Consider the following 57,671-nt stretch of genomic DNA (forward strand, 5'->3'; position numbering starts at 1 on the left):
CAACACCAAACTGACTGCCACAAAGGCATAGGTGACATACTTGCCTAAAAGGCCCAAGCGAAACAAATCCAGACACAAGGGAAAAACCACAAACAGCAACAGAGCCAATATCGCCAAGCCAACAGCCCCCTGCCTTCCACCTAACAACTTATCTGATAGCTCTTTCATAACAGGTTCCTTTATCTACGTACTTTAGATGCAAACAAACCCTCGGGTCGCATCATTAAAATAATAACAATTGTCATCAAGGTAGCGACTTTTCCCATGGAACTGGTCATAAAAAATTGCAAAATAGATTGTGCCTGGGCAATGCCAAACGCTGAAGCAATGGTTCCCATTAAACTTGCTGCACCACCAAAGACAACCACCATAAAACTATCGACAATATAAAGGGAGCCGGTAGTAGGGCCTGTAGAAGAAATTGTTGTAAATGCTGCACCGGAAACACCGGCAATACCACAACCCAAAGCAAAAGTAAGCCTGTCGACTTTTTGGGTATTGATGCCAACAGCACTGGCCATAACCCGATTTTGCACCGTTGCCCGCACACGCAAGCCACCCCTTGAACGGAACATAAAGAAATACACACCCAGCGTAACGACCAGGGCCAAAACCATCACGAACACACCATTAATCGGAATATCAATATCGGCGGTAGGTTTAAATGAACCAAGCAACCATTCCGGCAACTCTGCACTCACTTCTTTGGCACCAAAGCTGGAGCGAAATGTTTGCTGCATGACCAGACTCAAGCCCCATGTCGCCAGCAAGGTATCCAAAGGCCGTTTGTAAAGATGTCGAATCAACAAATACTCAACTAAATAACCTATCAAAAAGGCCAGGATAAATGCGGCAATAATGGCAAAAACAAAATAGGAGTTAACCATCTCGTATTTAACAGCAAGTTTTGACATGAATACTGCCGTGTATGCACCAACCATCATAAACTCACCATGCGCCATATTGATCACACCCATCTGACCAAAAATGATGGCAAGACCCAGCGCCATCAGTAACAAGACGCTAAACAGGCTTAATCCCGAAAAGCCCTGCATTACCATAATGTTGCCTACTTCATCCATCGTATATCCAAACATAACCAGCCTCCGGCTAACCAACCTTACACATAGAAATCTGTTTTTACAGTACCCAAGGAGACTGTCCGAGAATAGAAAACCTACTGCGGAAAAGCTATTTTGGCCAGATTTCTCAATCATTTTCGTTTAATAGCACAACTATTTGCCTCAAATGATCAAAAAATCTGACTCAAAATTGCTTTCCCTCGCTACGATTCCTATTCACGGACAGCCTCCTGGCAGTCTTAAACTTAAGCCTGCCAGGCTTACTTCCTAAAGCTCAATCTTTATTGATAACCTTTGGGGAATGGATCAGGATTAATCAAACCAGATTCATAAACGACATCAGCCTGACCATCTTTACGCCATTTTCCGATTCGTAACTTGCTTAACAAATGGTGGTTTGCATCGACCTTGACATAACCTTCAGGTGCCGTCGTCATCTCATAGCCCGGCAATGCCACAACTACCTTGTCCACATCAAAACTGCCGGCACGTTCGACAGCCGCTTTCCATAACCAAGGCCCCAGATAAGCCGCTTGGGTTACGTCACCAATCACCGCATTTTCGCCATAAGCTTTCTTGAATTCTGCGACGAATTTATCGTTATTAGGATTCTTCAAAGTTTGGAAATACTTCATTGCCGAATAAAAACCCTCCAGATTTTCACCACCAATACCCAGCACCTCATCTTCGGTTACTGAAATAGTCAGCATGGTTTGTTTCTTGGAGTTTAAACCGGCTGCATTCAATTGCTTAAACCAGGCAACATTACTACCGCCAACAACAGCTGCGTAGATTACGTCAGGTTTTTTTAGCTTGATTTTGTTAATCACAGAACCAAACTGCGTATCACCCAAAGCCACATATTCTTCGCCGACAACCTTGCCGCCCAAATGCTGCTCAATATGTTTACGGGCAATTTTCATGGAAGTACGTGGCCAAATATAATCAGAACCAATCAGATAAAAAGTTTTGGCCTTTTTCTCTTTTGTTATCCAATCCAAACCGGCAAGAATTTGCTGGGTTGCCTCTTGGCCGGTATAAAACACATTTTTGGATTGCTCAAGGCCTTCATAAAAAGTGGGATAAAACAGTAAGCCGTTATCTTTTTCAAAAACAGGCAACGCGGCCTTACGAGATGCCGATGTCCAACAGCCAAAAACAGCGGCCACTTTGTCACTTTCCAATAGTTTCTTGGATTTTTCAGCAAAGGTAGGCCAGTCACTGGCACCATCTTCCTGAACAACCTCAATTTTTCTACCCAACACACCGCCCATTTCGTTAATTTGAGCAATCGCCAGTTTTTCAGCCTGAATGGAACCCGTTTCACTAATCGCCATAGTGCCGGTTGCCGAATGCAAAATACCTACCGTTACCGTTTTATCGGTAACCGCAAGACCCGTTGTGCTAACCGCTGCCGTTGGAAAATCAGCCGCACTCGCACTACCCGTAGCCATGGAAAGACCCAAGGCAAGAGAGACACCTACAAGAACAGATGCCTTTTTTATAAATTGACGCCTATCAGAACTACTCATCAGTTTCTCCTAATTAAAAAAAATAAAACATTCATACATCTGTTCAAAATTAAATCCCTTCCCAACCCAATCCAATCCAAATTTTCTTATCCCAACTTTTACCCATTGTTTAATGCCCGAGCATCCAGGGCCTTGCCGTTCTCTTTGTTTGCATCTGAAAAACAGCCCCCTGCTGTTCAGACTGACTAGCCTGATCTTTTTTGGTACGAGATTTATCCGTCCCTGGTTGGCAGGTATGCCCACCTGAACATCCGCAACTGGAGCGACGCCTGGTTGCCGGTTCATGAGCTGATTTTTCATTGCGCTCATGGGCTACACGCTGGTCGTTACCTACCAAGGCATAGTGCGGCACAGAAATTATGCGTTCACTTGCCGCGCCACAGTTTTTGCAAATACCTTGCAGACTGGATTCACTCATTTTCCTGATTGCCGAAAAAGTACCGCAGTCATCACATCGATATTCATATAAAGGCATACCTAAACTCCATTGATTACTGTCTATAACTAGCTTGTCTTTGCCATGTCGGCGCTACCGGTAATAATTTTCTTTGGCCCGTCCGCATTCGGTTTCAAATCAAAATCAAATATTTCTGTAGGTAACCAGAGCGTCGCACAGGCATTCGGTATATCAACAACGCCGCTGATATGCCCTTCAACCGGTGCAGTACCCAAAATCGATAAGGCCTGGGCACCGCTGTAACCAAATTTCTTGAGATATTCAATTGCATTTAAACAGGCCTGACGGTAAGCGACATGCACATCCAGATAATGTTGCGTGCCTTTTTCATCGACTGAAATCCCTTCAAAAATGAGATAATCACGATACGAAGGCGTTAGTGGACTGGGTTGAAAAATTGGATTTTTGATGCCGTATTTTTTGACGCCGTCTTTAATCAAACTAACTTTAATATCCAGATAACCTGCCATTTCAATGGCACCACAGAAAGTAATTTCACCATCGCCTTGAGAAAAATGCAGATCGCCCATGGAGAGGCCACCATCTTTCACATAAACAGGAAAAAATACTTTGGAGCCTTTGGTAAGATTTTTAATATCACAGTTACCACCATGCTCACGAGGAGGTACTGTTCGGGCACCTTCTGCTGCTGCCACTTTGGCCGCATCGCCAGTCAATTTACCCATTACCGCAGACTGGGAATTTGGTGGCAGCGCCAAGGCCGGAATGCGATCAGGATCCGTAGCAATGAGCTCGGCTTCGCGCTTGTTCCATGTTTCGAGTAATTCTCTTGACGGCAAACAACCAATTAAACCAGGATGCATAATGCCTGCAAACTTAACATTAGGGATGTGTCTGGACGTTGTGTAAATACCGTGAAAATCCCAAATTGATTTACGCGCCTCAGGATAATGATCGGTTAAAAATCCGCCCCCGTTTTCCTTGGAAAAAAGTCCGTTAAAACCCCATTGGGAATCGTCAAAAGTACCCACATCCAAAATATCCACGACCATCAGGTCACCCGGCTCGGCACCTTCAACACCAATGGGACCGCTCAGGTAATGTACTTGCGTTAAATCAACATCCCTTATATCATTGGCGCTGTCATTATTGCCTATTTGACCGCCGGTCCAATCCATACATTCGACACGAAACTCATCACCGGGTTTGACCATTGCAACCATAGGCAAATCAGGATGCCAGCGATTATGAATCAAGCCCTCTTGCTCCCATGGCTTTTTATTACGATCCAATTTAATTAAACTTTTCATAAGGCAATCTCCTTAACGGTAAATTTCAATAACAACAGGATTGTTTCATATAAAGCCCTCTTAATAAGATTCTTCATCCAAAGCCCCCTTTTGTTGCCAAATATAAATGCATTCGTTATAGCGAAATGCGGGTAAAGCTGTCGATTAAGATTATTCAGTTTTCAGCCAGTCGGCACAATCCGTCAAATAACGCATAAGTCATTTAACGTATGGCAGCCAAAGGCTGATTTTCGTACAGTATCGGTACACTATAATTAGGAGCTGCCATGAGCTTGCATGATTTACCAAAACACTATGCCGTTATCGGCGCACTGCTTTTTACCGGTCTTACCGGAACATCTGCGCTTGCCGTTGAACCCAAGTCCGCGAGTATCGACCCGGCAGCAATAACCGCGATTACCTTCAGTCTTGCTGATGAAAATATCGAACAGTTTGGTTTTAATTTGTCGCGGCAGCAGATAGCTGAACAGGTAAGCAAAAATCTGGCCGAATGGCAGTTTCCCGTCAAACTTGCTGACAGTCATTATTCGCATACTCTTGAAGCCAGACTGGATAAGATAGTCCATCAAGAAACACCCGTGGGATTCTCTTTTAGTAGTGGTAATGCGGATCCAAGAGCAGCCGACTTCCAAAAGACCGACGTACTACCGATCAGCTGCAGACTGAGTAAAATTGGCAGTACCGGTAGTCCTGTCGAACATAAAATGACTTTCAGTGCTCACGGACTTTTTAACGACTCCAGCCAGACTAAAATAACCGAAAAGCTGATTGATCAGATCAGTACTACCTGCTTTGATCTGTTGGATGATTTAAAGATACCTGCGCTTAACAAAAAACCGGAGACCACTTCGTTTAAGCCAACATGGATGCCTGCGGTGCAAGTGGTAGTGAAACAAGTTCCCCGCACGGTGAATACTAAGGTAGTGAAACAAGTACCCGGTACGGTGAATACTGAAAAACCCGATGCCGATGACAGTGATAATGAAACCAACAAGGTAAGCGATAAAGAGCTTATCATTAACAATCAGGGATCGCCGCTGACCCTCCATTTAGGTCATGAGCGACGTTGATTTCTGCGTTGCTTTTATGCTATCTGCCGGTTAAATGGCTAAAGGCGAATCTGCGCTTCATAAATTTTGCAGACTCGCCTTTAAAGGGCCTTCTGGATAGTAACCGAATTAACCGAATACCGTGAAAGCCAACATTCATCAACACATTACAAAAATTCGCCGCGACTATAATGCTCTGGTAGCCAATGAAACCATGGAAGATTACGCCTTGCGCTACGCGCCACGCAGTTTTCGTAAATGGTCGGAGTTTCAGGTCGCTAATACCGCCTTCGGCTCCACCTCGTTTCTGGTGCTGGAAGCAATCGGTGGCTTTTTGTCGATCAACTACGGTTTTACCAATGCCTTTTGGGCAATTGTGGTGGTCGCCATCGTGATTTTTATCACCAGCCTGCCCATCAGTTATTACGCTGCCCGCTACCATATTGATATTGATTTATTAACCCGCAGTGCCGGTTTTGGCTATATTGGCTCCACAGTCACTTCGTTGATTTATGCATCCTTTACCTTCACCCTGTTTGCGCTTGAAGCCTCGATTATGTCGCTGGCACTTGAGTTGTATTTCCATATTCCGTTGGCAATTGCTTATATTATCAGTGCGGTACTGGTAATCCCTCTGGTGACCTTCGGCATAACCACCATTAGCCGGATGCAGTTGTGGACACAGCCGTTATGGTTACTGTTACTCATCGCACCCTATGTAGCAGTAGCAATGCGCGAACCTGATGCAATACCGATCTTAAAAACCTATTTCTGGTTTGCCGGCAGTGGGCAGGGCTTTGACTGGCTACTGTTCGGTGCCGCAGCGACAATCGCATTTTCCATGATGGCGCAGATCGGCGAACAAGTGGATTTTTTACGCTTTATGCCGGACAAAACCGAAGCGAACAAGTTACGCTGGTGGGCCGCAATGATTGCCGGCGGGCCGGGCTGGATTATATTTGGAGCGCTCAGGCAGTTATTGGGCGCTTTGCTGGCACATTTGGCGATACGTCACGGCATCAGCCCGGAACATGCCCATGAACCTACCCAAATGTATCTGGTGGCCTATAACCAACTGTTCAGCAATCCGCAATGGGCGCTGGCGGCCACCACGCTATTTATCATTCTCAGCCAGGTCAAGATTAATGTAACCAATGCCTATGCCGGTTCGCTGGCCTGGTCCAACTTTTTTTCGCGGCTGACCCATAGCCATCCGGGACGGGTCGTCTGGTTACTGTTTAATGTATTGATCGCCCTGTTGCTAATGGAATTTGGTGTGTTTGGCGCACTGGAAAAAGTGCTGGGATTGTTTTCTCATATGGCGATTGCCTGGATTTGTACGATTGCCGCAGAATTAATGATCAACAAACCGCTGGGCTTAAGCCCGAATATCGTTGAATTCAAGCGCGCCTATCTATCAGATTTTAATCCTGTTGGTATTTTTTCCACACTCTGTGCCTCACTAGTGTCAATACTGGCCTATATCGGACTGTTTGGAGAAATCCCCAAAGCATTTTCAGGTTTTATCGCCTTGGGACTGGCATTTGTACTAACACCGACCATTGCCTGGTTAACAAACGGCAAACATTACCTGACGCGCGACCGCGACGAAAACAACCCCAAGTCAGCCAATAAATGTTCGATTTGCGAAAATGAGTTCGAGCATGAAGACATGGCTTATTGCCCGGCATATGCCGGCAGCATTTGCTCGCTGTGCTGTACCCTGGATGCACGCTGCCTGGACGCCTGCAAAACCGGGTTTCGTTTTGATGATTATCTGGAGATACTGGCAAAGCGCTGCCTGCCTGCGGCGATGGATATGACATCCCGATTGCGCTTACTGCGTTTTACCCTGATGTTTTTATTCCTGTCTATGTTGACTGGGGTTTTTATCAGTATCATTTATTATCAGGATCTGATGAGTGTGCAACATAACTTTGCATCGTTTCATCTGCTACTGAATAATTTTTTTAAAATTTACGCCTCGCTATTGGTATTTATCGGCCTGTGTACCTGGTGGCTGATACTAAATGTGGAAAGTCGACGGGTGGCGCAGGAAGAAACGGTTAAACAGACTCAACTGTTACTATTAGAAATTGAAGAGCATAAAAAAACGGACAGTAAATTAAAGGAATCCATGAAAATGGCCAATACGGCCAATCAGGCGAAAAGCCGTTTTCTCAGCAATATGAGCCACGAAATACGTTCCCCCTTAAACAGTATTATCGGCTATTCCTATATACTGCACAAAGACCCAAGTATACCTGAAAACAGAAGGCAGGCAGTTGATACACTGAAGCGTAGTGGCGAACATTTATCGGCTCTAATAGAGGATATACTTGATATTGCCCGCATCGAAGCACGTAAATTTGAATTAAACTACGAGCCGTTTAATTTTCATGAATTTATTGAGCATTTGATGCGTATTTACAAAGCCCAAGCGGAAGATAAAGGCTTGTCGTTTCGTTGTCAGATAATCAATACCCTACCGCAACGGGTACGAGCGGATGAAAGACGGGTTGGACAAATTTTGATTAACATCCTGAGCAATGCCGTTAAATTTACGCAGACAGGCGAGATCATTTTTAGCATCAGCTATAACGGAGGCGTTGCCAAATTCGAGATTATCGATACCGGTGAAGGTATTCCGGAGGAACAGTTACAAGATATCTTCGAGCCTTTCACCCGCTTGCACAATGCCACTGGAACCGCTATCTCGGGCAGTGGTCTGGGCTTAACGATCAGTAAAATTCTCGCTGAAATTATGGGTGGAGAGCTCACTGTCACCAGTAATCCAGGTCAGGGTTCCACTTTTACAGTACGGCTATTTTTAGCCAACCTCGGAGACAGCCCCGACATTTATGAAATCGAAAACATTGCCGGTTACCAGGGGCATCGGCAAAAAATACTGGTTGTTGATGATCAAGATGATCACCGTGATTTAATGATATCAATTCTGGAACCCTTAGGCTTTATAATGACTGAAGCCGATTCTGGTGAAAATTGCCTGTTAAAGGTAGAGAAAATCCAGCCTGATCTTATCCTGCTTGATTTAGCCATGTCTGGAATCGATGGCTCGGAAACTACCAGACAACTGCGTAATAAAGGCCTGTTAATGCCGATTATAATACTTAGCGCCAATGCCTATCAGGCTGACCGTCTTAATGCCATGAATGCCGGAGCCAATGATTTTCTGGCTAAACCTGTCAAGGTTCCGCACTTGTTAAACAAGCTAAAACTACATCTGGCGCTAAACTGGATTTGTCAAAGTGATGATATGGACTTGGCTGGTACGCCACCGGAAGCCCCTCTATTACTACCACCAGCCGACGAAATTGAAAATCTCGTCCATTTTGTGCGAATAGGTGATCTTTTAGGACTTAACAAGCACCTTGATGAACTGATCAGGAAGCAACCAAAATATCAACCGTTTGTGTCAAGAGTTAAAGTATTGGCCAGTGAATTTCGTATTGCTGAAATCAAGAAACTATTAGCATAAATAAACCCTGCGGCCAGGGTAACAAATCATTCAAATAATGGATTATAAAAAAATCCAATGGCTATTTAAACATGAGATTCTCGAATGGAAATTGAAACACCCTACGTCAATGGCACGGTGATGATTGTTGATGACACGCCCGGTAATCTGGCGCTGCTGTCCGATACTCTGTCCGAAGCGGGTTATCGGGTATTAGTCGCTACTGACGGCTTGGCTGCGCTGGAACAAATTGATTATTTAAAACCCGATATCATTTTGATGGATGTTCTCATGCCAGGTATCGACGGTTTTGAGACCTGTCGACGACTTAAAGCTGATCCGCTTAAAGCCGATATTCCGGTGTTATTCATGACCGGTTTAAGCGAACTTGACGACCTGCTTCGCGGCTTTAGCGAAGGCGGCCTGGATTATATTATCAAACCGATTCGTCCACCGGAAGTGCTGGCCAGAATAGATGTCCATCTTGGCTTGGCTCGCGATAAACGGCGTGCAGAAAATGCACTAAGTCAAGGCACGTTCTCGGCATTGACTATCGATGCCTCCGGCTGTATTACCTGGCTAACCCCTGCAGCTAAAACACTGCTCACCGAAGTGATGCAACCCACTGCATCAATAGCAATCAATGACTATTTACCCGAACCGATACTCGCCTGGGCAAAAAAACACCTTGAATCTGCAGCTACAACTGACAAGGAATCCGCCGATGATTATCTGACCAACACCGGTTTCTCAATCAAAATGGCACCCTGCCAAAGCTCTGGTGAGTATCTGCTTCTGTTAAAGAAAAGTAGCCGAGAATGGAATCTTGCCTCATTAAAAGATTCTTTAGGGCTTACCTTTCGTGAAGCGGAAATACTGATGTGGATATCGCGTGGAAAAACCAACAAAGAGGTCGGACTAATACTCGAAAGCAGCCATCGTACCGTCAACAAACATCTGGAACATATTTTTGAAAAACTTGGCGTAGCAACCCGTGCAGCAGCGGTTGCGATAGTACTGCAACGTACGGACTCAAGATAAGGTGATACCCAAAGATAAATAGACCTCTTTTTTATTTATTAACAACGACTGCAAGGATGCAGTCAATAAAAAACCGGCAAGCCGGACCTGCTATTCCCAAGAAATCACCTAAAAAAAACTAATAATAACCTTCAGCGATTGCACAAAGTTATAGTTCTTTTAAGCCAAATTGGCAATGTTTAAAACCCACTGAACTTTTAAGTTTCTTATCTCCAGGGTAGCTTTACTCTTCCAATTTACTATACAATCAGATGATGTTAAAAAATTGGAAAGCCTATGTTAAAGAACCGTTTTGTGCAACAACTATTCAGCAGTTTTATAGATCTAACTCCAATTCTTGTCGTTGTTTTGATTTTTCAGGTTCTGGTTATTCGTCAGCCTTTGCCTGATGCCGCTAATTTAATTACCGGCGCACTCTTTGTTGTTGTTGGTCTTACCCTGTTTATTCAGGGACTGGAACAAAGCCTTTTTCCTCTTGGCGAATCAATGGCTTATGCTTTCGCCAACAAAGGCAGTTTATTCTGGCTGCTAGCCTTTGCCTTTTGCCTGGGTTTTGGAGCAGCCGTTGCTGAACCAGCCCTGTTAGCCATTGCTGAAAAAGCGGCAAATATCGCCAGTTTGGGCAACATGATCGAACAAACCGATATTGCCAAGGACAATTATGCCTTCGGATTGCGTATGGCTGTCGCCCTGTCTGTTGGTTTTTCCATTTTAATCGGCATATTAAGAATTATTCGTGGCTGGCCCGTCTATTACCCGGTTTTTTGCGCTTATGCCTGTGTAGCCCTCATGACACCCTTTGCACCCGCTGAAATTATTGGCATCGCTTATGATGCCGGTGGTATCGCAACCTCGACGATTACCGTGCCGTTGGTAACCGCTTTGGGTGTGGGACTGGCTACTGCCATCAAGGGTCGTAATCCGATGACAGACGGCTTTGGACTGATTGTCCTTGCCTCAATAACACCGATGATTTTTGTGATGGCTTACGGGATGATTATATGATTGAGTGGCTGGTTAATTTTGTCCTGCAACTACTTGAAATCTGTAAAGATATTTTGCCTATTGTCACTGTTATTATCGGTTTTCAATTATTGGTTATTCGTAAACCCTTACCCCGTCTTAAAAAAACACTGATCGGTTTTTTGTATGTTCTACTAGGCATTGCTTTTTTTTTGGAAGGCCTGGATATGGCGTTGTTTCCACTGGGAAGTATAATGGCATCGCAATTGACCACCCCTGAATTTTTAGGCATTAATCCACTCGATCAAACCATTTTCTGGCAAACTTATTTCTGGATTTATATTTTTGCTGCCAGCATCGGTTTCGCTACAGCATTAGCTGAACCTTCTTTACTCGCTGTCGCCCTTAAAGCCGAACAAATTTCCGGCGGCACCATAAATGCGTGGGGATTACGTATTGCTGTAGCCATCGGCGTTGGTTTTGGCTTGGCGCTTGGCTCTTTTCGAATTGTCACAGGAATAGAGCTTTATTATTTCATAATCCCGGGCTATGTTATTGTGCTGATCCAAACCTTTTTTACCCCTAAAATGATTATAGGACTGGCTTATGACTCAGGCGGGATAACAACTTCAATGGTTACCGTACCCATGGTTACTGCGTTAGGCTTGGGACTGGCCGAAGCTGTACCGGGCCGAAACCCGTTGCTGGATGGCTTTGGCTTAATAGCCTTTGCCAGTTTATTCCCTATCATTGCTGTTCTGGGTTATGCGCAAATTGCCCATTGGCTAAACAAAACTTAATCTAAACCCTGAGAAAAACCATGCATTTCAAATTAATTATTGCCCTTGTTGAAGATGATAAAACTGATCTGGTAATTGAAACGGCGCGTAAAAATGGTGCCAAAGGCGCAACTGTTGTCAATAATGCACGCGGTGAAGGCCGCAAGCGCTCCAAAACCTTTTTTGGCCTGACCCTGGAAACTCAACGGGATGTACTGTTATTTCTGGTCGAAGAACACCACAGCAGACGCATTCTTGAAACCATCGCCACCACTGCGGAATTTGACAACAAACCCGGCACCGGCATTGCTTTCCAGATTGATGTTGAAGACGCCATTGGCGTCATGCACCAGGTTGAAGAACTAACCCACGAACTTGAGGATTCAATATGATAGAAAAAAGTAACCCCATCCGGGTCAAGGACGTCATGAAAACCGATTTTGCTACCATTGACGGCATTGCCACGGTAGCGGAGGCCTTAATAAAGATGAAAACACTTAAAACAGCAGTGCTGATTGTCAATAAACGCAATGAAAATGATGAATACGGTATGCTGACTTCTGGCGATATCGCTCGTCATGTTCTCGCCAAAGACCGCGCACCTGATCGGGTTAATGTTTATGAGATCATGAGTAAACCGGTAATTACAGTACATCCGGATATGGATATCCGCTATTGCTCGCGGCTTTTTGCCAATTACAACCTGATCAGAGCTCCCGTTGTTGAAAACAAGATGGTTATCGGTATGGTCAGTCCTAATTCAATGGTTTTGGACGGTCTGTACAAAACCGTTCAATAAATGGCATCCTGTTGAAAATAGCAGTACAATCCTCTCCCAGCAGAGTAAAGATGTTGAACGAGTGGATCTCCCGGTTATCAATGTTGTAGTTCTGTGTTAACCGTAAGTTTTTATTTTAGGAGTTTTTCAAAATGGCAACAGGCACTGTAAAGTGGTTTAACAACACTAAAGGTTTTGGTTTTATAGCACCTTCTGATGGCGGCGAAGATGTTTTCGTTCATCATTCAGTCATTCAGGGCGATGGCTTTAAAACCCTGATTGAAGGTCAAACCGTCACTTTTGACATTGAATCTGGACCAAAAGGCTTAACGGCCGTTAATGTTTATCCCAAATAAGCGATAACCGTTCAGTTTCAAAAAAGGCTCTTGTTACTTGGCAAGAGCCTTTTTTTATGCCTGACAGTTTTAGGTGGGATATCTTTTAAAACTATTTTAAAGGACGGCCTTTAGCATCTTTATTGATATGACCGGCAATAATTAAAACTGCTTCTATAAAACCCCATAAGGCTCCATAACCGACAGTTGCGGCGGTCAACGCCAACTGTGCAATACCTATCCAATAAAAACCCAGATAAAATCGATGTATCCCGGTAAAACCCAAGAAAAAAGCCAACGCTGCTGCAACATACTTATATTTAACCGCTTTAGGCGGAGTTAAATAAGCACCCACCAATTTAATCTGTCGCGCCAGCGTTCCTTCCGGGTCAAAGCTGACATCATCACCTACGTCCGGGGATACTTGTGCAACCCAATCATCCAGATTAAATGTATAAGAATTTTCCTCGCTTTTTATCATCCCGGTTTGGCCATCGGGATCATAACTTTCTATATGTCCAATCATCTATTTACCTTAAATTATGTACCAGCACTTTTATTTTTTAGTTAGTGTGCCCACTTGATATAGCTACCCGCAAAAATCCTGTGCTTTGTAGCTGTGGATTTATTCGTATTGCACTGCGGATAAATCCGCAGCTACAGTCTTATTATACATATACGGGGAGAACAGAACTTATGTGAATATCTATCGTGATTTAGTAGCAGTGTAATATACCTATAGTGCTGACTATTCATCGTCCTGTAAACGTACCGCCAACACATCACAATTTGCATGATGCAGCACTCCGTTGGCAGTCGACCCCAGCAATAAAGCCAAGCCATGTCGACCATGGGAACCAACGACAATTAAATCCACCTTGTTTTCTTCGGCAACCCTGACTATTTCTGTCTTGGGACTACCCATTTCCAACCATTGCCTGTCTTCAGTGACAGCCAGTTTTTCAGCCAGTTTAGCCAGCCTTTTTTTCGCTCCAGCCATTAACTCTGTTGTTATATCCATATTAAAAGGAATATCCCCCCCATAACTGGCATCTGTAATCGGCAAACTATCCACCACATGAATAATACTGAGCTTTGCCTGATATTTAATCGCCAAATCCTTTGCCCTGTTTGCAACAACTTCACAGTGTTCGTAAAAATCCACTGCCAATAAAATATGTGTATAACTTTCCATGATTCTCTCCCCTATTCAACGCCGGCAACTTCAGGAAATAATAAAGCCATCACCTGATAAGACCCCAGTAGATATAAAAATGCCAGACCTAAACTAAAAATCAAGCTTTTGTCCAACGCATGACGAATAATATGCCCGGTAACGGCCCAATGCCAGCCAATTAATCCCAGCATGACCGAAAATACCAATATTCCTCCGTGCCCTGAAGCCATTGAGGCTATTGCGGGCAGAGAAAAAAAACTGATCAGCGCATCGGCACCTAATAAAGCCGCCAACATTTGAGAAAATCGCCCCAACTTTCGCACCAGATATAATGCTATCCAGGTAAATCCGACCAGCATAAAAATTTCGACCACGATCTGCAATAGCGTATCAAGCCAATCGAAGTAAATCCTTAACATTAAGGCCCGGATACCGATATAACCAGCCAATAATAACCGTAGCAGCCATACAGAGCCGGGTAAATCCTGAGGGCCTTTTTTAAACAGGCAAATATCAAATACCAATTTTATAATGTCAAACATTAGCTTCTTCCTGATCTATAAACAACGTTGGCAAAAATACAACTATCAGCAATAACCTCACTCCATGAAATACTCGAAAGCCACCATAAAATTCAACACGCCGCCCTTACCGGTCAACTTGGAGGTTAATTTTTGCCAGCTATTAATTCACCCGAAATGATAGATCACTCAGTATTTTCAATCTTTTCTTCTGCTTCCATCCACGCCGTTTCTGCTTCATCCAGCGCCTTATCAATTTGTACTTTTTTTTCCAGCAACTGCTTCAAACGCACCTTTTCGGATTCCGCATAAATCTCGGGATCAGCCAATTGGTGTTCCAGTTGACGCTGTTCATTATGATATTTTTCAACAGCAATTTCCGCTTTTTTCAGCGCATCAAACAAGGGCTTATGTTTTTGCCTGCGCTCTGCGTCCAGTTTTCTTTGGTCTTTGCGTGATACCGTTGGTGAAACCTCAATCTCCGTTTTTTCATCGCCCTTTTTCTGCTCGGTCAACCATAACCGATAATCGTCAAGATCACCATCAAAAGGCTGTACTTTACCTCCAGCAACCAATAATAGCTGATCTGTCACTGAGCGCAATAAATGTCGATCATGCGAGACCACTACAATAGCCCCTTCGTAGCCCTGTAAAGCCACACTCAAGGCATGGCGCATATCCAGATCCAAATGATTGGTTGGCTCATCCAGTAATAACAGGTTGGGATTTTGATAAACCAACAAAGCCAAAACCAGACGCGCTTTTTCACCACCGGAAAAAGGTTTTACCACCTCTAAAACCTTATCACCCTGAAAATCAAAACCACCCAAAAAATTACGTAAGTCTTTTTCAGTAGCCTGTTTATCCAGCTTTTGTAAATGCCATAACGGACTTTCATCCAGATTTAATTGCTCCAATTGATGCTGGGCAAAATAACCGATTTTTAAGGATTCAGCTTCTTGTCTTTTGCCCGACAAAGGCAACATATCACCCGCTAATACTTTAATTAAACTGGATTTACCTGCACCATTCGGCCCCAACAACCCGATACGATCACCCGGTGAAATGGATAATCCGGCCTGCTTGATCACACAGGTATCGCCATAACCTATATCGGCTTTATCAAGAGTTAATAAGGGATTAGGCATTTTCCCCGGCTTGGCAAAACTAAAATTAAACGGTGAGTCCACATGCGCCATCGCAATTAACTCCATGCGCTCCAAGGCTTTGATACGGCTTTGTGCTTGCCGCGCTTTCGTCGCTTGCGCTTTAAAGCGGTCAACAAAACTTTGAATATGGGCAATTTCGCGTTGTTGTTTCTGGAAAGCGGATTGTTGCTGCGACAATTTCTCTGCACGCATTTTTTCAAAGGCAGAATAATTGCCGGTATATATTTCGGCTTTACCCTGCTCAATATGCACGATGAGATCGCTGATAGAATCAAGAAAATCACGATCATGAGAAATCAACAATAAAGTACCGGGATATTTGCATAACCAGTCTTGTAACCAGATAACCGCATCCAGATCAAGATGGTTGGTTGGCTCATCCAGAAGTAACACATCGGAACGACACATCAAGGCTTGCGCTAAATTAAGACGCATACGCCAACCGCCGGAAAACGAGTTGACGGCATTGTGTTCCTGATCAGCCGTAAAACCCAAACCGTTCAATAATCGGGAGGCTCTGGCTTGAGCCGTATAACCGCCAACGTTATCTAAAGCCGCATGTAATTCGGCCTGCTTTAAACCATCATCAGCCTCTTCTGCAAGCTTTAACCGGGCCTCTAAGCGCCTTAATTCCTGATCGCCATCAATAACATAATCAATTGCCGAACTGGAAACAGCAGGAGTTTCCTGGGCAACGTGAGCGATTTCCAGATTGGGCGGCATGGAAAAATCGCCTTCATCCAAATGCAGTTCATTTTTAACCAGAGCAAATAAACTGGACTTACCCGCGCCATTCGCACCGGTAAAGCCGACTTTTTGGCCTTTGTGAATAGTAAAAGTAGAGTTGGCAAACAGCACCCGCACGCCACGGCGCAGGGCTATATTTTTAAAATTTAGCATTAATGTTCAAGAAAAAAGGTTAAAGTTTGTGGGCAAATGCTTCATATGTCTGTGATTAATAAAGTTTAAGCGGCCCAGAAAATACCAAGAATAGTATATTCAGTATTGCCAAGGCAATTAATAGATAAATGGTTATCTGCATTCCCAATACTCTTTTCCGGAGATTCTTTGCGGGAAGACCGATCGCATGAATTATTCGCCCTATTATCAGCGTGGAACCCAATATATGGATAAGTATTTTCGGCGCTCCGTTTAACTCGAGCGTTAATAAAAGCAACAATGTTATAGGAATATATTCCAATGCATTAGCATGAGTGCGAATTGCTAATTGCAGCTCTTCATTTCCCCCGTCACCAACAATTATCCGGTTTTTTCTACGAAGTTTTATTACTGAAAGAGAAAGCCTCACTATCAATAAAGCTAAGAGCGATGCATATAGTGACGTGATCATGGATACCCTTATTGGTTTTTTAACCTGTAACTGACCGGAATGTTTGAACACCGCAAGGATTTATAAAGCATAAGTGCAGGTATTGTAAACTCAGTCACTCTTTGGTGAGAACGATAAATAAACTCAAAATCGTGAAGCACCACACTGCCAGCATTCAGAAAACTGTCCTTCACTGCTCTCTCCGCATTTATTGCATTTCCATTCAATAAGATAGAGATCATTATCGTTTGATAAATTAATGACTGATGAGCGGGGTTTTAGCTTTAATTTTGATCGTTTTTCAGCATTTTTCGACGTTTCGATCTTTACTACAGTTAATGACCATATCAGAGCCACAACCCAACCGAGTAGTAAGTTTGTTACAAATATTAAATTGGCATTATGATGTTTTCTAGCACAAGCAATCCAATTAGGTATGAAATAAGCAATAACTGCTATCGCTAGAAATAGAACCATCCACCCCATGCTGTAATCGCTATTCACTTTATTCTTTCCTTTGCCTAATGTTTAAGTTCGGTAACCGTAAAAGGCAGTCTGCTATAGCAAATGGTTAGGTTTCTTCTGTAAACTTGAAATCCATAAATGTATTTACGACGCTGATGGAGGTTTGCAACCCCGACTAGCAAGCTTGAACACCGCAACGATTTACAAAACGTGAGTAGCCTGTCTGGTGGGCAAAAAATCCTGTCCACCAGACTTTTCCAAAATAGGTTTTTTACGCAAATCGTTCAATCATTTTTTCCGCTTGTTCAGCGAACTGCTCAAGATTACCTCTTTTTATCTTATCGACCGGAATAACCAGCGCCGTGCTCAAATCAATATAGATATAAACATAACGCTTGCCATACTCCACTCTAACCAACTCTGCCCATGCCATTTTATTTTTTCCGCTGGGTGATTTCTCCAGTAAATAATTGGGATTGGCAGGGTCAATGCTTAAGGTATAAGTGCCGAACAAATTACTTTTTTCTTTAGGGGTATAATTTTTAAGGATTTGCCTGCGTAAATCCAGCATCATTATTTTAGGCGACAGCAGTGCCCATAAAATGGCAATAACCAATACGTAGCCCGCCGAGTTCATATCACCATAATAAAAATAATAAAAAGCCCCGATAAGCCCCATCATACCCGGTACTATCCAGCGATTTTTCTTAATGTTGAACTGTATCTCGTCATTCTTCATGAATTGTATTTCATTAAAATGAATTAAATCTTCTTCACCAAATTCGTATTCTATTTCAAACATAGTCTTAATTTTTTTGAGGTTTAAAAAACATTAGTGCATTTTTATTTTGGTATAAACACTACGCCTGAAAGCATTGGAAAGCGTTAACATGGCTGTTCTAAAATAACCATGAATAGCTACCTGATGCATTTTATAAAGGGACAAATAAACAACTTTGGCAATAAAACCGCCAATGCTCACCGTACCCATTAAATTGCCCATCAAATTACCGACCGTGGTGTATTTACCCAAGGAAACCAGTGAACCGTAATCATAATAGACAAAATTAACCAGATGACGGCCTTTTAAGCGATTGATAATTGATTTGCATAAAACGGATGCCTGTTGATGAGCCGCTTGCGCTCTGGGAGGTACGTTGCCGGTATGACCTTGCCAAACACAAGCCGCACAATCACCCATGGCAAAAATATCATCATCATTGGTTTTTAACGTGCTATCAACCACTAACTGATTGATATGGTTGGTTTCCAAGCCATCCAGATTTTTCATCCAATCCGGTGCTTTAATACCTGCGGCCCAAACCTTAAGATCGGCTTCAATAAATTCACCATCATGGGTCGTGATACCTTCTTTGGTTATTTCGGTGACCCGGCGGCCCATTTTAAGATCAACACCCAAATCAATCAGTTGCTGCTGTGTGGCAGCCGCCAGTTTAATCGGTAAAGCCGGTAATAATTGCGTTGCTGCCTCAATAATTGTCAGCTTTACCGTGCTTTTTTCATTTAAGCCATAAATCGCCAGAACATTGGTTACCTCGTGCAGTTGTGCAGCTAACTCAACACCTGTTGCGCCTGCGCCGACAATAGCGATGGACAAAGGCTTAACATTGGCACTGTCTTTACCTATATAACTTTTAAGGTAAGATTCAAATAATTGCTTTTGAAATTTAAACGCTTGAGCAGTTACGTCCAAAAACAGGCAATGCTCTGCGACACCTTTAATATTAAAAGTATTACTGACGCTACCAACTGACATGACCAAGGTATCATAGTTAAAAGTACGTCCAGGAATAAGCTCTTCGCCACTGTCACTCAACGTGGGGCTGACATAAATTTGCTTTTTCTGCCTGTCCAGACCTTCCATTTTGCCTAACCTGAAATGAAAATGGTTGCGATGTCCTTGTGGCAAATATTCAACCTGTTCGGATTCGTCCAACGTTCCTGCAGCAACTTCGTGTAATAACGGCTTCCAGATATGCGTCGATGCTGCATCAATTAACGTCACTTCCGCTAAGCCTTTTTTACCTAACTTACTGCCTAAACTGGTCGCCAGCTCAAGACCTGCAGCTCCACCACCAACGATTACTATTTTATGTTTTTCATTATTATTTTCAGCCATTGCCCTTCCTTCCCGACTCAAATGTGTTTGCGTACTATAACATTATATTTAATCAGTACCTCAGTGACTGAGCAGACTACTTTTAAATTCTCACCTCATCCTTAAAAATACGGTTATTACTACATTTAAAATAACCAATACCCATAAAATTTGGCATACACTGTTTGTCTGGAATATCGCCAATTAACCAAAATAAACCACTAACTATTCAACTAATAAACGGTAATTAATTCAAAGACCAATCACACAAACGATCTCGATACTGTTACCATTACAGGGAACCTTAAGGAAACAAGTTGGTATTGATGCCTTTTCTGCCCCCTAAGGATTGTAAAAGTTTCAAAAATATTTGTTTGAAATCTCAGTCAATATCGAAAAATATTACATCAGAAAATTTATCAGAACATATTGAATAATTACTTAACGCCTTTCAATAATAAAATATACCCATAAAATCAGGCCTTTGTTGACCCCTCTTAGATACTTATTTTAATTAAGAAACCGATAATTGAGAGAATGACAATGATGATTGAACATACTAAAAACAGTCCACTGTATATTGTATTAATTAGCATCCACGGCCTGATTAGGGGACACGACCTGGAATTGGGACGTGATGCCGATACGGGAGGCCAAACCAAATATGTCGTTGAGCTGGCTAAAGCCCTGGCACAGCAGCCGAATGTCGAACGTGTGGATTTGGTAACGCGGCGAATAATCGACAGTGAAGTAAGCCCCGATTATGCAGAGCCCATCGAACTACTGGCTAAAAATTTACAAATAATCCGTATTGAAGCCGGCCCCGAAGCCTATATTTGTAAAGAAGAACTATGGGATCATCTGGATAGTTTTGCCGATAATTTATTAAGTTGGCTACACCGCCAGCCCCGCTTGCCGGATATTTTGCACAGCCATTATGCCGATGCCGGCTATGTCGGCGTTCGTCTTTCACATAGAACCGGCTTACCGTTAATTCATACCGGGCATTCTTTGGGGCGCGACAAATGCCGCCAATTGCTGGCCAACGGCTTGTCGATGGAAGATATCGAGCAACGCTATCATTTATCACGCCGCATTGATGCCGAAGAAGATACGCTGACCAATGCCGATATGGTGATCACCAGTACCCGTAATGAAATTGAAGAGCAATACGAGCTCTACGATTGCTACATGCCTGAAAAGATGGCTATCATTCCACCGGGAACCGATCTGGACATGTTTCATCCGCCCACTTGCCCCGGCAAAGACATTGGCTTTGCAACAACGCTTGAAATGTCTCTGCACAAACCGGATAAACCAATGATCTTGGCACTTTCCCGGCCCGACGAACGGAAAAATATCATTGGGCTTTTGGAAGCTTATGGTGAATCACCGCGCTTGCAACAATTAGCCAATCTGGTGATAGTCGCTGGTAATCGGGAAGATATCAGGGAAATGAGTGACGGTCCACAAGGCGTTTTAACCGAGTTATTACTGGTTACCGATTACTACGATCTCTACGGTCGTGTAGCACTTCCCAAACACCATTCATCTGATGAAGTCGCCGACATTTATCGTCTTGCGGCGGCAACTGGCGGTATTTTTATCAACCCGGCTTTGACCGAACCGTTCGGTTTAACATTATTGGAAGCTGCGGCTAGCGGACTGCCGCTAGTTGCTACCGAAAATGGCGGCCCGGTCGATATTATCGGTAATTGCCATAACGGCTTGTTGGTCGATCCATTAGATAAACCGGCGATTGCCAAGGCACTGTTGACTATTCTCGAAAATCCAAAAATCTGGCAAAAATTCTCCGAAAACGGGCTGAAGAACGTCGCCAAACTTTATTCCTGGGAAACCCATGCACAAGCGTATTTGCAGAAAATACAGACCTTTTCGCAATACCGTGAAAACCTTCCGAAAATGCCTCCCGTTACCAAAACAGTTCGCTATCCGGCACGTGCCATTTTCACCTCTATTGATCATACCCTCTTGGGCGATCCCCAAGGACTGGAGCAATTCGTACAATTTATTCGTGAAAATCGTAAGAAATTTCTATTCGGTATAGCCACCGGAAGACGAATGGATTCAGCACTGGCCGTTTTAAAAAAACACCATATCCCCATGCCGGATATTTTAATTTCCAGCCTCGGCACTGAAATCTATTATGCCCCGCAATTAATCGCTGATATCACCTGGGCCCATCATATTGATCATTTGTGGACACCAAAAGTGCTACAACGCATCGTTAGTGGTTTACCCGGTCTGACGCCACAAGTTAAAAGCGAGCAAAGCCGATTTAAACTTTCCTATCATTACGACAGCAATATGGCACCGTCGATGGAAGAAATCCTTACGCTACTGCGACAACATGAACTACCTGCCAACCCGACACTTTCGTTTGGCCAGTTTTTCGACATTATCCCGGCCAGAGCCTCCAAAGGACTTGCCTTACGCTATATAGCAAGGCAATGGAATATTCCTCTGGAGCGTATCCTGGTTACAGGGGGTTCCGGTGCTGATGAAGACATGCTGCGTGGTAATACTCTCGGTGTAGTGGTTGCCAACCGCCACCGTGAAGAATTGTCATTACTGGGTGAGACCGAACATATTTATTTCGCCGAGGGACCGCATGCCTGGGGTATATTGGAAGCGATCAAGCACTATGATTTTCTCAACCTTTAACGGAGCATAGAGTCCATGCCTAAGCATATCCTGATTTGCACCGATCTCGATCGTACGTTGCTGCCAAACGGCAAGCAACCAGAATCGCCCAAGGCCCGATCAATTTTCAGCCGCTTGGTTTCACGTCCCGAAGTAACACTGGCTTATGTCAGTGGTCGGCATCTTGAGTTGGTTAAAAATGCCATTAGTGAGTATGACCTGCCGTTACCCGATTGGATTATCGGTGATGTCGGCACAACTATTTACCAGTTACGTAATGGAAAATGGCTACATTGGTATGAATGGGAACAAGACATTGCTACTGATTGGCAAGGAAATATAGCCAACGATTTACGCGCTTTATTTACAGATTTACCCGCGTTACGCTTACAGGAAGAAGCCAAGCAAAATTGCTACAAATTAAGCTATTATGTGCCATTACAGACAGATATTGCTGCCCTGCAAAAAACAATGTCACAGCGCCTTGAAGCGCAACATTTGGCAGCCAGTTTAATCTACAGCGTTGATGAAGCAACATCGATGGGACTATTGGATGTATTACCTGCACACGCCACAAAATTGCATGCGATAGAATTTTTAATGCAGCATCAAAGTTTTGACTACGTCAATACAGTTTTCGCTGGCGATAGCGGTAACGATTTACCGGTACTTGCTAGCGCCATTCAATCGGTATTGGTTGCCAATGCCGACGGCAACGTTATTGAGCAAGCTAAAACCCAGACCCGAAAACAAAAAACGATGACGGCATTTTATCTTGCGCAAGGCGGTTTTCTGGGCATGAACGGCAATTACAGCGCCGGAATCCTTGAAGGCATCGCCCATTATCACCCTGAAACACGACTTTGGATGGAAGAAAATCATGAACAATAATCCTCTTATCCATATTTTTGGGGAAGTACTAATCGACCATTTCCCCGATGGCAACGATGTTTTGGGCGGCGCACCATTTAATGTCGCATGGCATTTACAAGCCTTTGGACAAGCTCCCCGCTTCATTAGCAGGATTGGTGATGATCTTCCGGGCCATGAAATTGCCACATTAATGGATACTTGGGGCATGAACCGTGATGCCGTACAAAAAGATTGCAAGCATCCTACCGGTAGTGTGCGGGTAATCATAGAGGATGGCGAGCCGCATTACGATATCGTTGCCGATAGTGCCTACGATTTTATCGACACGGTATTACTGGAAAAAAAAGCTACTGCAGGCATTTTATATCATGGCTCGTTAGCCATCAGAAATCCTGTCTCGCGTGCAGCATTGCAAGTGATTAAAGCCAGTCATCAAGGCAAGGTTTTTATTGATATCAATTTACGACAACCCTGGTGGGAGCGAGAAATATTGATACCATTGCTGCATGATGCCGATTGGGTCAAACTTAATGAACTCGAACTGGCGACCTTATGCCCTGAAGGCTTTAAAGACTTGGGACTGGAAAAGATCATGCAGGCATTTTGCGCGCAGTTTAATCTGGAAACGCTGGTAGTAACCTGTGGTGAAAAAGGTGCCGCCGCTTACGATAAGCAACTGCACTTCATCACTGTCAAGCCACCGGCAAGCACACAGGTAATTGATACCGTCGGTGCCGGCGACGCTTTCGCCTCAGTGTTGCTGCTGGGACTGAGCAAACAATGGCCTGTTGAAGTAACCCTCGACCGGGCCCAAGCGTTTGCCTGTGCCTTGGTTGGCAGACGCGGCGCAACCGTAACTGATAAGGAATTTTATCAATTATTCAGCGAACAATGGCATTAAACACCACAATTAATAGCCAATAATATTCGACGATACTGCGGACCGTCACGATTTACGCTTTTTTGAAAGCCCTCCCTTAAAGGGCATGAGCGATAAAAGTCAATCGCCCATATCAATACAACAATTGCCTTGCCGTATCCGGTACACTTAACATATCCAGGATAATACAACATGTACGAACAAGTTTCTCACTCACTATTGAATGCCATTCTGGATGATTTAAAACCTGAAATCAGGAGACAGAATTTACGGCATTTTTATACCCGTCTGGGCGCTAATTTTTATGCTATTTACTCGCTTTTTTTTACCCTCTACGGACATCGTGAGGATTTTAAGGAGCAAATGCTGCGCCTTGTTGAAACGATGGCCGAAGGCTATATTAACCGTTCTTCGGAACTGGAAGGTATCGATATCCAGCGTGAACAGGATCATAACTGGTTCTTGTCACAAAACTGGGTCGGCATGGCACTTTATACCAACGGTTTTGCCGAGAGTTTAGATGACTTGGCCGACAAAACGCCTTACTTCCAGGAACTGGGCATCAATATGGTACATATTATGCCCATTTTGATGTGCCCTGCCGGTAAAAGTGATGGCGGCTATGCCATCAGTAATTTCCGGCAAATCGACGACCGGATCGGCGACCTCAAGGATTTACACAGGGTAGCGGAAGAGTTCAGAAAGCGCGATATTCTATTGGTTCTGGATATCGTGCTGAATCATACTTCCGATGAGCATGAATGGGCTCAAAAAGCGATGAGTGGCGATCCCTGTTATCAAGATTATTACTTTATGTTCGATAACCGTGAAGTTCCGGATATGTTCGAGCAGAATATGCCGGAAATTTTTCACGAAAGCGATCCAGGTAACTTTACCTGGAATGAAGAAACGCAAAAATGGGTAATGACGGTCTTCCACAATTACCAGTGGGATTTAAATTATAGTAACCCCGCCGTATTTATTGAGATGCTCGATATCATCCTGTTCTGGGCCAATCAGGGTGTTGACGTGCTACGTCTTGATGCAGTTGCTTTCCTGTGGAAAAAAATCGGCGCGGCCTCCCAGAATGAGCGTAATGCACACTTAATTTTGCAGTTGATGAAAGATTGCTGCCAAGTGACCGCACCTGGCGTATTGTTTATTGCTGAAGCAATTGTTGCGCCGGTTGAAATCATTAAATATTTCGGCGAAGATGCCATCATTGCCAAGGAATGTGAAATTGCTTACAACGCCACGTTGATGGCATTATTGTGGGATGGCATTGCCACCAAAAATACTAAATTGCTCTATCAAGGGATAAAAAATCTGCCTGACAAACTGGAACGGGCAACCTGGCTCAACTATGTGCGCTGCCACGATGACATCGGCTTCGGTTTCGACGACAACGACGTGAGGGCCTCAGGGTACGAGCCTTTCGCACACCGAAAATTTCTGGTCGATTATTTTAGTGGTAAGTTCAATGCTTCTCCTGCCAGGGGTATGGTCTTTATGCTTAACGATGAAACCGGCGATGCACGTATTTGCGGTTCTCTGGCATCTTTGGCAGGTTTGGAGTCGGCATTGGAAAGTGATGATCAAACCCTGATTTTGGCCTCCATCAATAAAATTCTATTGCTACACAGTATTATTATGTCTTTTGGCGGTATTCCTTTGCTGTATAGCGGCGATGCACTCGGTGTCACCAATGACTATAGCTATCAGGATAACCCCAGCAAAAGCGACGATAGCCGCTGGGTTAACCGCCCCACCATAAATTGGGAAAGAGCCGAATTACGAAAAAAACAAGGCACAGTAGAATATACCTTGTTTAATGCCCTGAAAAAAATGATCGCCATTCGTAAAGAAACATCCGCATTTGCCGATTTCAACAATCGCGAATTACTGGATATCAACAATGAGCATTTAATTTGTTTTGTCCGCTTTAATCCTCTACGTCCTGCAGAACGGGTCATGGTCATCGCCAATTTTGATGCCAAACCCCAATATCTTGATTTGGAAACCTTAAACGGCAAAGGTATTAATTTTTACAACCACTTCGTTGATTTATATAGTGGCAGAAGCCCTGCCCAACATGATCGCCAAATTATCTTACAGCCTTATCAATTTTATTGGTTAACAGAAATATAAAGTCATCAGCCAAAATAGTCACTATTATTGATACTAAAATGCCTGATCAATATCGATCAGGCATTCTTATTTATGCAGAAAATATAAAATTATTGCGGTTGTTCAACGGCTTTTTGACCGGTTAATGCTTCATGTTTCTTTTGCCATTTTTCATGACGCTGTTTTTTCAGCTCCGTCATTTTTGTTAGTTGCTCTTTGCTCAAAACAGCCTGTAATCGTGCTTGGGTTTCTTCGTGAATGATTTTTGATTTTTCGCCCTGTTCTTTAAATAAGGCTTCTACTTTCGTTTTTTGCTCGGCCGTCAAGTCCAAACTCTTGGTCATATGTTCAATTCTGTTGCCATGATGGCCGCCAACATAATCTTTATCACCAGAAGATGCCGCCACAGTTAATGGAAGCGCCAATGCCATTGCCAGAATGATGATTTTCTTGTTCATGTTTGCTCTCTCATTGATTTAAAGTTACCGAACAGTTCTCTGTTCTTGGTTATTACTTTAACGATGAAAAATGCAAAAAATTTGAAAACAATGTGCAAATAATGTGAATCTGTTAATCGACAACTCTGTCTTGGGGATCGTAACGATAGCCGGCACCATAAACCGAGTGAATCAATTCCTGATTTGGCAATAAATCAGTTAACTTTTTCCTCAGTTTTTTGATATGGCTATCAATAGTCCGATCAGAAACAATACGTTGATCGGGATAAATAAGATCCATTAATTTTGAACGTGAAAAAATACGCCCGGGTTGTTGATATAAAGCCTGTAACAACTGAAATTCGACCGTGGTTAATTCTATATCTTGCCCGCCAGCCAGTACCCGGAAACTGTTATGATCCAGCTTTAAAGCACTGGTGCCAGTCTCTATCATTGGCGCTTGTTGTCGACGTAACACCGCTTTAACACGGGCGACCATTTCACGAGGACTAAACGGTTTACAAATATAATCATCCGCCCCCAGCTCCAGTCCCATCAAGCGGTCGATTTCTTCAATACGCGCAGTAATCATGATAATTGGCACGGTACTGAAGCGTCGAAGTTCACGACAAATATCCAGGCCATCACGACCGGGCAACATTAAATCCAGCAAGATTAAATCAGTGTGCTTTACTTTAAGCCACGGCAACACCTCCAAACCATTGCTTAAAAAATCGGTGTCAAAGCCGGCGTTTTGCAGATAATCGATTTGCAGGCGAGCCAGTTTTAATTCATCTTCTACAATCAGGATATGATTCATGAGCTAATCGGTAATTCAATGCGGATAGTAAGCCCTTTTAAAGGCGAAAGTTGTGCTTGTATCGTACCATTATGGGCCTCAACAATATTACTGCAAATCGCCAAACCGAGACCGGCACCGCCATGATGGCGATTGCGTGAGCTTTCCAGCCGATAAAATCGATCAAATAATTTGAGTAGTTCGCTTTCGGGCACGCTAGGTGAACTATCAGAGAAGTTAAGCACCAGCTTATCGCCTTCCTGAAAAATGGTAACAGCCAACTGTCCATTATTATCGGTGTAATTGGCGCTATTGTTCAGCAGGTTTCGATAAAGTTGGGATAAGCGGTCTGGATCAGCATAAATACGGATAGAGCTGGTCAGTTTATTAGTCAGCTCAATAGTGATTTGTTTATTTTGAAATTCCGGTTTTAATGCTGCCAAATCTTCTTTTAATAGCTCCACCGGATCAACGTGTATTTTACGATAACTTAATGCACCTTGGTCGGACAGGGATAATTGATAAAGATCTTCCGTTAATCGATTAAGTCGCATGACATCACCAAATAGCGAATCAATAGCCTCAGCGGTAAGAGGTCGAATGCCATCTTGCAAGGCTTCCAATTCACCACGCAATATGGCCAGAGGGGTACGCAATTCATGAGAAATATCTGCCACCCAACGTCGCCTTACCTGTTCTGATTGCTCCAATGCTGCGGCCATATCATTAAAGTCTCGGGCCAATTGACCTAACTCATCGTTAGATTCGACGGGTAAGCGGCTATCATAACGACCTACAGCAAGCGCCTTTGCCGCTGTGGTGATACGCTTGAGTGGTCGCCCCAAGGTATAGGCCAGTAACCAGGCAAGAGCGGCCGATAATAAAATCATCAACAAGGCAATCCAGATAAAGGCTTCAGATTGCCGCTCCATAAAGCGGACTTCACTGACCTGGTTAATTGTTTTGCCCGGTAAAAGCCCAAGAAAACCAACTGTTTTTTCTTGAAAAATAACTGGTTGTAAGGATAGTTGTGGTAAAGCTTCTTTACGGCCAAAAATAATCGTCTTGTCACTATTTAATAACATCGCTCGAAGCTCAAGTGGGATAAAGCGTTTTTTTACCGGTAAATCGGGTATTACCGGGGGCCAAATATTATTCGCTTCTTTCTGTGCCTGCTTGGCCCACAGTGGAGGGCGGTGATGGCCATGGGGATTGGACTGCCACAATAAATCAATCCATTTTTGCTTGTCAGTGGCAAGATTGCTCCAGCCCTGGTTACCGGCATAGTATTCGGTAAGCCCTTCAATCAAGTTTGTCACCTGTTCCTGCTGCCGCGTCTCTACAAATTCAGTAAAGCCTTGATTTAAAGACCAGCGCATAAAAACATACATCCCTGAAACGACCAGAAGCGTAGTCATCAGAAACGTTAAAAATAATTTGGCCCGGATTGTTTTATGCATGGATACATTCCCAATAATGAATAACCTATTGTTATCATTAACTGTGCAAGAATTATGAACATAGTGATTATCAAAAATTAAACTTTCAAATTTTCTCATGAAAATCAGAGCTATCCTATTCAATAAATAGAATTTATTTATCTGAAGTATTGTTTGTTTTCAAAAAACCATAACAAATAAAAACTCTATTACCTACAAATAACAATCATTATCATTTACAGGCAAGAGTTCTTTTGCTATTATTGCCACACCTGTTTAGTCACCCAATAGTCGAATTAGTACATGTCTATTAACTTCTTGTCAGTGACATCAACATGCCAGAAACCACACCAACAGAGTTAATGTAATTAAACTGATTAAATAAACAACTTATGTACTTATAAAAATGAAAATCCCCCTTAACAATCAGGTATCTGGTTTAACCAAATCGCAAGACAGGCGCGAAATTGCAACTGCCAAACCTCGATTTAACTGTCAACAACTGTTTGGTACGCAAAATGAAATTATTATCGAGCATCAGGGTGACGACTATCGTCTTCGCATTACCAGTAACGGCAAACTGATTTTGACCAAATAGTTCGAACCCGCTTATTAGCGGCACAGCCAGCCACCTTGCCTATTTGCACAGGAAGCCAGCCAGCCTTCATTTAAATTCAAGGTATGGTTATGACAGTACATTTTCTAAAGAAATCAGATTTTTCAACTTCAGCACAAAACCTTGGTCCGGCTCCAAGCAATCAACGACCCGTTACCAGACTATTCACTGTTGTTAACAGTAGCAACACACATCCTGATACAACCGCCACAAATCACCCCAATAAACAACATATTAGCCTGAATTTACACTCGCCGCTAAAGCGCAGCGAATACCTGCTTGGCATTTTGGTAACCCTGGTACTACATCTATTATGGTTTGTTACGACTCCGATGGCCGAAACCAGGCAAACCATCACACCGCCAAAACCCATCATGGTGGAATGGCTTGGCAATTCACCATCTCATGCAGAACCCGTCAAACCTACACCCCAACCTAAACAGGTTACTGTAAAACCAACCGTCAAACCCAAACTAAAACCTAAAAAAATAGCTGCTTCTAAACCAGTCATCGCCGCACCTAGCCCGGAAGTAGAATCGACTATGACACAGTCACAAAATACTCTTGCAGAGTCACCGACAGTTGCGACAGTCAATGCGATACCCGTTATATCAGATAGTACAGCCAACGATGTGCCGGTAACGCTACCAAATCTTAATGCTGACTATCTAAATAACCCGGCACCGGATTACCCCCCTGCTTCACGCGAACTTGGTGAACAAGGCCGGGTGCTACTACGTGCCATGATCAATAGCGATGGCACTGTTGCACAAGTAGTACTGCGAAAAAGTAGCGGCTTCAACCGGCTGGACCAAGCAGCACTGGATACCGTTAAAAAATGGCGATTTGTTCCTGCTCAGCGCGGCGAACAGAAAATATCGGCTTGGATTGTAGTACCCGTTGCATTTTCACTTGAAGGATAAATATATGGATTTCAAACATTTTTTAATACAAAACGACACAGTAGGGCTGTTTCTGTTTGGCATGCTGATCTTTATGTCGATGGCCAGTTGGTATTTTATTGTTATCAAGGCATGGCAAGTCAGGCGGACACGCCATCGCAGCGAGCAATTTTTAAATACTTTTTGGGATTCTGCTTCGTTGGATGAAGTAGCGAAATCACTGAAGCAACATCCGGGCAGCGAACCGTTTGGGCATTTGACCAGCCATGCCATCGCGGCTGCCCGACACCATGCCGTTCATGGTGCGCATCGACTGCATGAGGCAGGCTCTTCCACCGAATTTTTAACGCGTGCCATCCGCCGTATTATCGATGAGGAAACCGCACATCTGGAATGGGGCTTAACCGCGCTGGCATCAATTGCCAGCACCGCACCCTTTGTCGGTTTGTTTGGCACGGTATGGGGAGTTTACCACGCTCTGATCGGTATTGGCCAAAGCGGTCTGGGCACACTCGACCAAATTGCCGGACCGGTCGGCGAAGCTTTGATCATGACAGGTTTAGGGCTAGCCGTCGCTATCCCTGCAGTGCTGGCTTACAACGATTGCTCCCGATCCAACCGACTGGTTCTGGCAAAGCTGGATGCTTTTGCCCACGACTTATTTGCTTTTCTAACCACAGGTGCGTCTGTACCGCTTAATTCAGAAGCAGAGTAATGGCATTCGGCGGTTTCGATCAAAGTAAAAACACCCACCCTGTCGCCGAAATCAATATGGTGCCACTGATTGATGTGATGCTGGTGCTGCTGATCATTTTTATGATCACAGCACCGATGATGACGCACACGGTGAAAATCGACTTACCCAAAGCTGGCAGTCAGGCGCAATCAGAACAACCTGAACATATTGCCTTATCCATCAATATTGACGAGCAGTTATTTTGGAACGAAATACCGGTAACACGTACAGAACTACAACAACACTTATTGGAAATCGCCGTACAACTGCCGCAACCGGAATTGCATATCAGAGCTGACCAAGCCGCACCATATCGACTTGTTGCCGAAACCCTGGTTGATGCAACCAAGGCTGGTATTACCCACATCGGTTTTGTTTCGGAGCCAGATACTAATAACCAATAACACAACCATCAGCCACCCCGCATTTTCCGCCAGGCAGCCATTTACTTTTTAAGCAACAAAAGCGGGAAACGTATGTATCAAAAAAATGCAAAAATAAAAAACAGCTGGTTACTGGGGGCTTTGTTACCGTTGGGAGCAGTATTAAGCGGTATGGTAGTCGCGGCTGAACCGGTCGAGAAACCCACAGTAAATGAAGAGCAGGAAATCATCCTGAAGGACGTTAAAGTTAAGGCGGTGCGCAGTAAAAAACCCAATATAATTAAAGGCTATCAAGCCAAAAGCAACACTACGGCCGTTAAAACCGACACTGCCCTGATCGACCTCCCGCAGTCAATTACGGTTATTTCGCAAGAATTAATCAAGGACCAAAACATGCAGAGCATAGCCGATACCGTTCGCTATGTACCTGGTGTTAGTATCGCTCAAGGTGAAGGTAGGCGAGATAACCCGATTTTTCGTGGCAACAGTTCAAGTTCAGATATGTATGTCGATGGCATACGCGATGACGTACAGTATTATCGTGATCTTTACAACATCGAAAGGGTTGACGTTCTGAAAGGCCCCAACGCGATGATTTTTGGTCGCGGCGGCTCGGGCGGCTTGATTAACCGCGCTACGAAACAGGCCAACTGGAATACTGGCCGCGAAATGAATATACAGTTTGGTTCCTTCGATAAATACCGGTTAACAGGGGACGTTGATCAAGCAATTAATGACAACTTTGCCGTGCGCCTAACCAGTATGTGGGAAAATTCCCGCAGTTACAGGGACGGCTATAACGCCGAACGCTGGGGGGTTAATCCCACGGCATCTTGGCGTCCCAACGACCAGACTAAAGTAACGTTAGGCTATGAGCATTACGAGGACAACAGAACAGCAGATCGTGGTATTTCCTCGTTCAATGGTCGGCCAATTAACACCGATGCCTCTACGTTTTTTGGGGATCCGGATCGTAGTCCAAGCGGGGTAAAGGTTGATTCTTTCAGTGCAATAATTGATCATGACTTCGGTAGCGGTGTCTCGGTTCGTAATAGCAGTCGTTACGCTAGTTATGATCAGTTCGCTCAAAATATATTTCCTGGCGCGGTCAACGCCGCAGGAGAACAGGTCGCGATCGTAGCCTATAACAGCACTACCCAACGTGAGAATTTGTTTAACCAAACCGATTTGACCTTTTCGCTGCACACTGGGCCTTTCAAGCATAAGTTTCTGACCGGAGCCGAGTTTGGTCGCCAGGAAACCGATAACTTCAGGAACTCTGGTTTATTTGGTCCTAATGCTGATAAGACGTCGGCCCTTGTTCCCTTGATCAATCCAAGATATAACGGCGCTGTCGCTTTCAAGCATGGAACCACGGACGCGAATAATAACGGCGTTGCAACTACCGCTGCAGGTTATGTGCAGGATCAGATTGAATTAACGCAGCATTGGCAAGCTATCGTGGGGGTACGCTATGATCGCTTTGATGTCGATTTCCAGAATAAAAACAATGGTCAAAATATTACCACTGCCAACAATTTGGTGTCGCCACGCGGTGGTTTGCTCTACAAGCCTTTTGACAACTTCTCCTTGTATACCAATTACAGCATCGCCTATGTACCGAGGGCCGGCGAACAACTATCATCGCTTACACTGAGTAATCAAGCACTAGAGCCGGAAGAATTCAGAAATTACGAAGTGGGTGCCAAATGGGATATTGTCCCCGATATGTCGGCGACTCTGGCACTTTATCAACTTGATCGCCTCAATGCCCTTGCTACTGACCCCAATAATTCAGCGCTATCGTTTTTGGTCGATGGCCAGCGTACACGCGGGATAGAACTGGGCCTAAATGGTAACATTACCGATGCATGGAAAGTCTTTGGCGGTTATGCCTACCAAAATGGCGATATCACCAAAAGTATCTCAAGCTCCGCCTTGGCAGGTGCAACTCTGGCGCAAGTACCGGAACACTCTTTTTCTCTGTGGAATCGTTATGACATTAGCCAACAATGGGGCGTCGGCTTGGGCTCGATATACCGCGGTAAAATGTATGCTGCCACTGACAACAAGGTCATCCTACCGGGTTTCCTGCGTTTCGATGCAGCCGTTTACTACAAGGCTACTAAAAATATTCAACTGCAAGTGAATATCGAAAACCTGTTTGACAAACAGTATTACGCTTCGGCCCACAGTAACAACAATATCACGCCAGGATCACCAATTGCTGTTAACGGCGGAGTCACTATAAAGTTTTAGTAATCCTTATGCTTCATTAGCACTGGTGAGAAGCAATAAAATCGATTACAAAACAAACCCAATTATTTTCATAAACTATGGTAGCTTACAGGATAAGTCAATGAACCCACTTGCCCAACCATACTTTTAGGGCGGCTCTTATTCAGGACATTCTGATTAAGATGATAGTTATACCCATAAAAGCTGGAACCTAGTTAAATCAGCAAACTGGTTTCTTGCCTTCGTAGAGAAGATGTTTTTTCAGATGCCTTGGGCTTCAACTAATTCTATGAACCTCATAATAAATATTAACCTATTCAAACTTGAAAAAATAAACAATGAATGTTCCAAACACTATCGTGCCACCACCCCATAAACCTTCAGGCGGCTATTTATTCCTCCCCAAACGCTTGTCGCGCGGGACCTTTCTGAAATGGCTGCGCCGAACCCATGCCTGGGTAGGGTTGTGGGGTGCAGCACTAGGATTATTATTTGGATTTTCCGGCATTTTACTCAATCACCGTGACGTTATGAAAATCCCGATCGGTAGAATGGAACAACAGGAAATTCAACTGGCGCTACCGGAACCACGCCCTGGGGATCCTAAAGCTATGGCGGCTTGGCTCGGGCAATCCTTGGGACTAACCACCAATCACGCCAAAATACAGCAAGAAGCCAGAAAAATGGTGATCTGGAACGATGTCCAGTTTCAACAGCCATCACTCTGGAAAATCACTGTGCGTAATCCTAAACGAATGATGCAAGCCGAATACTGGGAAGGTAATGCCTTTGTCAGCGTCAAACAAGGTGAAGGCAATTTATTATCGGTACTGACTAATCTACATAAAGGTACGGGTATGGGAGTGGGCTGGGTACTGCTAGTAGATACCTTAGCTGGCGGCTTGATACTATTGAGTTTGACTGGCACCCTGCTATGGACGGGGCTGCACGGCAAACGACTGGCAGCCGCAGGTCTTGGTTTCGGTTCGTTAGGGTTGGCGATATTTTTCGCATTGCAAGCCATTGAAGGCTAAACTGTGTTGGTAGGAATTTCGAAATTCCGTTACAGTGAAACCGATAGCTTAAATCAAAATACGTTATTTTTTATCGGTGGCGCTGCCGAAGCAGATTTTTCCGCCGCTATTTAATCGTTACGAAGGCGGAGACAACATCTCCGACAATCATATTAATAAGACCTATCCACTACTGTCATGTCACAAGCCGGCAGCTACGTACCGACTATATTTTTATGCGATCCTGATTACCATGGTGGTGAACTGTTTATAGAAGACACATACGACGAACATCATGTCAAATTGACTGTAAAGTACACCCATATTTCAATCTGCATCCTATAAAGGCGGGGTTGGCAGCGTTTTCCTGAAAAAAAACATGATCCGTGCAACTGAACGCCGCCATCTATCGTTTGAAATAAACCTGCCGATACTGGAATTACTAAACACTAATAACGATAGCGCTTCAAGGGCCAACCTGCCTGATTGCCACTATAATTTACGCGACTATCAAGAAATCATTAATAGCGCTTGTTAGTCCGATCAGTACAAAAATTCAGCACCAAAAGCCTATAAGAGGACTCCATTATAAAAATCGTTGAAATTCAAAACTACCAATTTAATATAAACAGTTTACTTTATTAATGAGAACGATTATCATTGAGACAAATAATAATTATTGTTTCTATCTTATGAAATCAAAAATAAACAAAAAAATTTTTAGCTTGGCAATCTCAGTCTCGGCTACCTTGGTTTCAGGTAATGCAATGACGCAACCTGCTGAAAATAATATCATTAAACTTGAAACAATAGACGTTACTGCACCTATAGCAAGCGATACAAGACCCGTAGATGGGTATAATGCCATAAGCAGCACAACAGCCACAAAAACTGACACAAAACTGCTTGATATACCGCAATCAATTTCAGTCGTCACGCAAGATATAATCAAAGACCAATCTGTTCAAAGTGTTGCTGAAGCTATTCGTTACGTTCCTGGCGTACAGGCATCCCAAGGTGAAGGTAATCGTGATGCCATAGTACTTCGCGGCAATGCAACCACAGGTGATTTTTTTGTTGATGGTGTTCGTGATGATGTACAAACCTACCGCGATTTATACAATACAGACCGCATCGAAATATTAAAGGGTTCCAACGGCATGATATTTGGTCGCGGCGGCGCAGGCGGTGTAGTTAACCGTGTCTCTAAAGAAGCCGGCTGGGATCCTGTCAGGCAACTGACTGCCAGTTATGGTGCATATAACCAAAGACGTATTGCCGGTGATTTTGGTCAATCGTTAACCGAGGATATTGCGTTTCGCCTAAATTCAGTTTATGAAAATTCCAACTCCTATCGTGATGGTGTAAATATTGAGCGTTACGGTGCTACGCCCACTTTTACAATCCGTCCTTCTGATAACACTAAAGTTGTAATAGGTGCAGAATACTTTAAAGATAAACGTATTGCTGATCGTGGTATTCCTTCTGCAAACGGGGCATATAACAATACCAACAGCAGAAAACCGTTTAATCTTGGTGATAATTCCGCATTCTTTGGTAGCTCAGAGCTTAGCCCTACCGATACAGAAACATTTGCCTTTAATGCCATGATTGAACACCAGTTTAATAGCGGCATTAACGTAAAAAATCGTACCCGCTGGGCAAATTACAACAAATTCTATCAAAATGTGTTCGCTAATAGTTCTGTTGCCAATGATGGTACTTTTGCAGTAAGTGCTTATAACAATTCGACCAACCGTGAAAACATTGTTAACCAAACAGACGTAACTTATACCGCAAAGTGGTGGGGAATTGAGAATAAACTGCTTACCGGTATGGAGCTTGTCTCGCAGGATACAAAAGACTTGCGTATGGCAGGTTTTTTTAACAATGACTTTACAAGCACGGGTACCCAAGTAAATTTAAATGCCAATAACACCACGCAAATTGGTAATATGCCGGTCAGCTTTAGACCCAACCTTGTTAACAGCAGCAGTCCGTATAGTAATAATAAATCCACCGTCGATACCGTAGGACTTTATGTTCAAGACCAAATTATATTTTCGCCGAAATGGCAAGCCATTCTGGGCCTTAGATATGATAAATTTCAAACTAATGTTGATAGTATCAAAAAAGGCTCTACCAGTGGCACAACTGTTTCCGAGAACTTTGATGTTACCAATAATCTTTTGTCACCACGCGCTGGCTTGATTTTTAAACCTATAGAACCGGTTTCTATTTATGCCAATTATAGTATCTCATATGTGCCACGTGCAGGCGATCAACTGACCTCACTGACTCTAAGCAATAAAACATTTGACCCGGAAAAATTTACCAATTACGAAATTGGTGCTAAATGGGATGTAAACTCCAATTTTGCGCTTACTTCAGCGCTATATATATTGGAGCGCGCCAATGTCGCCATTACCGATCCACAAAATAGCACGCAAACGATTCTGGTAGATGGTCAGGAAACTCGCGGTATAGAATTAGGTTTTTCGGGAAATATCACCGAAAAATGGAGTGTTTTCGGTGGTTACGCTTATCAGGATGGTGAAATTACCAAACAACAAGGTAACGGCGCTAATGCAATCTTAAAAGGTACCCAGTTGGCACAAACACCCAAACATACCTTCTCACTATGGAATCGATATAATATCAATAATATGTGGGGTGCTGCGATTGGTGTAGTCAGTCGTTCTGATATGTATGCACAATTGCCAACAGCAACGCAAAGTGCCGTACTTCCCGCTTATGCTCGTCTGGATGCTGCACTCTTCGCCAAGCTTACCCAGCAATTACGCTTACAAGTGAATATGGAAAATTTAACCAACGAAAATTATGTACTGACAGCACATAATAACAATAATATCATGCCTGGCTCTCCCATTACCGGTCGGGTTACCTTAAGTTACGATTTCTAGATATTTGTTCATGCCGGAATAGATAGCACATGATGATAAAATTATATGATTATGTGATTATGTGATTATGTACATTGAAGCATACCAATACTCGTCGCGATAATTTTCAAACGAGTAAACAATAGTCAATCAACCTTAATCCAAAATTCCTGGTTGACATAATCAGGGATAAAAACCAACCTGAAAATAGGTGTGAGGACTAACATACAGTTCAGGACAGGGTGAACACCCTGTCCTGAACCGAATTTATGCTTTTTGTTTTGAGTACAATCAATCTGCCTGCCGTCTTAAAAAAGCCGGAATATCCAGATAATCTAAATCGACCTCTTTTTTACTTTGCGCACCAAAACGGGTTTCCCTGTTTTCGCTCTTGCCGCCCTGCCGCATAACCGTTGGTTTATCCAACTCATCATAATTAGCGTTACTGATAGTTGGTTTTTGCATCATTTTAACCGGCGCTTTAACAGCCATCGGAGGTGCACCCATACCGGTAGCTACAACAGTAACTTTAAGCTCATCACCCAAGGATGAATCAATAGCCATACCAATTTTAATGATGGCGTCTTCTGAGGCGAACTCATGAACGATATTACCCACTTCATTAAACTCGGCAACCCCCATGTCAGCAGCAGAAATATTAACCAGAATACCGCGTGCACCTTGAAGATTGATATCTTCAAGTAATGGGCAAGCAATAGCTTTTTCAGCGGCTTCACGTGCACGATGCTCACCAGATGCCGACCCCATACCCATAATAGCGGCGCCCATACCCGACATTACCGTTCTGACATCAGCAAAATCGACATTAATCATGCCGGGATGAATAATAAGCTCGGTAATACCTTGTACAGCATCCAGTAATACATCATTTGCCGCTTTAAAGGCATTTATCAAGGATACATTATTACCCAGTACCGGCAATAATTTCTGATTAGGAATGGTAATCAATGAGTCTACGTATTTTTCAAGCTCTATAATACCCTGTTCTGCAACGACCTGCTTCTTCTTGCCTTCAAACAGAAAAGGCTTGGTTACTACAGCAACCGTTAAGATACCCATCTCTCTTGCAATTTGGGCAATAACAGGAATAGCACCGGTACCTGTGCCACCGCCCATACCGGCAGTCAGAAAAACCATATCTGCGCCTTGTAAAACTTCTTTTATACGCTCTTTATTTTCTTCGGCGGCATGTTTGCCAATTTCAGGATTAGTACCTGCGCCCAATCCTTTGGTCAATTCAACGCCTAACTGGATGATGGTATCAACAGTTAATTTCCTTAATGCCTGTGCATCGGTGTTTGCACAGATAAATTCAACCCCTTCAATATGGCAACCAACCATGTGATTAACTGCATTACCACCACCACCACCGACACCAATAACTTTAATGACGGCTGTTTCACTATATGTATCAACCAATTCATATTTCACGACACTACCCCTTAAAAAACAATTTATATTATTAAAAATTACCCTGGAACCAGTTTTTCATTTTTGAAAACCACCCTAAACCGTCAGAATCAATGCTTCTACCCAAGCTCTGATGTTCTTTTCCATACATTAACAATCCTACCCCTGTGGAGTGAATAGGATTTCTCACCACTTCAGTTAACCCGGTAACATTTTGTGGTCCACCCATCCGTACCGGCATGTGAAAAATTTCTTCTGCCAGCTCAATTAATCCCATTACTTTTGAACTACCACCCGTCAATACAATTCCAGCAGCTATTAACTCTTCATTGCCACTGCGCCTAAGTTCCGATTGTACCAACAACATTAATTCTTCATAGCGAGGCTCTATAATCTCGGCCAGGTTTTGCATTGAAATTTTTCGTGGTGCCCTATCGCCAATGCTCGGCACTTCAATAATGCCATCAACATTCGCTAGCTGGGTTAACGCACAGGCATATTTTCGTTTGATATCTTCTGCGTTTATCGTTGGTGTGCGTAAAGCAACAGCAATATCATTAGTCACCTGATCGCCAGCTATCGGTATAACTGCAGTATGCTTAATTGCGCCTTCAACAAAAATGGCAATATCCGTTGTGCCACCGCCAATATCAATTAAACAGACACCTAGTTCTTTTTCATCTTCAGTCAGCACAGAGTTGCAAGATGCCAATTGCTCAAGGACTATATCCTCAACTTCCAGACCACAGCGGCGGATACATTTAATAATATTCTGGGATGCACTAACGCTACCGGTAACCATATGTACCTTGGCTTCCAGGCGAATACCCGACATCCCGATAGGTTCTTTAATCCCGTCTTGAAGATCAATGACAAACTCCTGCGGCAAAATATGTAAAATTTTCTGGTCAGCAGGGATGGCAACGGCGCGTGCAGAATCAATCACTCTATCTATATCATATTGAGTAACTTCTTTATCCTTAATGGCCACAATGCCATGAGAATTAAGACTTCTAATATGGCTACCGGCAATACCTGCAAAAACTGACTTAATCTGGCATCCTGCCATTAGCTCGGCTTCTTCAATTGCTTTCTGTATGGAATGAACAGTTGACTCCAGATTGACTACAACGCCTTTTTTAAGACCACGCGATGGCGTAGTACCTATGCCTATTATTTCTATGTTGCCATCACTGGTGAGCTCACCAACAATAGCCGCGACTTTTGACGTTCCGATGTCCAATCCGACTATTAAATTACGCTCTGTTTTTTTTGCCATGTTATTTACTCTGTATCGCCTTTTCGTGTTTTTGTTGGTTCATTATTGGGGGGTCGGTTGCATGGCATGCCAATCAATCTCAGCGGTTCCAGGTTTCCATGAAACTGCATAGCCATTGGGATATCTCAAATCAACAATTGCTATTTGTTCAACCTGCTCTTTTTTTAATACTGTTAACGTTTTTAAAAAACGCTGTAATTTTTTTAATTGCTCATTGCGCCCCAACAGTATTTCCAGGCCGGTTGCCAACTTGATTTTCCAGGCGCCCCGATTATTAACACTAAACTCTACCAATTCCATGGACTGATCGGCCAACGCTGTTTTAATACCCTTCATTATTTCCAGGATTTTTACTTGCTGTAACTCCGGCCCTGTCACTACCGTCAAATTCTGAAACCCGTCTATATTCTTTGGCGTAAAAATCACACCCTGCCCGGTAATCAAACTATCCTTACCCCATCGTGCATAGGGCTTTCTTTCATGAACTTTTATATCAATCGCGTCAGGCCAAATGCGCTTTACCGTCACTGAATCTACCCATGGCAACGTCGAAACCGCCAAGTGTATAGCCTGCATATCTGCATCAAAAAAACCGGTTAAGACTAATGGCTCTAAAACAGCCTTTACCTCGTCTTTGGCAAGGTATTGAAAAACACCCTCAGTTCTCACATACTTAATAGGCAATGAGGCACTTTTAATAGGCAATGACCTAATCTGCTCATTCGTTACTACTTCATACCCAACTATTCCAACCAGACCGAATAACAGTAATCCGATCACCAAGGCTTTAATACCGATATTACTCATTACTCTAGACTGGTTTCCAACACCCGCCAGACCAATTCTTCGAAATCGATACCTGCCTGTTTGGCGGCCATAGGCACCAAACTATGATCGGTCATTCCGGGCACGGTATTAATTTCAATCAGTTGATACTGTCCAGAATCATCAATAAAAACATCGACTCTTGCCCACCCTTTTGCGCCGACGACTTTACTGGCTGTTACCGCCAGGTTTCTGATGAACAATTCCTGATCTTTGTCCAACCCACAAGGACAGTGATATTGAGTCGTCGTCGCGTTATATTTTGCTTCGTAATCATAAAAAGCATTGGGAGATTCCAGGCGAATGACCGGTAAGGCCTCATCATTTAATACTGCAACCGTATATTCCTTACCCCTAACCCAGCTTTCGGCATAAACATCGCAACGATAGGCCAATGCAACTTGCAGCGCTTTTTGCAACTCATCCCTTGAGTTTGCTTTACTCATTCCTATACTGGAACCTTCCTGTGCGGGCTTGACGATAACGGGGAAACCCAATTTTTCGATACAGCCATCAATATCATTTTCATCTTGCAACAAACACCATTCGGGTGTTGTCAAGCCATATCCCTGCCAACATAATTTGGTTCTGAGCTTATCCATGGTTAATGCTGAAGCCATAACTCCGCTACCGGTATAAGGAATGCCCATTACCTGCAGAACACCTTGAAGCACCCCGTCTTCACCGCCACGACCATGAATGATATTAAATACCCGATCCACTTTTATGCCGGCCAATGCCTCGATAGGGCTATCCGTTACATCAATGGCAACCGCATCTACACCTTTACGTATTAACGCGTCATAAACAGCGGTACCGCTTCTTAATGAAACCGGTCTTTCTGCAGCTGATCCTCCCATCAATACGGCAACACGACCAAATTTTTCGGGGTTTTGTAGCGAGACACGATTTTTCGTCTCTGTGTCACGTTCGCCTACCATACAAACCTCAGTCAGCAATTCCACGCCTTGATACTCCTTTACTTTATGTTGAACAGTGTAAATTAATTCTTCGATATCAGTAGCAGTGGCGTTACCCGTATTGACAATAAAATTGGCATGCTTTGTTGATACGCAGGCACCACCAATCGCAAAGCCTTTTAGCCCTACTGCTTCTATTAATCTTGCCGCATAATCACCGTCCGGATTTTTAAATACCGATCCGCAACTAGGCTGGTTGGTTGGCTGTGTTTTTGCTCGCACTTCCAAAAAGCCTTTTATTTTTTGCTGACTAGCCACCGTATCGCCTTCCAGCAGCTCCAATCGGCAGCTCAGAAACCATTCGTTTTCAATACTTTTTACCGAGCGGTAGCTCACCATAAAATCTGCGGGATATCGGCATGATATTTTGCCCGCCAAAGCAATCGTTTCTACCTGCTTAACAATGCCCCACGTCTCTCCGCCAAAAGCTCCGGCATTCATTTTTAGAGCACCACCCATAGTTCCGGGTATGCCTGCCAAAAACTCGGCACCAATCAAACCTTGTTCTGCACAAAAACGGGCCACATGGGCACAAGGAACACCCACTTCAACGTAAACCGAACCATCTTCAGCAATCTCCATTGCTTTCAAGCGTCCCTTGGTATTAATAACCGTGCCACGTATACCGCCATCCCTGACCAATAAATTACTGCCCAAGCCCATCCAAAATACCGGCTCTGAAGCGGGCAAAGTCGCTATAAACTCACACAAGTCTTGCTTGTCAAAAGGAATATATAGTCGGTCAGCAGGGCCGCCCACACGCCAACTGGTATATTTAGCCAGTTTCTCATTACTTAACAAGCGTCCTTTCATACTGGTAGCGTATCCGGCGACAAAGTCCGACACTCTAGCGCTTCAGTCAATAAATCGGGCAACTGCGTAGCAAAGTGTCCAACATTACCGGCTCCCATGGTCAGAATTACATCACCAGGCTTGACGATACCGGCTAATATTGTTGGCAACTCTTGCCATTCATCAACAAATATTGGGTCGACTTGAGCGCGCATACGAATGGCCCGACTTAATGCTCTGCCGTCTGCGCCGGCAATTTCGGCTTCGCCTGCCGAATAAACATCCATAAGAATCAGAATATCGACCGTTGACAGTATTTGTACAAAATCTTCAAACAAGTCACGAGTTCGTGTATATCTATGTGGTTGAAAAATGACCACAGAACGCCTGTCAGGCCAGGCTTGACGCAATGCCTCCAGAGTTGCAGCAATTTCTCGGGGATGATGTCCATAATCATCAACCAGAGTCAGCTTGCCGCCATCAAGTGCCAAATCACCCTGAACCTGAAAACGCCTGCCGACGCCTTTAAATGCACCCAGACTTTTAACGATGGCATCATCAGCAACTTCCAACTTGGTTGCCACAGCAATAGCCGCCAGTGAATTAAGCATGTTATGCCAACCAGGCATATTTAAAGTTACTTGTAACAGCGGATAATCACCCCGACGAATGACGCTAAAAGTCGTCAGCATCCCGTCTTGTTTAATATTTACCGCGCGAATATCCGCATCGTCATGAACCCCGTAGGTTATTACCGGCTTGGATAGCTGCGGTAAAACTTCTCTTACGCCTTCGTCATCCAGACACATCACCGCCAAGCCATAAAAAGGCAAATGATGTAAAAATTCTACAAACGTATCTTTTAATCGTTGATAGCTATTCTGATAGGTTTCCATATGGTCTTGATCTATATTGGTAACCACCGCCATCATGGGCTGAAGATATAAAAATGACGCATCACTTTCATCCGCCTCGGCAACCAAATAATTACCCAAACCCAGCTTGGCATTACTACCCGAACTATTTAAACGACCGCCAATAACAAACGTAGGATCCAAACCACCTTCTGCCAGTATACTGGCTGTCAGGCTGGTAGTTGTCGTTTTACCATGGGTGCCGGCAACCGCAATACCAAATCGAAAGCGCATCAATTCAGCGAGCATTTCCGCACGCGGAATAACCGGAATTCTATTAAGATACGCTTGGTCAATTTCTTCATTACTACGATCTATGGCAGTTGATGCAACTACCACGTCAACTTTCGTGACGTTTTCACGCTTATGGCCAATAGTTACCGTCACGCCCAAATCCACAAGTCTCTGCGTTACCGGACTGGCTTTGATATCGGAACCCGAAACTTTATAACCCAGATTGGATAAAACCTCAGCGATACCACTCATGCCCGTACCGCCTATGCCAACGAAATGTATGCGTTCAATATTGCCAAAGGTAGACGCTACATGCGTACTGGTTGGGATATTCATAAGCCCGCCTCAGCAATACAATAACCGGCAACAACCGCTGTTGCATCGAGACGCGCGCAGTGCTGTGCAGCATCGCTCATGACCGCCAGATTATTAAGAGCCTTGGTGATGTGCTCTGCCAGCGTTGCCGGAGTTAAATTATTTTGCATTAATAGTAGTCCTGCGCCTGCATCAGTTAAATAGCGTGCATTGGCCGTTTGATGATCATCAATAGCACTTGGTAACGGTATAAAAATGGCGGGAATGCCCATTGCCGCAACTTCACTCACAGTCATGGCTCCTGCCCTACAAATCACTAAATCAGCTTCTTGATAAGCGGCAACCATGTCATCAATAAATGCACTGGTTTCTGCTTTAATACCTAAAACTTGATATCGACTTTCAACCTGAGACAACATAGCTGCGCCAGTTTGATGCCTGATTTGCACGGATTGTGTTGCCAAGCCGGATTTTTGAAATTCGGCGATAGCTTCCGGTACCATTTCATTTAATATTTGCGCACCCTGGCTACCACCAAAAACCAATATTCTGACCTCTTTTTCAGGCCGCTGACGGCCATTTTCCAAGGCGGTAAGAAACTGTTTTCTTAGCGGGTTACCGGTGCACTTTGCTTTAATCTTCGCATTAAAACTACCGGGAAATGCCTCCAGCACCTGATTCGCCAAACGTGCAAGCAAGCGATTGGTAGTGCCTGGTATGCGGTTTTGCTCATGAATAACCAAAGGCAAACCTAACAGCTTTGCTACCAAACCACCGGGACCGGCAACAAAGCCACCCATCCCCAATACCACATCAGGTTTACGCCGGCGTAATATTTTCATAGCCTGAACACCGGCTTTGAACAGCATAAATACAGCCGTTATCTTGGCAGCCAAACCCTTGCCACGAACACCGGCAACAGACAACCAGTCGATTTCAATGCCATGCTCTGGAATTACACGACTTTCCAAGCCCTTATGCGTACCTAACCAGCTAACTTGCCAGCCTTTTTCGGTTAGCAATTGTGCAACTGCCAATGCCGGAAATACATGTCCACCGGTGCCTCCGGCCATAATAACTATACGCTTGACCATTTTGACCTTTCTTTTGGCGTGTTCGCATTGATCTCGGCAACTTCGCTTTGTACCCGGAATAACAACGCCACTGCACAACACATAATCATCATACTGCCTCCACCATAACTCATTAATGGCAAGGTCAATCCTTTCGTTGGCAAAATTCCCATATTAACGCCCATGTTGACAAATGATTGAAATCCAAACCAGATACCCAAACCATAAGCAATAAAGGCAGAAAACTGCTCGCCGGCTTTCTCTGCTGCCATACCTATCTGAAAAGTGCGCCAGACCAATAATGAAAATAAACTGATAACAGTCAATACGCCAACCAACCCTAACTCTTCAGCAATAACTGAAAATAAAAAATCGGTATGCGCTTCAGGTAAATAAAATAACTTTTGTATTCCGCTACCCAAGCCCACGCCTGTCCATTCTCCACGTCCAAATGAAATAAGTGCATGAACCAATTGATAGCCGGTATCTTTAGGATCGGCCCATGGATCCATAAAACTGGTTACCCGTTTCATGCGATAAGGTTCAAAATAAACCAGTAATCCTGCCAGCAAACCCACAAAAGATAACAACATGATAAATTGCGATAGCCGTGCGCCTGCCAAAAACATAATACCCATGGCAATAACCAGTATCACCACAGATGAACCAAAATCCGGTTCCATTAATAACAATACGCTGGCCACTGAAAATAAAATCAACGGCTTAATCAAACCAAAAGCAGATTCACGTATTGATTTATGATGCCGGGTGACATATCCGGCCATATATATAATAGAAAAATACTTAACGACTTCTGATACCTGTATCCTCAAACCACCTAGTGACAGCCAACGTGTACTCCCGTTAACCTTTACGCCAAGCCCCGGAATCAGAACAATCACCAATAATAACAAGCCGCCGATGAACAACCATTGCCCGGCTTTTTCCCATACATGAATAGGTGTTAGTGCTACACAGGTTCCTAAAAACAAGCCAAGACCTATATGCAGAGTCTGCCTGATCGGATAATAAAAGCTGTTACCACTTATTTTTACCCCCAAATGTAGAGATGATGATGCCACCATGACATAACCCATCAGTAATAAACTGGTAGTTACAACAATCAGTATGGGATCAAAATGAAACCGTCCTATCCGGGATGGCTTCGCTCGTTTATTCATGCAAGCAACCCTAATACTGCTTTAGAAAATTGATCGCCTCTATCCTGATAATTTTTATATTGATCAAGACTGGCACACGCAGGAGACAACAATACACTGTCGCCAACCTGTGCAAGACCAGCGGAAATTTGTACCGCTTGCGCCATATTTTCAGCGGCATAAACAGGAACACAATCATTCAAGGCCTGTTTTATCAAGCCGGCATCCTTACCCATTAACACAACACTTTTTGCTTTTTCTTTGATGGCAGGTATCAATTCGTTCATATCAGCCCCTTTCGCGTCACCACCCGCAATCAGAATGACCTTACGATCATAACCTTGCAATGCCGCAATACAGGCACCAATATTAGTTGCCTTTGAATCATTTACCCAAGTAATGCCACCTATTTCTGCGACTCGTTGCATTCGGTGATCAAGCCCTTTAAAGGTTTTCAATGTATGACACATCGCTTTTTCATCCAATCCTATCGACATACCCAGAGCCAACGCGGCTAGCGCATTGGCAGCATTATGTCTGCCTTCAAGGGGTAATTGGGCTAATGGCATCAAGTACTGTTGATTATGCATCAGATACTCCACACCCTGCTTGTGGGAAATATAAAAATCAGCCTCTTTTTTAATCGAAAATGTCAAAATACGTCTACCTGCCTTTTGCATCGCCTCGACAATAGGGTCATCGATATTAATGACCATGACACCATTGCCTCTAAAAACGTGCTGTTTTTCCTGTGCGTAACTTTCTATATCGACATGCCGGTCAAGATGGTCGGCAGAAATATTAAGCACGGTTGCCGCAGCCGCATTCAGAACGGTGGTTCGCTCAAGCTGAAAGCTGGAAAGCTCCAGGACAAACAATTCGGTGGACGGCTCCAACAATTCCAATGCTGGCGTACCCAAATTGCCGCCAACACCAACTTTTTTTCCTGCGTATTTTGCCATTTCGCCGAGCATCGTCGTAACCGTACTTTTACCGTTAGAACCAGTAATTGCGACAATCGGTACGTTAACTGAACAGGCAAGCAGGTCAATATCACTGACTATCTTTGAACCATTGGCAATAGCTTTGACAATCGATTTTTCAGTCAACGGAACACCTGGACTGATCACCAAATGTGTTGCCACTTTAAAAGCCGCCTCGTCAAACCCTCCGCTAAAGACAGGCATATCAGGCATCATCTGCAAGAATTCGTCGATTAATGGCGGTTTATCACGACTATCAGTGATGGCAAAGTTAAACCCGAGTTTTTGTAAATAATGCGCAACTGAAATACCGGTATGTCCAAGCCCTACCACCAAAACTTTTGAAGTTTTTGGATCCAGGGCAAAATTATTTTTTAACGAGTTGATAATCGCCACGCTATCCATGATCATCTTAAAATCACTCGCCAAGCTGAAAGCAGACAAAACCATTTATTTATCTTACGCATTTTTATCATCTCAATTTTAATGTTGCCAGACCAATCAGCACCAGAATGAACGTGATAATCCAGAAACGTACAATAACCCTGGGTTCCGGCCATCCTTTTAATTCAAAATGATGATGTATCGGGGCCATACGAAAAACCCGTTTTCCCGTTAGCTTAAAAGAGGCGACCTGAATGATCACTGATAATGTTTCCATGACAAAAACACCACCCATAATCATCAACACAATTTCTTGTCTGACCAACACCGCCAACACACCCAAAGCGGCACCCAAGGCCAACGCTCCTACATCCCCCATAAACACCATGGCGGGATAGGCGTTAAACCATAAAAAACCTAGTCCGGCACCCACTAAAGCTGCGCAAAATACCATGAGTTCTCCGGCATTAGGCAGATAAGGAATAGCCAGATAATCTGAAAAAGTCACATGTCCTGACAGATAAGCAAATATACCCAAACCTCCGGCAACCATAACTGTCGGCATAATAGCCAAACCATCCAGACCGTCGGTCAAGTTAACAGCGTTACTGGTTCCAACGATAACAAAATAAGTCAGGACAATATACATCCAGCCCATATCCAACATAACGTCCTTAAAAAAGGGAATAATGAATTGGGTTTCTGCCGGTAAAATTGCCGTTTTATACAAAAAAATTGCAGCCGTTAATCCTATGACTGATTGCGCCAGGTATTTGGCTTTAGCCGACAAACCGTCGCTATTACGCTTAACAACTTTCCGGTAATCATCAACAAAACCGATGACACCGTAGCCCATTGTGACCAACAGGATTACCCAGATATAACGGTTGCCAAGATCAGCCCAAAGCAAAGTACTAACTGCAATGGCAACCAATATTAACGTTCCGCCCATGGTAGGCGTTCCTGATTTCTCGTAATGTGATTGTGGCCCCAGTTCACGGATACTTTGGCCGATTTTTTTATGACTTAATTTTCTAATCATTACCGGACCGATAATAAAAGAAATCAACAATGCGGTTAATGCACCCAAAATGGCGCGAAAAGTCAGGTAATGAAATACCCTAAAACCGCCATCAAAAGTCATTAAATAATCTGCAAAATAAAGTAACATCGTTTAATTCCTGAAGTTTTCAACTAAAGCTGCCGCTACATTTTCCATGTGCTGCGCTCGTGAGCCTTTAATCAAAATCGTTTCATCGCCTGTTAACTCTTGTTTTAGCGCGTCAATCAAATCTTGTTGTTTTTCAAAAAAAGTGGCGCCAGTACCAAAGGCTTGCACCGTATTTTTACTATCCTCGCCAACAGCCAACAGTCTTACAACGCCGCTGGCTTTAATGAAAACACCCATTTCCTCGTGTATTTTTGGACTATCAGGACCGAGTTCACCAAAAGCACCCAAGACCAGCCAAGGCTTACCCGTAAAATTAGCCAACACATCAAGACCCGCTTTCAAAGAAGCTGAATTAGCATTATAGGTATCGTCAATAACAATATTGCCCAAACGACTGACCAAAGGCTGCAACCTTCCAGTTACCGGCTTGACACTTTCCAGTCCTTGCTTAATCTGTTTAAGGCTCAATCCCAAAGCCAGACCTGCAGCCGTAGCTGCCAGAGCATTAACTACATTATGCTGACCTGCCAGTTTTAAAATAATATCAACCGTACCAACCGTGGTAACCAAATCAAATGAAGTAACAAAAGCTTCATTACAAATTCCCGTTTTAATCGCTTTAGCCGATACATCGGCACCGTCGTTCAGACCGAATGAAGTAATCTGTCTATTTCCGGCCACCGCTTTCCAATAGTCAAAATAGTCGTCATCATGATTAATAACAGCAATGCCATCTTTTTTAAGTGTCTCAATGAGTTCGCCTTTCGCTTTGGCAACACCTTCAAGTGTGCCAAAACCTTCCAGATGTGCTGCGCCTGCATTGGTAATAATGACAACATCAGCTTGCGCATAAGCGCTGGTGTAGGCAATTTCTCCCGCATGATTGGCGCCCATTTCAATCACGGCATAACGATGCTGTTCATTCAGTCGCAGTAACGTCAATGGCACCCCAATATCATTATTCAGGTTACCCAGCGTAAACAGGACAGTAGCATCAACCGCCAGGATTGCCGCAACCATTTCCTTGACTGTCGTCTTGCCGTTACTACCGGTAATGCCGACTACCGAAAGTGCCTGGCTTCCACGCCCCGCCAAAGATCGTCGCCAAGCTCCTGCCAGTTCAGCCAAGGCCAAGCGCGTATCATCAACAATGATATGCGGCAACGTTGATTTAACACCTTGGTGTACAACAGCCGCAGTTGCTCCTGCTTTTTCGGCTTGATCAACAAACTCATTACCATCAAAGTTGTCTCCTTTAATAGCAATATAAAGTTGTCCTGGCTTAATTGCCCGCGTGTCTATGCTGATGGATGTAATGGCGGTATCTTCTCCAACCAGCATCCCTTTTACTGCTTCAGCACATTCACTTAGCATCATGTTCATTTTTATCCGGTTCTCATTTTTAATGCGTCAATAACAACCTGACTATCATTGAATGCTGTTTGCACGCCACTGATATCCTGATAACTTTCATGTCCCTTACCCGCAATCACAATACAATCTTGTTCTCCAGCTCTGGCTATCGCACTGTGTATGGCCTGCTCTCTGTTTTGAATGACTTCAACCTGGGTAGAGACGCAATTAATCGTGCTTCTACATCCGGCTAAAATATCATTAACTATGTCCAGTCCATTTTCAAATCGGGGATTATCATCGGTAACAATCACATGATCCGCCCACTGCTCGGCAATATGCCCCATTTGTGGACGCTTACCCTTATCCCTGTTGCCTCCACAGCCGAATACCACCCATAAAGCTTGCTCGCAATGTTTTCTCAAGCTGGATAGAACCTTGTCCAGTGCGTCAGGAGTATGTGCATAATCGACAAAAATCAGTGGCTGTCCATCGCCACCAAAGCGCTCCATACGTCCTGTAACCGGCTTTATAAACTGTAGCTTTTTTACCGCCTCAGCCATTAAAATACCCATCGCCAGCATCACAGCAAGAACAGTCAAGATATTTTCAATATTAAAGTCACCATAAAGCGGTACCTTTACCCGCTGACTGTCTTCACGCCAACGGACATCAAATTCAATACCATCTACTTTATGCACAACAGCTTCAGCACTAACAGATTCGCAGGAAGCGAGCGTTTTTCCCTTAACACTAATGCCCCAGACAACCGTTGCTTCAGGAACGGCGGCAATAATACGGTCGCTATAGAAGTCATCGAGGTTGATTACGGCAAATTCCAGCCCCGGTTTATTGAGCAGTTTTAATTTAGCCTGTAAATAGGCTTCCATCGTCCCGTGATAATCTAAATGATCACGACTGATATTAGTAAACACCGCACCTTTAAAAGTAACGCCATTAACCCTGCCCTGCTCCAAACCATGCGACGAAACCTCCATGGCGACTGTTTTTTTGTTATCTTTTTTTAATTCAGCCAGTATTCGTTGAGTTTCCAGGGCATCGGGCGTGGTATTAAGCGTTTTACCCAACTTGCCCCACTCACCCCAACCCAGTGTGCCGATGATGCCGCAATCATTCAGCATCTGACTTAAAAACTGACTGCAAGACGTTTTGCCGTTAGTCCCGGTGATGCCAATCACCGCCATAACTTTAGACGGTTGACCATAATAACGAGCCGCTATATCACCCAGCTTCAAACCCAAATCATCTACTGCAATCACAGGCACATGACTAATCTGACCGGCCAATTGCTTGCCCTCACCCGCTGGGTCAAAAACAACCGCACAAGCCCCCTTATCAAGAGCTTGTGTAACATGAATCAATCCATGTTGGCTGGCACCTACCAGGGCAATAAATACATTACCCTTAATGACTTCCCGACTATCTAAAGCCAGACCCGTAATTGGCACAGTATTTATCAAGTCCAAACTTAAGCCTGAAAATGAGACAAAACCCTCCAATAAATCGCTGAGTTTCATAATCCGTGTTACTGAGTTTTTTGCGTTAACAAAACCGGCATCGTTCCTTCCTGATCAGGAGCAACCCCAAGTATTCTTAATGCTCCAGCCATTACTTTTGAAAATACCGGTGCTGCAACCAGGCCACCGTAATACTGACCGGCAGAAGGCTCATCAATCATGACGACAATAATCAAGCGCGGGTCGCTGGCAGGTGCCATTCCGGCAAAAACAGCAAAATAGCTTTTCTCGGTATAGCCTCCGGAGCCGGCTTTTTTTGCTGTCCCGGTTTTACCTGCAGCACTGTAACCGTCGACTCTGGCTTCGTAAGCAGTACCATCTTTCATAATCACGGTTTCCATCATCTTTCTGACACTTTTGGCTGTTTTAGCTGAAAATATCCGCACGGCATCGTCATCTTCTTCACGTTTTAGCAAACTTACCGAATGCAAAATACCATCATCTGCCAACGCCGTATAAGCTCTTGCCAGTTGCAATGTAGAACTACTCAAGCCATAACCGAATGATAAAATTGCCCGATCGAAATCGTGCCATTTTTTATAACCCAGCAAAGTACCACTGGCCTCGCCTGGAAAACCTGAACCCGCTGAAACACCAAAACCAAGCTGATGATAAATGCCCCAAAAATATTTCGGCGGCATTTTTAAGGACATCATAGTGACACCGATATTGCTGGATTTCTTAATAACATGCGTTAAATCCATGGTGCCATAATTATGGGTATCTTTAACGGTGTTGCGCCCTATTTGATACGTTCCATGCGTAGCAAAAATGGCATTAGGACTGATATAACCGCCGTCTAAAGCCGCAGCAACAACAAAAGGTTTAACCGTCGATCCGGGCTCAAATACATCAGTAACCGCCCTATTCCGATACAAGCTTTCTTTCAAATTACTTCGGGTATTCGGATTAAATGATGGCTGGCTAACTGCCGCCAAAACTTCCCCATTTTTTGCATCCAATACCACTAATGCGCCGGACTTTGCCTTATTGGCGCTGACCGCCAATTGCAACTCTCGATACGCCAGATATTGAATACGCTGATCAATACTTAACTCAAGAGTTTTTCCTGAAACAGGTTCTTGTATATTTTCTATATCAGCAATAATTCGACGCTGACCATCCCTGATAACCCGCTTGCTACCAGAAATTCCTTTTAATAACTGTTCATAACCGGACTCCATTCCTGCCTGCCCGATATCATCAACATTGGTAAAGCCAACCAGATGCGCAGAAACACCTCCTGAAGGATAAAAACGTTTGAATTCGCGCTCAAAATAAACGCCTTCAAGTTTTAATTCTTTCACTTGAGCACCCAGTTGTGGATTAACCCTCCGTGCTATATAAAGAAACTGTCTATGTGAATCCTCTTTAATCCATTCAGTTACTTTTCCAATAGGCAAATGCAGCAGTTTTTCCATAACCCTTAACTGATCTTCTTTTGCAAATTTAAGCTCTCGGGGATTTATCCAAATAGATTCAACAGGCGTACTAATTGCCAGAGGATCACCATTTCTGTCTGTAATCATACCTCTGTATGCTGAAACAGAAACCTCATCAACCTGTCTCATATCACCCTGAGCTTTCAGAAATTGTTTACTCAGGACTTGTAAATCAATGGCACGCCCGGTCAGTAAGAGCATGCAAACCATCATAAAGATAACCAGAAATTTTCTTCTACCTGAAAAATTATCTGTCGATTGTTTTGTCGTACTTCTTGCTCGAAAATCTAACATTTACGGTTTGATATAAATAATTTTTTCTCGTAACGGCATAACCAACTTCAATTGCTCGCGTGCCACCAGCTCTACCCGATTTTGTTCTGCCAGCATAGTCAACTCTAATTGCATCTGCCCCCATTCAACTTCATATTGATCCAAAGCTCTTTCCTGTTTTTGGATTTCAATAAAAATTAAACGTGAGTAGTATTTGCTATAAATCACTGCTAACGCCGACAATAAAAGTACGACACCTACCACACTTACCAGCCGATTTATAACCACTTAAACTCTCTCAGCAACTCGCATAACGGCACTTCTGGCTCTTGGATTTTCTCTGATTTCCTGTGCATCAGCTTTCAACGCTTTGCTCACTTTCTTTAAGATACCTTTGGCAATATCAACTTCCTTTATAGGTAATTTACCAGGGTTATACTTGGCACCGGATTCGTTTCTAATAAAACGCTTGACAATCCTGTCTTCCAATGAATGAAAAGAAATCACGACTAATCGTCCTCCCGCTGCAAGCACTCGGGCCGACTGCTCCAAAACGTCTTTTAATTCATCCAGTTCGCTATTAATTTCAATACGTATAGCTTGAAAAGTACGTGTTGCAGGGTGCTTATGCTTCTCTCTTATGGGTACTACGTCTTCAATTAGCTGGGCTAATTGCCGGGTTGTTGAAATAGATGATTCCGCCCTTTTTTCTACTATTGCCCGAGCTATGCGCCGTGCAAATTTTTCTTCACCATACTCAAACAAAACCTTAATCAGGTCTTTCTCATCAACATTAGCCAACCACTGCTCAGCAGAAATACCTGCATTACCGTCCATGCGCATGTCCAAAGGTCCATCCCGCAAAAAACTAAAACCCCTCTCAGGATCATCCAACTGAGGTGAGGACACCCCTAAATCCAGCAAAACCCCATCAATTTTCCCTACCAGACTTACGCTTTCGACTATATTTTCCAATTGAGAAAAACAACTATGCTTTAGCGTGAACCGCTTGTCCGAAAGCATCGCCTGCGCATAATCTGAATTGATCGCATCAGAATCACGATCAAAAGCAAGTAATTGTCCATTTTGGCCTAGCAGATTCAAAATACCCTGACTATGTCCACCACGTCCAAATGTACAATCAAGATAAATACCATCATCTTTAATCGCCAATTGCTGCAGGGCTTCTGCATACATAACGGGTAAATGCTTCACTAACAAATCTCCCGTAATTTAAAAAGATAAAGACCCTAGCTCTTCCAGACCTTCATTATCATCACCATCCAGCCATTGTTTTTCTTTGGCTGTCCAGGCACTTTCATTCCATATTTCAAACTTGCTAAGCTGACCGACCAGGATAATTTTTTTATCCATATCGGCAAATTTTCTGAGCTTGTCCGGCAATAACAAACGACCTTGCCCATCAATTTCGCATTCAGATGCGTTACCAATAACAAAGCGCCTTAACTTTCCGGCCATCTTGTTTAAAGTAGGTAACTTACTAATAGTTAACTCAAGCTTTTCCCATTCGGGTAGTGGATAAAGCCATAAACAGCCGTTTTCTCCAATACATCGTTCGTCTACAGCAACCGTTACAACCATTTGACGCTCACAACAATCCTGTAATTCTTCCCGGTAACGGGTTGGAATTGCAAGACGCCCTTTATCGTCCAAATTAATTAAACTGATTCCCCGAAACACGACTTAATGCCTATACCTTAAAAAAAACCACTTTTCGCCACTTTATTACCACTTGGAATCACTATAAATTCCAAACTGTTCATAGTCAAGGATGATTTCACTTAAAGTCTTTTTTTTTTTACAATGGCTTGCCTGCCTCTCTAAAAAAGCTTACGCCACGCAAAATACGGCAAAAAAAATCCTATGTTTTATCAGGTGGTTAATTACTATTGTTAAGAGAATACTTTAAGTATCAGCTTGTAAGATATGCGGAACTCTTTAGTGGGGGATGGAATAACGAGGAAGGATATTGCGGCACTATGCTAACCGGTGATTCTTACGTAAAAAATATCAATGGATTTTATTGATACCAGGTAATTTTATGATTAAAAAACACGCAACAACAATAAAAAAGAAAGAGTTAGCCTGTAAGCCGGGTTCTGTCGAGAACAGTCATTCATCTAGGCTGCAAGTCACCCTGCAGCTCAAGCAATCTACCCAGGAACCGCGCGGGCCACGCGTCTGTCCCTCTATTTGATCTTGCTCCGGGTGGGGTTTACCATGCCACTCCTGTTACCAGTTGCGCGGTGCGCTCTTACCGCACCTTTTCACCCTTACCGATCATAAATGACAGGCGGTATATTTTCTGCGGCACTTTCCGTAGGCTCACGCCTCCCAGGCGTTACCTGGCACCCTGCCCAATGGAGCCCGGACTTTCCTCCATTTTATCTTGACGATAAAACAGCGACTGTCCAGCCAACTCTTTCACCTGCTAGTATACTGTATTAATCAAGCCAACGCTAATCCAGAAAATGATAACAACAAAACTAAGCGTCTTTTTCTTTATCAATTTCCAGCGCTGCCTGGTACAACAACTTCTTTCTAACTCCGGTAATTTCTACAGCCATTGCAACAGCGGTCTTAATAGAACACTCTCGCAATAACACCTGAAGCAATTTTTCCTGATCAGGACTAACAACTTGCTCTTTTTTATCAACAACAGCGCCATCGACAATGACAACAAACTCGCCTTTTCTCATATTGTCATTTTGTTCTACCAATTGTAGGGCATTCCCCAAACTGGTTTTTACAATAGTTTCGTGGATTTTAGTTAATTCTCTGGCAATGACAACCTGACGATCCAAGGGTAATATTTCTGCCATATCTTGTAATGAGGCCAAAATCCGATGACAGGACTCATAAAACACCCATGTTTTTTGGGACAAAAGCCTTTCGCTAAAAAAAGCTTTACGTGCCGATGAGGTTCTCGGTAAAAAGCCCTCAAATGAAAACTGCGTAACCGGTAACCCTGCCGCAGACAATGCCGCAATTAATGCACAAGCTCCCGGAATGGGCACAACATCAAGACCTGCATCCTTCACCATTTTCACCAGCGGCATGCCCGGATCACTTAACAACGGCGTCCCTGCATCTGAGACCAGCGCAATTGACTGCCCTTCCCGCAACTTTTCCAGCAATATCGAGGATGCTTTATCCTCGTTGTACTGATGCAATGAAACCAGTTTGTTGGTAATACCATAATGCTGTAACAGCATTTTTACGTGACGGGTATCTTCAGCGGCAATCAAATCGACTTTTTTTAATACTTCCACCGCCCTAAAACTCATATCGCCTAAATTACCTATCGGCGTAGCAACAACGTATAATTTGCCAAACTCAGTTAACATTCGATACGCTCATTTATATAACCTCTAATTAAAAGATACGACATAAAAATCATGGACTACCATGATTGTATACAGCGCTTGTCCGGATAGTGCCAAATTATATCAGTATCTTGGTCTTTTTATTGTTTACAGAATAAATGCCAACAGGAGATTAACCATGCTGTTTACTAAACTCAAAGCCAAAGCCGCACACTTGATTCGCGGTGAAAGCGCTGAAGAACAGGCCCATAAATTTCTTGTCAATAAAGGACTAAAGCCGGTTTGCCGAAACTACCGCTGTAAAATGGGTGAACTCGATTTAATTATGACCGATCAGAAAACTCTGGTCATTATCGAAGTTCGCTACCGTAAAACAGATCAATACGGCAGCGCCGTAGAGAGTATCACCAGAGCAAAACAATCACGTATAATAGCAGCAACGCAAAGTTATTTATCAACCCAAAAAGAAGACCGACCACTACGCTTTGATGTTGTTGCCATTTCCGGCAATGGTAACCTGGAGTGGATACAAAATGCTTTTTAAACTAAAAATCACACCATGAGCTTACAAGACAGAATCATTAATCATTTCTCTGACAGCATCCAAACCCAGCAGGATGC

Annotated in this window: 54 protein-coding genes, 1 other RNA gene and 1 pseudogene (2 of these 56 running past the window's edge); 22 read left to right on the plus strand and 34 right to left on the minus strand. The window is 43.6% G+C overall.

Features of this window, described 5'->3' with window-relative positions:
- The 5 genes from urtC to fmdA form a co-directional block, all read right to left on the minus strand.
- Positions 1-168, minus strand: partial view of an urea ABC transporter permease subunit UrtC gene (gene urtC, locus N7974_RS02650; RefSeq protein WP_262964131.1) — the 5' portion only. Its footprint begins 981 nt before the window's first position; only the first 168 of its 1,149 coding nucleotides appear in the window; it begins with the start codon at positions 166-168; its stop codon lies beyond the left edge, outside the window.
- Between the two features lie 11 nt (positions 169-179).
- Positions 180-1,097 (minus strand): urea ABC transporter permease subunit UrtB, encoded by a 918-nt coding sequence (gene urtB / locus N7974_RS02655; protein WP_262964132.1) that lies wholly within the window; start codon positions 1,095-1,097, stop codon positions 180-182.
- Positions 1,098-1,363: 266 nt separating this feature from the next.
- Positions 1,364-2,614 (minus strand): urea ABC transporter substrate-binding protein, encoded by a 1,251-nt coding sequence (gene urtA / locus N7974_RS02660; RefSeq protein WP_243220896.1) that lies wholly within the window; start codon positions 2,612-2,614, stop codon positions 1,364-1,366.
- Positions 2,615-2,723: 109 nt separating this feature from the next.
- On the minus strand, positions 2,724-3,089 hold the full coding sequence (locus tag N7974_RS02665) for an FmdB family zinc ribbon protein (RefSeq protein ID WP_243220895.1): 366 nt from the start codon (positions 3,087-3,089) through the stop codon (positions 2,724-2,726).
- A gap of 29 nt (positions 3,090-3,118) precedes the next feature.
- A complete protein-coding gene (gene fmdA / locus N7974_RS02670) occupies positions 3,119-4,342 on the minus strand; it encodes a formamidase (protein ID WP_243220894.1) in 1,224 nt (407 codons plus the stop codon).
- A 266-nt stretch (positions 4,343-4,608) separates the two neighbouring features.
- Here fmdA and N7974_RS02675 point away from each other — a divergent pair, with 266 nt between their 5' ends.
- The 8 genes from N7974_RS02675 (at position 4,609) to N7974_RS02710 (ending at position 12,786) form a co-directional block, all read left to right on the plus strand.
- Complete coding sequence (locus N7974_RS02675) at positions 4,609-5,412, plus strand: hypothetical protein (protein WP_262964133.1); 804 nt, start codon at positions 4,609-4,611, stop codon at positions 5,410-5,412.
- 121 nt (positions 5,413-5,533) lie between these two features.
- Positions 5,534-8,890, plus strand: a complete 3,357-nt coding sequence (locus N7974_RS02680) for an ATP-binding protein (RefSeq protein ID WP_262964134.1) — start codon at positions 5,534-5,536, stop codon at positions 8,888-8,890.
- An 84-nt stretch (positions 8,891-8,974) separates the two neighbouring features.
- Positions 8,975-9,910 carry a response regulator transcription factor gene (locus N7974_RS02685; protein ID WP_262964135.1) on the plus strand — a complete coding sequence of 312 codons (936 nt, stop codon included), beginning with the start codon at positions 8,975-8,977 and terminating at the stop codon, positions 9,908-9,910.
- Positions 9,911-10,186: 276 nt separating this feature from the next.
- Positions 10,187-10,915, plus strand: a complete 729-nt coding sequence (locus N7974_RS02690) for a DUF1538 domain-containing protein (protein WP_262964136.1) — start codon at positions 10,187-10,189, stop codon at positions 10,913-10,915.
- Positions 10,912-11,673: a DUF1538 domain-containing protein gene (locus tag N7974_RS02695; RefSeq protein WP_262964137.1), complete on the plus strand. Its 762-nt coding sequence runs from the start codon at positions 10,912-10,914 to the stop codon at positions 11,671-11,673. Before N7974_RS02690 ends, N7974_RS02695 begins: the two co-directional genes overlap by 4 nt.
- Before the next feature lie 20 nt (positions 11,674-11,693).
- Positions 11,694-12,044 carry a P-II family nitrogen regulator gene (locus tag N7974_RS02700; protein ID WP_262964138.1) on the plus strand — a complete coding sequence of 117 codons (351 nt, stop codon included), beginning with the start codon at positions 11,694-11,696 and terminating at the stop codon, positions 12,042-12,044.
- Positions 12,041-12,451 carry a CBS domain-containing protein gene (locus N7974_RS02705; RefSeq protein ID WP_262964139.1) on the plus strand — a complete coding sequence of 137 codons (411 nt, stop codon included), beginning with the start codon at positions 12,041-12,043 and terminating at the stop codon, positions 12,449-12,451. The genes N7974_RS02700 and N7974_RS02705 overlap by 4 nt, the downstream gene beginning before the upstream one ends.
- Before the next feature lie 131 nt (positions 12,452-12,582).
- The gene (locus N7974_RS02710; RefSeq protein WP_243220886.1) at positions 12,583-12,786 is read left to right on the plus strand and encodes a cold-shock protein; all 204 of its coding nucleotides are present in this window, start codon (positions 12,583-12,585) and stop codon (positions 12,784-12,786) included.
- 91 nt (positions 12,787-12,877) lie between these two features.
- On the opposite strand, the gene N7974_RS02715 is transcribed toward N7974_RS02710, so the two are convergent.
- The 8 genes from N7974_RS02715 to N7974_RS02750 form a co-directional block, all read right to left on the minus strand.
- Positions 12,878-13,291, minus strand: a complete 414-nt coding sequence (locus N7974_RS02715) for a TM2 domain-containing protein (protein ID WP_262964140.1) — start codon at positions 13,289-13,291, stop codon at positions 12,878-12,880.
- Between the two features lie 222 nt (positions 13,292-13,513).
- Positions 13,514-13,960, minus strand: a complete 447-nt coding sequence (locus N7974_RS02720; RefSeq protein WP_262964141.1) for a universal stress protein — start codon at positions 13,958-13,960, stop codon at positions 13,514-13,516.
- A gap of 11 nt (positions 13,961-13,971) precedes the next feature.
- Entirely contained in the window at positions 13,972-14,484 is a 513-nt protein-coding gene (locus N7974_RS02725) for a hypothetical protein (protein ID WP_262964142.1), read from the minus strand.
- 164 nt (positions 14,485-14,648) lie between these two features.
- A complete protein-coding gene (locus N7974_RS02730; protein ID WP_262964143.1) occupies positions 14,649-16,532 on the minus strand; it encodes an ATP-binding cassette domain-containing protein in 1,884 nt (627 codons plus the stop codon).
- A gap of 55 nt (positions 16,533-16,587) precedes the next feature.
- A complete protein-coding gene (locus N7974_RS02735; RefSeq protein WP_262964144.1) occupies positions 16,588-16,983 on the minus strand; it encodes an MAPEG family protein in 396 nt (131 codons plus the stop codon).
- Between the two features lie 123 nt (positions 16,984-17,106).
- The gene (locus N7974_RS02740) at positions 17,107-17,466 is read right to left on the minus strand and encodes a superinfection immunity protein (protein ID WP_262964145.1); all 360 of its coding nucleotides are present in this window, start codon (positions 17,464-17,466) and stop codon (positions 17,107-17,109) included.
- A 232-nt stretch (positions 17,467-17,698) separates the two neighbouring features.
- On the minus strand, positions 17,699-18,229 hold the full coding sequence (locus tag N7974_RS02745; protein ID WP_262964146.1) for a YcxB family protein: 531 nt from the start codon (positions 18,227-18,229) through the stop codon (positions 17,699-17,701).
- 30 nt (positions 18,230-18,259) lie between these two features.
- Positions 18,260-19,567, minus strand: a complete 1,308-nt coding sequence (locus N7974_RS02750) for an NAD(P)/FAD-dependent oxidoreductase (RefSeq protein ID WP_262964147.1) — start codon at positions 19,565-19,567, stop codon at positions 18,260-18,262.
- 525 nt (positions 19,568-20,092) lie between these two features.
- On the opposite strand from N7974_RS02750, the gene N7974_RS02755 reads away from it, so the two are divergent.
- The 4 genes from N7974_RS02755 to N7974_RS02770 all read left to right on the plus strand — a co-directional run bounded on the left by N7974_RS02755 (position 20,093) and on the right by N7974_RS02770 (position 26,111).
- Positions 20,093-22,231, plus strand: a complete 2,139-nt coding sequence (locus N7974_RS02755) for an HAD-IIB family hydrolase (protein WP_262964202.1) — start codon at positions 20,093-20,095, stop codon at positions 22,229-22,231.
- A 15-nt stretch (positions 22,232-22,246) separates the two neighbouring features.
- Positions 22,247-23,101 (plus strand): HAD-IIB family hydrolase, encoded by an 855-nt coding sequence (locus N7974_RS02760; protein ID WP_262964148.1) that lies wholly within the window; start codon positions 22,247-22,249, stop codon positions 23,099-23,101.
- On the plus strand, positions 23,091-23,984 hold the full coding sequence (locus N7974_RS02765) for a carbohydrate kinase family protein (RefSeq protein WP_262964149.1): 894 nt from the start codon (positions 23,091-23,093) through the stop codon (positions 23,982-23,984). Before N7974_RS02760 ends, N7974_RS02765 begins: the two co-directional genes overlap by 11 nt.
- A 171-nt stretch (positions 23,985-24,155) precedes the next feature.
- Positions 24,156-26,111: an alpha-amylase family glycosyl hydrolase gene (locus N7974_RS02770; RefSeq protein WP_262964150.1), complete on the plus strand. Its 1,956-nt coding sequence runs from the start codon at positions 24,156-24,158 to the stop codon at positions 26,109-26,111.
- A gap of 89 nt (positions 26,112-26,200) precedes the next feature.
- On the opposite strand, the gene N7974_RS02775 is transcribed toward N7974_RS02770, so the two are convergent.
- From N7974_RS02775 to N7974_RS02785, 3 genes are all read right to left on the minus strand, one after another.
- Complete coding sequence (locus N7974_RS02775; protein WP_262964151.1) at positions 26,201-26,548, minus strand: Spy/CpxP family protein refolding chaperone; 348 nt, start codon at positions 26,546-26,548, stop codon at positions 26,201-26,203.
- A 112-nt stretch (positions 26,549-26,660) separates the two neighbouring features.
- Entirely contained in the window at positions 26,661-27,347 is a 687-nt protein-coding gene (locus N7974_RS02780; protein WP_262964152.1) for a response regulator, read from the minus strand.
- Complete coding sequence (locus N7974_RS02785) at positions 27,344-28,786, minus strand: ATP-binding protein (protein ID WP_262964153.1); 1,443 nt, start codon at positions 28,784-28,786, stop codon at positions 27,344-27,346. The genes N7974_RS02780 and N7974_RS02785 overlap by 4 nt, the downstream gene beginning before the upstream one ends.
- 385 nt (positions 28,787-29,171) lie before the next feature.
- Here N7974_RS02785 and hemP point away from each other — a divergent pair, with 385 nt between their 5' ends.
- The 8 genes from hemP (at position 29,172) to N7974_RS02825 (ending at position 37,577) form a co-directional block, all read left to right on the plus strand.
- Positions 29,172-29,363: a hemin uptake protein HemP gene (gene hemP, locus N7974_RS02790; RefSeq protein WP_262964154.1), complete on the plus strand. Its 192-nt coding sequence runs from the start codon at positions 29,172-29,174 to the stop codon at positions 29,361-29,363.
- A gap of 89 nt (positions 29,364-29,452) precedes the next feature.
- On the plus strand, positions 29,453-30,304 hold the full coding sequence (locus N7974_RS02795; RefSeq protein WP_262964155.1) for an energy transducer TonB: 852 nt from the start codon (positions 29,453-29,455) through the stop codon (positions 30,302-30,304).
- 4 nt (positions 30,305-30,308) lie between these two features.
- Positions 30,309-30,998: a MotA/TolQ/ExbB proton channel family protein gene (locus N7974_RS02800; protein WP_262964156.1), complete on the plus strand. Its 690-nt coding sequence runs from the start codon at positions 30,309-30,311 to the stop codon at positions 30,996-30,998.
- Positions 30,998-31,423 (plus strand): ExbD/TolR family protein, encoded by a 426-nt coding sequence (locus N7974_RS02805; protein ID WP_262964157.1) that lies wholly within the window; start codon positions 30,998-31,000, stop codon positions 31,421-31,423. The genes N7974_RS02800 and N7974_RS02805 overlap by 1 nt, the downstream gene beginning before the upstream one ends.
- Positions 31,424-31,495: 72 nt before the next feature.
- A complete protein-coding gene (locus tag N7974_RS02810) occupies positions 31,496-33,661 on the plus strand; it encodes a TonB-dependent receptor (RefSeq protein ID WP_262964158.1) in 2,166 nt (721 codons plus the stop codon).
- Positions 33,662-33,978: 317 nt separating this feature from the next.
- Entirely contained in the window at positions 33,979-34,674 is a 696-nt protein-coding gene (locus N7974_RS02815; RefSeq protein WP_262964159.1) for a PepSY-associated TM helix domain-containing protein, read from the plus strand.
- Positions 34,675-35,032: 358 nt separating this feature from the next.
- On the plus strand, positions 35,033-35,191 hold the full coding sequence (locus tag N7974_RS02820) for a hypothetical protein (protein WP_262964160.1): 159 nt from the start codon (positions 35,033-35,035) through the stop codon (positions 35,189-35,191).
- Positions 35,192-35,345: 154 nt separating this feature from the next.
- Positions 35,346-37,577, plus strand: a complete 2,232-nt coding sequence (locus N7974_RS02825; RefSeq protein ID WP_262964161.1) for a TonB-dependent receptor — start codon at positions 35,346-35,348, stop codon at positions 37,575-37,577.
- A 270-nt stretch (positions 37,578-37,847) separates the two neighbouring features.
- Here N7974_RS02825 and ftsZ read toward each other — a convergent pair whose 3' ends face one another.
- The 18 genes and pseudogenes from ftsZ to rsmI all read right to left on the minus strand — a co-directional run bounded on the left by ftsZ (position 37,848) and on the right by rsmI (position 57,071).
- Positions 37,848-39,008, minus strand: coding sequence for a cell division protein FtsZ (gene ftsZ, locus N7974_RS02830; protein ID WP_262964162.1), 1,161 nt, complete (start codon positions 39,006-39,008; stop codon positions 37,848-37,850).
- A 31-nt stretch (positions 39,009-39,039) separates the two neighbouring features.
- The gene (ftsA, locus tag N7974_RS02835) at positions 39,040-40,266 is read right to left on the minus strand and encodes a cell division protein FtsA (protein WP_262964163.1); all 1,227 of its coding nucleotides are present in this window, start codon (positions 40,264-40,266) and stop codon (positions 39,040-39,042) included.
- A 42-nt stretch (positions 40,267-40,308) separates the two neighbouring features.
- On the minus strand, positions 40,309-41,073 hold the full coding sequence (locus N7974_RS02840; RefSeq protein ID WP_262964164.1) for a cell division protein FtsQ/DivIB: 765 nt from the start codon (positions 41,071-41,073) through the stop codon (positions 40,309-40,311).
- Positions 41,073-42,032, minus strand: a complete 960-nt coding sequence (locus N7974_RS02845) for a D-alanine--D-alanine ligase (protein ID WP_262964203.1) — start codon at positions 42,030-42,032, stop codon at positions 41,073-41,075. Before N7974_RS02845 ends, N7974_RS02840 begins: the two co-directional genes overlap by 1 nt.
- Positions 42,021-42,884, minus strand: a pseudogene (gene murB, locus N7974_RS02850) (UDP-N-acetylmuramate dehydrogenase); the annotation flags it as partial. The gene N7974_RS02845 and the pseudogene murB, both read right to left, overlap by 12 nt.
- The gene (murC, locus tag N7974_RS02855; RefSeq protein ID WP_262964165.1) at positions 42,881-44,347 is read right to left on the minus strand and encodes a UDP-N-acetylmuramate--L-alanine ligase; all 1,467 of its coding nucleotides are present in this window, start codon (positions 44,345-44,347) and stop codon (positions 42,881-42,883) included. The gene murC and the pseudogene murB, both read right to left, overlap by 4 nt.
- Positions 44,344-45,420, minus strand: coding sequence for an undecaprenyldiphospho-muramoylpentapeptide beta-N-acetylglucosaminyltransferase (murG, locus tag N7974_RS02860; RefSeq protein WP_262964166.1), 1,077 nt, complete (start codon positions 45,418-45,420; stop codon positions 44,344-44,346). Before murG ends, murC begins: the two co-directional genes overlap by 4 nt.
- Positions 45,405-46,580: a putative lipid II flippase FtsW gene (gene ftsW, locus N7974_RS02865; protein WP_262964167.1), complete on the minus strand. Its 1,176-nt coding sequence runs from the start codon at positions 46,578-46,580 to the stop codon at positions 45,405-45,407. The genes murG and ftsW overlap by 16 nt, the downstream gene beginning before the upstream one ends.
- A complete protein-coding gene (gene murD / locus N7974_RS02870) occupies positions 46,577-47,947 on the minus strand; it encodes a UDP-N-acetylmuramoyl-L-alanine--D-glutamate ligase (RefSeq protein ID WP_262964204.1) in 1,371 nt (456 codons plus the stop codon). The genes ftsW and murD overlap by 4 nt, the downstream gene beginning before the upstream one ends.
- Before the next feature lie 67 nt (positions 47,948-48,014).
- Positions 48,015-49,097, minus strand: coding sequence for a phospho-N-acetylmuramoyl-pentapeptide-transferase (gene mraY / locus N7974_RS02875; RefSeq protein ID WP_262964168.1), 1,083 nt, complete (start codon positions 49,095-49,097; stop codon positions 48,015-48,017).
- 3 nt (positions 49,098-49,100) lie between these two features.
- Positions 49,101-50,480: a UDP-N-acetylmuramoyl-tripeptide--D-alanyl-D-alanine ligase gene (locus N7974_RS02880; RefSeq protein WP_262964169.1), complete on the minus strand. Its 1,380-nt coding sequence runs from the start codon at positions 50,478-50,480 to the stop codon at positions 49,101-49,103.
- 2 nt (positions 50,481-50,482) lie between these two features.
- Positions 50,483-51,988 (minus strand): UDP-N-acetylmuramoyl-L-alanyl-D-glutamate--2,6-diaminopimelate ligase, encoded by a 1,506-nt coding sequence (locus N7974_RS02885; protein ID WP_262964170.1) that lies wholly within the window; start codon positions 51,986-51,988, stop codon positions 50,483-50,485.
- Positions 51,989-51,996: 8 nt separating this feature from the next.
- A complete protein-coding gene (locus N7974_RS02890) occupies positions 51,997-53,724 on the minus strand; it encodes a peptidoglycan D,D-transpeptidase FtsI family protein (RefSeq protein ID WP_262964171.1) in 1,728 nt (575 codons plus the stop codon).
- A complete protein-coding gene (gene ftsL, locus N7974_RS02895) occupies positions 53,725-53,991 on the minus strand; it encodes a cell division protein FtsL (protein WP_262964172.1) in 267 nt (88 codons plus the stop codon).
- A complete protein-coding gene (gene rsmH / locus N7974_RS02900) occupies positions 53,992-54,918 on the minus strand; it encodes a 16S rRNA (cytosine(1402)-N(4))-methyltransferase RsmH (protein WP_262964173.1) in 927 nt (308 codons plus the stop codon).
- A gap of 18 nt (positions 54,919-54,936) precedes the next feature.
- On the minus strand, positions 54,937-55,404 hold the full coding sequence (gene mraZ, locus N7974_RS02905; RefSeq protein ID WP_262964174.1) for a division/cell wall cluster transcriptional repressor MraZ: 468 nt from the start codon (positions 55,402-55,404) through the stop codon (positions 54,937-54,939).
- A 392-nt stretch (positions 55,405-55,796) separates the two neighbouring features.
- Positions 55,797-56,147: RNase P RNA component class A (gene rnpB / locus N7974_RS02910), an RNA gene on the minus strand.
- Positions 56,148-56,210: 63 nt separating this feature from the next.
- Positions 56,211-57,071: a 16S rRNA (cytidine(1402)-2'-O)-methyltransferase gene (rsmI, locus tag N7974_RS02915; RefSeq protein WP_262964175.1), complete on the minus strand. Its 861-nt coding sequence runs from the start codon at positions 57,069-57,071 to the stop codon at positions 56,211-56,213.
- A gap of 157 nt (positions 57,072-57,228) precedes the next feature.
- Between rsmI and N7974_RS02920 the strand changes: the two genes are divergently transcribed.
- Positions 57,229-57,594, plus strand: coding sequence for a YraN family protein (locus N7974_RS02920; protein ID WP_262964176.1), 366 nt, complete (start codon positions 57,229-57,231; stop codon positions 57,592-57,594).
- Positions 57,595-57,609: 15 nt separating this feature from the next.
- Positions 57,610-57,671 carry the start of an SIS domain-containing protein gene (locus tag N7974_RS02925; protein ID WP_262964177.1) on the plus strand. 523 nt of this gene lie beyond the right edge of the window, so 62 of the gene's 585 nt are visible here — the first part of the coding sequence; it begins with the start codon at positions 57,610-57,612; its stop codon lies beyond the right edge, outside the window.

The sequence above is a fragment of the Methylobacter psychrophilus genome (assembly GCF_025583945.1).
GTDB lineage: Bacteria > Pseudomonadota > Gammaproteobacteria > Methylococcales > Methylomonadaceae > Methylobacter_C > Methylobacter_C psychrophilus.

What these genes read in the sequence shown, in the direction of transcription:
- urtB (WP_262964132.1), bottom strand. Translation starts at nt 1,097, where the DNA reads ATGTTTGGATATACGATGGATGAAGTAGGCAACATTATGGTAATGCAG.
- urtA (WP_243220896.1), bottom strand. Translation starts at nt 2,614, where the DNA reads ATGAGTAGTTCTGATAGGCGTCAATTTATAAAAAAGGCATCTGTTCTT.
- N7974_RS02665 (WP_243220895.1), bottom strand. Translation starts at nt 3,089, where the DNA reads ATGCCTTTATATGAATATCGATGTGATGACTGCGGTACTTTTTCGGCA.
- fmdA (WP_243220894.1), bottom strand. Translation starts at nt 4,342, where the DNA reads ATGAAAAGTTTAATTAAATTGGATCGTAATAAAAAGCCATGGGAGCAA.
- N7974_RS02675 (WP_262964133.1), top strand. Translation starts at nt 4,609, where the DNA reads ATGAGCTTGCATGATTTACCAAAACACTATGCCGTTATCGGCGCACTG.
- N7974_RS02685 (WP_262964135.1), top strand. Translation starts at nt 8,975, where the DNA reads ATGGAAATTGAAACACCCTACGTCAATGGCACGGTGATGATTGTTGAT.
- N7974_RS02690 (WP_262964136.1), top strand. Translation starts at nt 10,187, where the DNA reads ATGTTAAAGAACCGTTTTGTGCAACAACTATTCAGCAGTTTTATAGAT.
- N7974_RS02695 (WP_262964137.1), top strand. Translation starts at nt 10,912, where the DNA reads ATGATTGAGTGGCTGGTTAATTTTGTCCTGCAACTACTTGAAATCTGT.
- N7974_RS02700 (WP_262964138.1), top strand. Translation starts at nt 11,694, where the DNA reads ATGCATTTCAAATTAATTATTGCCCTTGTTGAAGATGATAAAACTGAT.
- N7974_RS02705 (WP_262964139.1), top strand. Translation starts at nt 12,041, where the DNA reads ATGATAGAAAAAAGTAACCCCATCCGGGTCAAGGACGTCATGAAAACC.
- N7974_RS02710 (WP_243220886.1), top strand. Translation starts at nt 12,583, where the DNA reads ATGGCAACAGGCACTGTAAAGTGGTTTAACAACACTAAAGGTTTTGGT.
- N7974_RS02715 (WP_262964140.1), bottom strand. Translation starts at nt 13,291, where the DNA reads ATGATTGGACATATAGAAAGTTATGATCCCGATGGCCAAACCGGGATG.
- N7974_RS02720 (WP_262964141.1), bottom strand. Translation starts at nt 13,960, where the DNA reads ATGGAAAGTTATACACATATTTTATTGGCAGTGGATTTTTACGAACAC.
- N7974_RS02725 (WP_262964142.1), bottom strand. Translation starts at nt 14,484, where the DNA reads ATGTTTGACATTATAAAATTGGTATTTGATATTTGCCTGTTTAAAAAA.
- N7974_RS02730 (WP_262964143.1), bottom strand. Translation starts at nt 16,532, where the DNA reads ATGCTAAATTTTAAAAATATAGCCCTGCGCCGTGGCGTGCGGGTGCTG.
- N7974_RS02735 (WP_262964144.1), bottom strand. Translation starts at nt 16,983, where the DNA reads ATGATCACGTCACTATATGCATCGCTCTTAGCTTTATTGATAGTGAGG.
- N7974_RS02745 (WP_262964146.1), bottom strand. Translation starts at nt 18,229, where the DNA reads ATGTTTGAAATAGAATACGAATTTGGTGAAGAAGATTTAATTCATTTT.
- N7974_RS02750 (WP_262964147.1), bottom strand. Translation starts at nt 19,567, where the DNA reads ATGGCTGAAAATAATAATGAAAAACATAAAATAGTAATCGTTGGTGGT.
- N7974_RS02755 (WP_262964202.1), top strand. Translation starts at nt 20,093, where the DNA reads ATGATTGAACATACTAAAAACAGTCCACTGTATATTGTATTAATTAGC.
- N7974_RS02760 (WP_262964148.1), top strand. Translation starts at nt 22,247, where the DNA reads ATGCCTAAGCATATCCTGATTTGCACCGATCTCGATCGTACGTTGCTG.
- N7974_RS02765 (WP_262964149.1), top strand. Translation starts at nt 23,091, where the DNA reads ATGAACAATAATCCTCTTATCCATATTTTTGGGGAAGTACTAATCGAC.
- N7974_RS02770 (WP_262964150.1), top strand. Translation starts at nt 24,156, where the DNA reads ATGTACGAACAAGTTTCTCACTCACTATTGAATGCCATTCTGGATGAT.
- N7974_RS02775 (WP_262964151.1), bottom strand. Translation starts at nt 26,548, where the DNA reads ATGAACAAGAAAATCATCATTCTGGCAATGGCATTGGCGCTTCCATTA.
- N7974_RS02780 (WP_262964152.1), bottom strand. Translation starts at nt 27,347, where the DNA reads ATGAATCATATCCTGATTGTAGAAGATGAATTAAAACTGGCTCGCCTG.
- N7974_RS02785 (WP_262964153.1), bottom strand. Translation starts at nt 28,786, where the DNA reads ATGCATAAAACAATCCGGGCCAAATTATTTTTAACGTTTCTGATGACT.
- hemP (WP_262964154.1), top strand. Translation starts at nt 29,172, where the DNA reads ATGAAAATCCCCCTTAACAATCAGGTATCTGGTTTAACCAAATCGCAA.
- N7974_RS02795 (WP_262964155.1), top strand. Translation starts at nt 29,453, where the DNA reads ATGACAGTACATTTTCTAAAGAAATCAGATTTTTCAACTTCAGCACAA.
- N7974_RS02800 (WP_262964156.1), top strand. Translation starts at nt 30,309, where the DNA reads ATGGATTTCAAACATTTTTTAATACAAAACGACACAGTAGGGCTGTTT.
- N7974_RS02805 (WP_262964157.1), top strand. Translation starts at nt 30,998, where the DNA reads ATGGCATTCGGCGGTTTCGATCAAAGTAAAAACACCCACCCTGTCGCC.
- N7974_RS02810 (WP_262964158.1), top strand. Translation starts at nt 31,496, where the DNA reads ATGTATCAAAAAAATGCAAAAATAAAAAACAGCTGGTTACTGGGGGCT.
- N7974_RS02815 (WP_262964159.1), top strand. Translation starts at nt 33,979, where the DNA reads ATGAATGTTCCAAACACTATCGTGCCACCACCCCATAAACCTTCAGGC.
- N7974_RS02820 (WP_262964160.1), top strand. Translation starts at nt 35,033, where the DNA reads ATGATCCGTGCAACTGAACGCCGCCATCTATCGTTTGAAATAAACCTG.
- N7974_RS02825 (WP_262964161.1), top strand. Translation starts at nt 35,346, where the DNA reads ATGAAATCAAAAATAAACAAAAAAATTTTTAGCTTGGCAATCTCAGTC.
- ftsA (WP_262964163.1), bottom strand. Translation starts at nt 40,266, where the DNA reads ATGGCAAAAAAAACAGAGCGTAATTTAATAGTCGGATTGGACATCGGA.
- N7974_RS02840 (WP_262964164.1), bottom strand. Translation starts at nt 41,073, where the DNA reads ATGAGTAATATCGGTATTAAAGCCTTGGTGATCGGATTACTGTTATTC.
- N7974_RS02845 (WP_262964203.1), bottom strand. Translation starts at nt 42,032, where the DNA reads ATGGTAGGCGAACGTGACACAGAGACGAAAAATCGTGTCTCGCTACAA.
- murC (WP_262964165.1), bottom strand. Translation starts at nt 44,347, where the DNA reads ATGAATATCCCAACCAGTACGCATGTAGCGTCTACCTTTGGCAATATT.
- murG (WP_262964166.1), bottom strand. Translation starts at nt 45,420, where the DNA reads ATGGTCAAGCGTATAGTTATTATGGCCGGAGGCACCGGTGGACATGTA.
- ftsW (WP_262964167.1), bottom strand. Translation starts at nt 46,580, where the DNA reads ATGAATAAACGAGCGAAGCCATCCCGGATAGGACGGTTTCATTTTGAT.
- murD (WP_262964204.1), bottom strand. Translation starts at nt 47,947, where the DNA reads ATGGATAGCGTGGCGATTATCAACTCGTTAAAAAATAATTTTGCCCTG.
- mraY (WP_262964168.1), bottom strand. Translation starts at nt 49,097, where the DNA reads ATGTTACTTTATTTTGCAGATTATTTAATGACTTTTGATGGCGGTTTT.
- N7974_RS02880 (WP_262964169.1), bottom strand. Translation starts at nt 50,480, where the DNA reads ATGAACATGATGCTAAGTGAATGTGCTGAAGCAGTAAAAGGGATGCTG.
- N7974_RS02885 (WP_262964170.1), bottom strand. Translation starts at nt 51,988, where the DNA reads ATGAAACTCAGCGATTTATTGGAGGGTTTTGTCTCATTTTCAGGCTTA.
- N7974_RS02890 (WP_262964171.1), bottom strand. Translation starts at nt 53,724, where the DNA reads ATGTTAGATTTTCGAGCAAGAAGTACGACAAAACAATCGACAGATAAT.
- rsmI (WP_262964175.1), bottom strand. Translation starts at nt 57,071, where the DNA reads ATGTTAACTGAGTTTGGCAAATTATACGTTGTTGCTACGCCGATAGGT.
- N7974_RS02920 (WP_262964176.1), top strand. Translation starts at nt 57,229, where the DNA reads ATGCTGTTTACTAAACTCAAAGCCAAAGCCGCACACTTGATTCGCGGT.